The sequence below is a fragment of the Butyricicoccus porcorum genome (assembly GCF_051246315.1).
Taxonomy (GTDB): domain Bacteria; phylum Bacillota; class Clostridia; order Oscillospirales; family Butyricicoccaceae; genus Butyricicoccus_A; species Butyricicoccus_A porcorum.
The window spans coordinates 1,723,929-1,780,582 of the sequence record NZ_CP178353.1 but is presented as its reverse complement, the minus strand read 5'-3'; the positions used below and the strand labels follow the sequence as shown (position 1 = coordinate 1,780,582).

At 49.2% G+C, this 56,654-nt stretch carries 59 protein-coding genes and 1 pseudogene (2 of these 60 cut by a window edge); 12 read left to right on the top strand and 48 right to left on the bottom strand.

Features of this window, described 5'->3' with window-relative positions; translation table 11 throughout:
• The 5 genes from phoU to ACLM7Z_RS08775 form a co-directional block, all read right to left on the bottom strand.
• Positions 1 to 207: the 5' portion of a phosphate signaling complex protein PhoU gene (phoU, locus tag ACLM7Z_RS08795; protein ID WP_087018248.1), read on the bottom strand. Its footprint begins 453 nt before the window's first position; 207 of the gene's 660 nt are visible here — the first part of the coding sequence; the start codon lies at positions 205 to 207; its stop codon lies off the left edge, out of view.
• 13 nt (positions 208 to 220) lie between these two features.
• A complete protein-coding gene (gene pstB, locus ACLM7Z_RS08790) occupies positions 221 to 979 on the bottom strand; it encodes a phosphate ABC transporter ATP-binding protein PstB (RefSeq protein ID WP_087018250.1) in 759 nt (252 codons plus the stop codon).
• A 12-nt stretch (positions 980 to 991) separates the two neighbouring features.
• A complete protein-coding gene (gene pstA, locus ACLM7Z_RS08785; RefSeq protein WP_242969794.1) occupies positions 992 to 1,891 on the bottom strand; it encodes a phosphate ABC transporter permease PstA in 900 nt (299 codons plus the stop codon).
• Positions 1,888 to 2,754 carry a phosphate ABC transporter permease subunit PstC gene (gene pstC, locus ACLM7Z_RS08780; RefSeq protein WP_087018252.1) on the bottom strand — a complete coding sequence of 289 codons (867 nt, stop codon included), beginning with the start codon at positions 2,752 to 2,754 and terminating at the stop codon, positions 1,888 to 1,890. The genes pstA and pstC overlap by 4 nt, the downstream gene beginning before the upstream one ends.
• A gap of 83 nt (positions 2,755 to 2,837) precedes the next feature.
• Complete coding sequence (locus ACLM7Z_RS08775) at positions 2,838 to 3,770, bottom strand: substrate-binding domain-containing protein (protein WP_242969795.1); 933 nt, start codon at positions 3,768 to 3,770, stop codon at positions 2,838 to 2,840.
• A gap of 547 nt (positions 3,771 to 4,317) precedes the next feature.
• On the opposite strand from ACLM7Z_RS08775, the gene ACLM7Z_RS08770 reads away from it, so the two are divergent.
• Both ACLM7Z_RS08770 and ACLM7Z_RS08765 read left to right on the top strand, forming a co-directional pair.
• Positions 4,318 to 4,707 (top strand): SdpI family protein, encoded by a 390-nt coding sequence (locus ACLM7Z_RS08770; RefSeq protein WP_435644911.1) that lies wholly within the window; start codon positions 4,318 to 4,320, stop codon positions 4,705 to 4,707.
• Positions 4,708 to 4,874: 167 nt separating this feature from the next.
• On the top strand, positions 4,875 to 7,028 hold the full coding sequence (locus ACLM7Z_RS08765) for a VanW family protein (protein ID WP_435644910.1): 2,154 nt from the start codon (positions 4,875 to 4,877) through the stop codon (positions 7,026 to 7,028).
• A 97-nt stretch (positions 7,029 to 7,125) separates the two neighbouring features.
• On the opposite strand, the gene ACLM7Z_RS08760 is transcribed toward ACLM7Z_RS08765, so the two are convergent.
• Positions 7,126 to 7,533, bottom strand: coding sequence for a DMT family transporter (locus ACLM7Z_RS08760; protein WP_330395842.1), 408 nt, complete (start codon positions 7,531 to 7,533; stop codon positions 7,126 to 7,128).
• Between the two features lie 15 nt (positions 7,534 to 7,548).
• Positions 7,549 to 7,995 carry a DMT family transporter gene (locus tag ACLM7Z_RS08755; protein ID WP_330395843.1) on the bottom strand — a complete coding sequence of 149 codons (447 nt, stop codon included), beginning with the start codon at positions 7,993 to 7,995 and terminating at the stop codon, positions 7,549 to 7,551.
• Positions 7,996 to 8,160: 165 nt separating this feature from the next.
• Between ACLM7Z_RS08755 and ACLM7Z_RS08750 the strand changes: the two genes are divergently transcribed.
• Positions 8,161 to 9,027, top strand: a complete 867-nt coding sequence (locus ACLM7Z_RS08750) for a LysR family transcriptional regulator (RefSeq protein WP_087018259.1) — start codon at positions 8,161 to 8,163, stop codon at positions 9,025 to 9,027.
• On the opposite strand, the gene moaC is transcribed toward ACLM7Z_RS08750, so the two are convergent.
• The gene (gene moaC, locus ACLM7Z_RS08745; protein WP_087018261.1) at positions 9,013 to 9,510 is read right to left on the bottom strand and encodes a cyclic pyranopterin monophosphate synthase MoaC; all 498 of its coding nucleotides are present in this window, start codon (positions 9,508 to 9,510) and stop codon (positions 9,013 to 9,015) included. The genes ACLM7Z_RS08750 and moaC overlap by 15 nt on opposite strands.
• Positions 9,507 to 10,271, bottom strand: a complete 765-nt coding sequence (locus ACLM7Z_RS08740; RefSeq protein WP_165761062.1) for a DUF1638 domain-containing protein — start codon at positions 10,269 to 10,271, stop codon at positions 9,507 to 9,509. The genes moaC and ACLM7Z_RS08740 overlap by 4 nt, the downstream gene beginning before the upstream one ends.
• Positions 10,272 to 10,485: 214 nt before the next feature.
• Here ACLM7Z_RS08740 and ACLM7Z_RS08735 point away from each other — a divergent pair, with 214 nt between their 5' ends.
• From ACLM7Z_RS08735 to ACLM7Z_RS08725, 3 genes are read left to right on the top strand one after another with little or no spacing between them, the layout of a single operon-like run.
• Entirely contained in the window at positions 10,486 to 12,528 is a 2,043-nt protein-coding gene (locus tag ACLM7Z_RS08735; protein ID WP_165761063.1) for a hydantoinase/oxoprolinase family protein, read from the top strand.
• Entirely contained in the window at positions 12,521 to 13,576 is a 1,056-nt protein-coding gene (locus ACLM7Z_RS08730; protein ID WP_435644909.1) for an ASKHA domain-containing protein, read from the top strand. The genes ACLM7Z_RS08735 and ACLM7Z_RS08730 overlap by 8 nt, the downstream gene beginning before the upstream one ends.
• On the top strand, positions 13,570 to 14,031 hold the full coding sequence (locus ACLM7Z_RS08725; RefSeq protein WP_435644908.1) for an ASKHA domain-containing protein: 462 nt from the start codon (positions 13,570 to 13,572) through the stop codon (positions 14,029 to 14,031). The genes ACLM7Z_RS08730 and ACLM7Z_RS08725 overlap by 7 nt, the downstream gene beginning before the upstream one ends.
• A 206-nt stretch (positions 14,032 to 14,237) precedes the next feature.
• Here ACLM7Z_RS08725 and ACLM7Z_RS08720 read toward each other — a convergent pair whose 3' ends face one another.
• The 4 genes from ACLM7Z_RS08720 to ACLM7Z_RS08705 form a co-directional block, all read right to left on the bottom strand.
• The gene (locus ACLM7Z_RS08720; protein WP_087018267.1) at positions 14,238 to 14,870 is read right to left on the bottom strand and encodes a corrinoid protein; all 633 of its coding nucleotides are present in this window, start codon (positions 14,868 to 14,870) and stop codon (positions 14,238 to 14,240) included.
• A 250-nt stretch (positions 14,871 to 15,120) separates the two neighbouring features.
• Complete coding sequence (locus ACLM7Z_RS08715; RefSeq protein WP_087018269.1) at positions 15,121 to 16,155, bottom strand: uroporphyrinogen decarboxylase family protein; 1,035 nt, start codon at positions 16,153 to 16,155, stop codon at positions 15,121 to 15,123.
• A gap of 46 nt (positions 16,156 to 16,201) precedes the next feature.
• A complete protein-coding gene (locus ACLM7Z_RS08710) occupies positions 16,202 to 17,365 on the bottom strand; it encodes an AraC family transcriptional regulator (protein ID WP_273349933.1) in 1,164 nt (387 codons plus the stop codon).
• 80 nt (positions 17,366 to 17,445) lie between these two features.
• Entirely contained in the window at positions 17,446 to 18,765 is a 1,320-nt protein-coding gene (locus ACLM7Z_RS08705) for a hypothetical protein (RefSeq protein WP_087018273.1), read from the bottom strand.
• Between the two features lie 456 nt (positions 18,766 to 19,221).
• Between ACLM7Z_RS08705 and ACLM7Z_RS08700 the strand changes: the two genes are divergently transcribed.
• Entirely contained in the window at positions 19,222 to 20,073 is an 852-nt protein-coding gene (locus ACLM7Z_RS08700) for a helix-turn-helix domain-containing protein (protein WP_087018275.1), read from the top strand.
• A 51-nt stretch (positions 20,074 to 20,124) separates the two neighbouring features.
• On the opposite strand, the gene ACLM7Z_RS08695 is transcribed toward ACLM7Z_RS08700, so the two are convergent.
• The 26 genes from ACLM7Z_RS08695 to ACLM7Z_RS08570 form a co-directional block, all read right to left on the bottom strand.
• Complete coding sequence (locus tag ACLM7Z_RS08695; protein ID WP_435644907.1) at positions 20,125 to 21,519, bottom strand: hypothetical protein; 1,395 nt, start codon at positions 21,517 to 21,519, stop codon at positions 20,125 to 20,127.
• 406 nt (positions 21,520 to 21,925) lie between these two features.
• Positions 21,926 to 22,330 carry an HI0074 family nucleotidyltransferase substrate-binding subunit gene (locus ACLM7Z_RS08690; protein WP_435644906.1) on the bottom strand — a complete coding sequence of 135 codons (405 nt, stop codon included), beginning with the start codon at positions 22,328 to 22,330 and terminating at the stop codon, positions 21,926 to 21,928.
• Positions 22,317 to 22,613, bottom strand: coding sequence for a nucleotidyltransferase family protein (locus ACLM7Z_RS08685; RefSeq protein WP_435644905.1), 297 nt, complete (start codon positions 22,611 to 22,613; stop codon positions 22,317 to 22,319). The genes ACLM7Z_RS08690 and ACLM7Z_RS08685 overlap by 14 nt, the downstream gene beginning before the upstream one ends.
• A 385-nt stretch (positions 22,614 to 22,998) precedes the next feature.
• Positions 22,999 to 24,351: an ATP-binding protein gene (locus ACLM7Z_RS08680; protein ID WP_435644904.1), complete on the bottom strand. Its 1,353-nt coding sequence runs from the start codon at positions 24,349 to 24,351 to the stop codon at positions 22,999 to 23,001.
• Between the two features lie 233 nt (positions 24,352 to 24,584).
• Positions 24,585 to 24,926, bottom strand: coding sequence for a hypothetical protein (locus tag ACLM7Z_RS08675; protein WP_435644903.1), 342 nt, complete (start codon positions 24,924 to 24,926; stop codon positions 24,585 to 24,587).
• Positions 24,923 to 25,261, bottom strand: a complete 339-nt coding sequence (locus tag ACLM7Z_RS08670) for a transposase (RefSeq protein ID WP_435644902.1) — start codon at positions 25,259 to 25,261, stop codon at positions 24,923 to 24,925. The genes ACLM7Z_RS08675 and ACLM7Z_RS08670 overlap by 4 nt, the downstream gene beginning before the upstream one ends.
• 54 nt (positions 25,262 to 25,315) lie before the next feature.
• On the bottom strand, positions 25,316 to 25,861 hold the full coding sequence (locus ACLM7Z_RS08665) for an IS3 family transposase (RefSeq protein WP_435644901.1): 546 nt from the start codon (positions 25,859 to 25,861) through the stop codon (positions 25,316 to 25,318).
• Positions 25,858 to 26,196 (bottom strand): transposase, encoded by a 339-nt coding sequence (locus tag ACLM7Z_RS08660; RefSeq protein WP_087021933.1) that lies wholly within the window; start codon positions 26,194 to 26,196, stop codon positions 25,858 to 25,860. The genes ACLM7Z_RS08665 and ACLM7Z_RS08660 overlap by 4 nt, the downstream gene beginning before the upstream one ends.
• A gap of 182 nt (positions 26,197 to 26,378) precedes the next feature.
• On the bottom strand, positions 26,379 to 26,837 hold the full coding sequence (locus tag ACLM7Z_RS08655; RefSeq protein WP_435644900.1) for a DUF2798 domain-containing protein: 459 nt from the start codon (positions 26,835 to 26,837) through the stop codon (positions 26,379 to 26,381).
• A 231-nt stretch (positions 26,838 to 27,068) separates the two neighbouring features.
• Positions 27,069 to 27,437 (bottom strand): hypothetical protein, encoded by a 369-nt coding sequence (locus tag ACLM7Z_RS08650; protein WP_435644899.1) that lies wholly within the window; start codon positions 27,435 to 27,437, stop codon positions 27,069 to 27,071.
• 45 nt (positions 27,438 to 27,482) lie between these two features.
• The gene (locus ACLM7Z_RS08645) at positions 27,483 to 28,118 is read right to left on the bottom strand and encodes a hypothetical protein (RefSeq protein ID WP_435644898.1); all 636 of its coding nucleotides are present in this window, start codon (positions 28,116 to 28,118) and stop codon (positions 27,483 to 27,485) included.
• On the bottom strand, positions 28,093 to 28,407 hold the full coding sequence (locus ACLM7Z_RS08640) for a hypothetical protein (protein WP_435644897.1): 315 nt from the start codon (positions 28,405 to 28,407) through the stop codon (positions 28,093 to 28,095). The genes ACLM7Z_RS08645 and ACLM7Z_RS08640 overlap by 26 nt, the downstream gene beginning before the upstream one ends.
• A gap of 321 nt (positions 28,408 to 28,728) precedes the next feature.
• Positions 28,729 to 29,070, bottom strand: coding sequence for a DUF3795 domain-containing protein (locus tag ACLM7Z_RS08635; RefSeq protein WP_087018301.1), 342 nt, complete (start codon positions 29,068 to 29,070; stop codon positions 28,729 to 28,731).
• A 10-nt stretch (positions 29,071 to 29,080) separates the two neighbouring features.
• Positions 29,081 to 30,424, bottom strand: coding sequence for an erythromycin esterase family protein (locus tag ACLM7Z_RS08630; protein ID WP_435644896.1), 1,344 nt, complete (start codon positions 30,422 to 30,424; stop codon positions 29,081 to 29,083).
• Positions 30,425 to 30,448: 24 nt separating this feature from the next.
• A complete protein-coding gene (locus ACLM7Z_RS08625) occupies positions 30,449 to 30,703 on the bottom strand; it encodes a hypothetical protein (protein WP_435644895.1) in 255 nt (84 codons plus the stop codon).
• Between the two features lie 219 nt (positions 30,704 to 30,922).
• The gene (locus ACLM7Z_RS08620; protein ID WP_087018305.1) at positions 30,923 to 31,522 is read right to left on the bottom strand and encodes a methyltransferase family protein; all 600 of its coding nucleotides are present in this window, start codon (positions 31,520 to 31,522) and stop codon (positions 30,923 to 30,925) included.
• Positions 31,523 to 31,579: 57 nt separating this feature from the next.
• The gene (locus ACLM7Z_RS08615; RefSeq protein WP_087018307.1) at positions 31,580 to 31,996 is read right to left on the bottom strand and encodes a hypothetical protein; all 417 of its coding nucleotides are present in this window, start codon (positions 31,994 to 31,996) and stop codon (positions 31,580 to 31,582) included.
• 6 nt (positions 31,997 to 32,002) lie between these two features.
• Positions 32,003 to 32,752 carry a CPBP family intramembrane glutamic endopeptidase gene (locus tag ACLM7Z_RS08610; RefSeq protein ID WP_087018309.1) on the bottom strand — a complete coding sequence of 250 codons (750 nt, stop codon included), beginning with the start codon at positions 32,750 to 32,752 and terminating at the stop codon, positions 32,003 to 32,005.
• A gap of 18 nt (positions 32,753 to 32,770) precedes the next feature.
• Complete coding sequence (locus tag ACLM7Z_RS08605; protein WP_087018311.1) at positions 32,771 to 33,586, bottom strand: alpha/beta fold hydrolase; 816 nt, start codon at positions 33,584 to 33,586, stop codon at positions 32,771 to 32,773.
• A gap of 178 nt (positions 33,587 to 33,764) precedes the next feature.
• Positions 33,765 to 34,259: a hypothetical protein gene (locus ACLM7Z_RS08600; protein ID WP_133058261.1), complete on the bottom strand. Its 495-nt coding sequence runs from the start codon at positions 34,257 to 34,259 to the stop codon at positions 33,765 to 33,767.
• Between the two features lie 13 nt (positions 34,260 to 34,272).
• Complete coding sequence (locus ACLM7Z_RS08595) at positions 34,273 to 34,974, bottom strand: hypothetical protein (RefSeq protein ID WP_435644894.1); 702 nt, start codon at positions 34,972 to 34,974, stop codon at positions 34,273 to 34,275.
• Positions 34,975 to 35,196: 222 nt separating this feature from the next.
• Positions 35,197 to 36,798, bottom strand: coding sequence for a hypothetical protein (locus ACLM7Z_RS08590; protein ID WP_435644893.1), 1,602 nt, complete (start codon positions 36,796 to 36,798; stop codon positions 35,197 to 35,199).
• Entirely contained in the window at positions 36,792 to 37,505 is a 714-nt protein-coding gene (locus ACLM7Z_RS08585) for an ABC transporter ATP-binding protein (RefSeq protein ID WP_435644892.1), read from the bottom strand. Before ACLM7Z_RS08585 ends, ACLM7Z_RS08590 begins: the two co-directional genes overlap by 7 nt.
• Positions 37,506 to 37,738: 233 nt before the next feature.
• Positions 37,739 to 38,482, bottom strand: a complete 744-nt coding sequence (locus ACLM7Z_RS08580; protein ID WP_435644891.1) for a hypothetical protein — start codon at positions 38,480 to 38,482, stop codon at positions 37,739 to 37,741.
• Positions 38,483 to 38,850: 368 nt separating this feature from the next.
• Positions 38,851 to 39,363: a hypothetical protein gene (locus tag ACLM7Z_RS08575; RefSeq protein ID WP_087018327.1), complete on the bottom strand. Its 513-nt coding sequence runs from the start codon at positions 39,361 to 39,363 to the stop codon at positions 38,851 to 38,853.
• Between the two features lie 47 nt (positions 39,364 to 39,410).
• Positions 39,411 to 40,004, bottom strand: a complete 594-nt coding sequence (locus ACLM7Z_RS08570) for a TetR/AcrR family transcriptional regulator (protein ID WP_435644890.1) — start codon at positions 40,002 to 40,004, stop codon at positions 39,411 to 39,413.
• Between the two features lie 1,268 nt (positions 40,005 to 41,272).
• Here ACLM7Z_RS08570 and ACLM7Z_RS08565 point away from each other — a divergent pair.
• Both ACLM7Z_RS08565 and ACLM7Z_RS08560 read left to right on the top strand, forming a co-directional pair.
• The gene (locus tag ACLM7Z_RS08565) at positions 41,273 to 42,469 is read left to right on the top strand and encodes an ATP-binding protein (protein ID WP_087018333.1); all 1,197 of its coding nucleotides are present in this window, start codon (positions 41,273 to 41,275) and stop codon (positions 42,467 to 42,469) included.
• A 154-nt stretch (positions 42,470 to 42,623) separates the two neighbouring features.
• Positions 42,624 to 42,821, top strand: a complete 198-nt coding sequence (locus tag ACLM7Z_RS08560; protein ID WP_435644889.1) for an IS3 family transposase — start codon at positions 42,624 to 42,626, stop codon at positions 42,819 to 42,821.
• Between the two features lie 420 nt (positions 42,822 to 43,241).
• Here ACLM7Z_RS08560 and cas1 read toward each other — a convergent pair whose 3' ends face one another.
• Entirely contained in the window at positions 43,242 to 44,009 is a 768-nt protein-coding gene (cas1, locus tag ACLM7Z_RS08555; protein WP_435644888.1) for a type II CRISPR-associated endonuclease Cas1, read from the bottom strand.
• 15 nt (positions 44,010 to 44,024) lie between these two features.
• Positions 44,025 to 47,312: a type II CRISPR RNA-guided endonuclease Cas9 gene (gene cas9, locus ACLM7Z_RS08550; RefSeq protein WP_435644887.1), complete on the bottom strand. Its 3,288-nt coding sequence runs from the start codon at positions 47,310 to 47,312 to the stop codon at positions 44,025 to 44,027.
• A gap of 484 nt (positions 47,313 to 47,796) precedes the next feature.
• Between cas9 and ACLM7Z_RS08545 the strand changes: the two genes are divergently transcribed.
• From ACLM7Z_RS08545 to ACLM7Z_RS08535, 3 genes are read left to right on the top strand one after another with little or no spacing between them, the layout of a single operon-like run.
• Positions 47,797 to 48,327 carry a transposase gene (locus ACLM7Z_RS08545; protein ID WP_435644886.1) on the top strand — a complete coding sequence of 177 codons (531 nt, stop codon included), beginning with the start codon at positions 47,797 to 47,799 and terminating at the stop codon, positions 48,325 to 48,327.
• A gap of 26 nt (positions 48,328 to 48,353) precedes the next feature.
• Entirely contained in the window at positions 48,354 to 48,722 is a 369-nt protein-coding gene (locus ACLM7Z_RS08540) for an IS3 family transposase (RefSeq protein ID WP_435644885.1), read from the top strand.
• The gene (locus tag ACLM7Z_RS08535; protein ID WP_435645768.1) at positions 48,643 to 49,209 is read left to right on the top strand and encodes an IS3 family transposase; all 567 of its coding nucleotides are present in this window, start codon (positions 48,643 to 48,645) and stop codon (positions 49,207 to 49,209) included. The genes ACLM7Z_RS08540 and ACLM7Z_RS08535 overlap by 80 nt, the downstream gene beginning before the upstream one ends.
• Before the next feature lie 158 nt (positions 49,210 to 49,367).
• Here the strand turns inward: ACLM7Z_RS08535 and ACLM7Z_RS08530 are convergent, their stop codons facing one another.
• The 7 genes and pseudogenes from ACLM7Z_RS08530 to ACLM7Z_RS08500 form a co-directional block, all read right to left on the bottom strand.
• The gene (locus ACLM7Z_RS08530; RefSeq protein ID WP_435644884.1) at positions 49,368 to 50,606 is read right to left on the bottom strand and encodes an IS256 family transposase; all 1,239 of its coding nucleotides are present in this window, start codon (positions 50,604 to 50,606) and stop codon (positions 49,368 to 49,370) included.
• Between the two features lie 59 nt (positions 50,607 to 50,665).
• Positions 50,666 to 51,757, bottom strand: a pseudogene (locus ACLM7Z_RS08525) (IS256 family transposase); the annotation flags it as partial.
• Between the two features lie 130 nt (positions 51,758 to 51,887).
• A complete protein-coding gene (locus ACLM7Z_RS08520; protein WP_435644883.1) occupies positions 51,888 to 53,414 on the bottom strand; it encodes an LA2681 family HEPN domain-containing protein in 1,527 nt (508 codons plus the stop codon).
• Positions 53,415 to 53,636: 222 nt separating this feature from the next.
• Complete coding sequence (locus ACLM7Z_RS08515) at positions 53,637 to 54,386, bottom strand: DNA-methyltransferase (RefSeq protein WP_435644882.1); 750 nt, start codon at positions 54,384 to 54,386, stop codon at positions 53,637 to 53,639.
• A 12-nt stretch (positions 54,387 to 54,398) separates the two neighbouring features.
• Positions 54,399 to 55,922, bottom strand: coding sequence for a hypothetical protein (locus ACLM7Z_RS08510; RefSeq protein WP_435644881.1), 1,524 nt, complete (start codon positions 55,920 to 55,922; stop codon positions 54,399 to 54,401).
• Positions 55,912 to 56,133, bottom strand: coding sequence for a helix-turn-helix domain-containing protein (locus ACLM7Z_RS08505; protein ID WP_435644880.1), 222 nt, complete (start codon positions 56,131 to 56,133; stop codon positions 55,912 to 55,914). The genes ACLM7Z_RS08510 and ACLM7Z_RS08505 overlap by 11 nt, the downstream gene beginning before the upstream one ends.
• A 378-nt stretch (positions 56,134 to 56,511) precedes the next feature.
• Positions 56,512 to 56,654 carry the final stretch of an IS256 family transposase gene (locus tag ACLM7Z_RS08500; protein WP_435644879.1) on the bottom strand. Its footprint extends 1,081 nt past the window's final position, so the window shows 143 of its 1,224 coding nt (coding positions 1,082-1,224); the start codon falls outside the window, past its right edge; the stop codon is at positions 56,512 to 56,514.

The following is a 56,654-nucleotide window of genomic DNA, read 5'->3' as shown; positions in this document are numbered from 1 at the left end:
CTGAAGCAGCAGCTTGAGGCAGGCACTCTCAATTTCACGCTCCTTCTGGTCGACCTCCTTGTCGCCCGCCATCGTTATGCGTGCCAGATCAGCGTCATATTTTTTCAATGCCTCAACGGCACGGCTGATCGCTGTTTCCACAAGGGCTGCCATCGAAATCAGATCCTCGTGCATTCTGGTTAGTTCTCTGTCAAAACGGTTTCTCATGGGTACCCCTCCATCAGCCGAAACGTCCGGTGATATAATTTTCTGTTCTCTGATCCTTCGGCATGGAGAACAATTCCTCGGTGTTTTCAAATTCGATGACCTCACCCAGCAGGAAGAACGCAGTCTTATCAGATACGCGTGTCGCCTGCTGCATGTTGTGCGTTACCATGACGATGGTATAATCCTTTTTGAGCTCCTGTACCAGATCTTCGACCTTCATCGTGGAAATCGGGTCAAGTGCACTGGTTGGCTCGTCCATCAGCAAAACCTCTGGCTGGATGGCGAGCGCACGCGCGATACAAAGACGCTGCTGCTGTCCGCCGGACATACCCAGCGCACTCTTGTGCAGGCGATCCTTGACCTCGTCCCAGATTGCCGCATCGCGCAGACTCTTTTCGACAATGACATCCAGCTTTGCCTTGTTGCGGATACCGTGCGTGCGCGGGCCGAAGGCGATGTTGTCATAAATGCTCATCGGGAACGGATTCGGCTTCTGGAACACCATGCCGACGCGACGGCGCAGGACATTGACATCCATGCGGTCGAAGATATCTTCTCCGTCCAGTAAAACTGTGCCGTCGATGTGGCAGCCCTCAACCAGATCGTTCATGCGGTTGAGTGTTTTGAGCAGCGTGGATTTGCCGCAGCCGGAGGGACCGATAAATGCGGTGATTTCTTTCTCTGGCAGCTCCAGATTGATGTTCTTGAGCGCATGGAAATCGCCGTAATGCAGGTCAAGATTTTTGATGGAATATTTTGTATTCACAGCCATAACAGACTCCTCTTACTTTTTTGTCAGCTTTCGCGCAATGAGAGCGGAAACGGTATTCATAACCAGTACAATAAGCAGCAGGACAACTGCGGTTGCATATGCCTGGTCGGTATGCAGGCCCTCGCTGGACAGGCAGTACATATGGACTGCCAGCGTGCGGCCGGAAGAAAACAGGCTGGTCGGAATATCTGTCGCCGTGCCCGCTGTATACATGAGTGCAGCAGTTTCGCCGACGACACGGCCGACCGCCAGAATAATGCCCGCCAGAATACCCGGCATGGCTGACGGAAGAACAATGCGGAAAACGGTGCGCAGCTTGCCTGCACCCAGGCCAAAGCTCGCCTCACGGTACATGTCCGGCACAGCAAGCAGTGCCTCCTCTGTGCTTCGCATGATGAGCGGGAGGATCATAATGGACAGCGTCAGCGCACCGGACAGCAGCGACATTTTCCAGCCGAGCTGTGTAACGAAAAACAGCATGCCGAACAGGCCGTAAACGATCGACGGGATACCGGACAGCGTTTCGGTCGTCAGGCGCATCAGGCCGACCAGCTTGTTGCCCTTTTTCGCGTATTCAACCAGATAAACGGCGGTAAATACGCTGATTGGAATCGCAATCAGCAGCGAAAGCAGCGTCATTTCAACCGTTGTGATGATAGAAGGCATCATCGAACAGTTTTCCGATGTGTACTCCAGCGAAAACAGGTCGGGGGTCAGATACGGAATGCCCCGAATCAGGATATAACCGATCAGAAACAGAAGCACAGCAAAGGTAAAGATTGCCGCACTGTAAACAAGGACACGCAGAAGCAGAGACAAAATCCCCTGTGTCGATTTCGGTTCAGAGTCGCGCCTGCCCGTGCGCACGGTTTCGCGCGGCATGGATATTACGCCGCCAGCGGGATTGCTCATGCCTTTTCACCTCTCTTTTTAATCAGTGCAAATGCAAAGTTAATCAACAGAATAAAGATAAACAGGACAACGCCGGTCGCAATCAGAGCTTCGCGGTGCAGGCCGGTCGCATAGCCCATCTCCAGTACAATGTTGGCAGTCATGGTGCGGATTCCCTTGAAAATGCCGCGCGGCATGGCAGCCTGATTGCCGGCAACCATGATAACCGCCATGGTTTCACCGATGGCGCGGCCGATTCCGAGTACGACTGCCGCAAGCAGGCCGGACTTTGCCGCCGGAAGAACTGCAAAGAAAACCGAACGCTCATGCGTCGCACCGAGTGCCAGCGCGCCCTCATAATAGCTGTTCGGAACAGCATTGATAGACGATTCACTCAAGTTGATGACCGTCGGCAGAATCATAATGCCGAGCAGAACTGCCGCCGTCAGCATGCTGACACCGGTACAGCCCGGAATCATACGTGCGAGCGGAACCATGACAACCAGTCCGAAAAAGCCGTAAATAATAGATGGAATTCCCGCCATCAATTGAACCAGAGGTTCCAGAATGCTGTGCAGTTTTTTCGGACAGAAGCGGGACAGATATACCGCAGTCAACACGCCAATCGGCACACCGATGATGACCGCACCCAGCGTGACACACAGGCTGCCGACTATCATCGGAAGAATGCCATAGGATGCCGGTTCGTTTTTCGGTGCCCACTTGGTTCCAAACAGGAAGTCAACAAATCCGATTTCCTTCATCGCCGGAATGCCGTTTGCGAACAGGAACACACAGATCAGGACAACCGCGACAATGGACATACATGCGCACAGGGCAAACAGCCATGACATACCGCGTTCCATAATTTTTTGTCGTTTCATAAAATCCAACCTCAAAAATACGTTCAGATACAACAGTTCCCTCCGGCGGACAATACGTCCGACGGAGGGAAGCTGTGTCACATTCAGCCGATTTCGCTCCAGTCGGTGGTTTCACCGGTGAAGATGCTGCATACCTGCTCGGTGGACAGCTCCTCAATCGGGTTCTCCGGATTGACGATGACCGCAATGCCGTCCAGTGCAATCTGAACCGGGGTCAGGGTCGCCAGCTCTTCCTCGCTCAGCTCACGGGATGCCATGCCGATGTCGCATACGCCCTCAATGGTGTTGTTCATACCGGTGGTGGAGTCAGACTCCTGGATGGTGATCTTGACGTTCGGATTGACCGCTTCATATGCTTCCTTCAGCTTCTCCATAACCGGAGTGACGGAGGAGGAACCTGCAACCGTGATCTCGCCGGTGGAGCCGTCAGAGGTAAACGCGTCTGCATCCTCATTGATCTGGATGTAGCCGTTGTCGGTGACAACCTTCTGACCGTCTGCCGACAGGATGAAGTTCATGAAGTCCTTGGCTGCACCGGTCGGCTCACCCTTGGTTGCGATGTTGAACGGACGGGATACCTTGTAGCTGCCGTTCAGGACATTCTCGGTCGTTGCTTCTGCGCCGTCTATGGCGAGTACCTTGATGGAATCGTTGACAGAGCCCAGGGATGCATAGCCGATGGCATTCTTATCACCGGATACGTTCTGCATCATGACTTCCGTCTGGTTTGCGATGATCGCATCCGCGGTGGTGTTGTCGACCTTTTCATCGCCGTTCTTGGTCTGGATGCCGAACAGTTCGATAAACGCGCCGCGCGTGCCGGAACCATCCTCACGGGATACGACATCGATTGCGCCGCTCATGGAAGCTGCTGCGGAAGAACCGGAACCCTGGTCTGCCGCCGCGCTGTCGGTGCCGGCGTCAGAAGAACTGCCGCAGCCTGCAAGTGCGCTCATCAGTACGATACCTGTCAGCGTCATTGCGCCGAACTTTTTCATTGCCGTTGTAAATTTCATGTTGATTTCCTTTCATGTCTTTGTTGTTTTCGATATTTGCTTTCAACAGTGTCTATTCTAAACGCGCTGTGTAAAGTCATCTACCGGCTTTTCGTAAAATGTTTGTAAATGCAAAAAATCACTCATTTTTCGCAAAATGAATGATTTATATAAATAAAATGTATGAATTTTGTAAAATCGTTGTTGTTTCTCACTTTTCGCTGTGCGGATGCTCATCACCGAAAATCATGTCATCGATGTCCGGACGCTTCGGGTCCGCATGGTAATAATCCCAAATCTGAATCAATGCACTCACCTCCTCTGCCTATTCTATGTCTCTTTCTCTTTGTGTTTCCTGTTAGAATCTACAATACTGACCGGACAAAGTCAACCGAATTTTTCAAACTTTACCGGAGGCATACGAAGAAATTGCATTTGCTTTGCATGTTCTTCCAGTTGTCTGGTAAAGTTTACACAACTTAGCCGTCATTTTGCACGTTGCAAACAACTGCCCTATACGGTAGGATAGTATTACATACAATAACAACAATCGGAAAGGACGATTTCTATGTTTTTCTCACTCCCGTTGCTTTGTGTCTCCTGTCTGCTGCCCGTGATTATGCTGGTTCTCGGCTTCCGCTGGAAGACCTCCGTACCGGCACGCGACGCAAAGCTCAGCTACCACACCACACTCGCCTGCAAATCAGATGAAACGTGGACATTTGCACACCACTGCTTTGCTGCACGCTGCCGCAGGCAGGGAGCTATCCTGCTCATCGCCTCGCTGACCCTGCTGTTTGCATCATTTCTTTTCGTGCCGAACTGGTCGAGCATTATCGCAATGGCGCTGGTCTGCGTACAGGCACTGTCCACCCTGCTGCTGATCCTGCCGGTGGAAAATGCGATCTATGACAACTTCGGCGGCAATGCCCCCGCCGGGACAAACTCTGCTTCCTGAACCGCTTCCCCTTCGGAGACACACGCCGAAGGGGATTTTTTTCTGATACCAGACTGAAAGGAAACTGTCAGCATATTGTTATTGTCATCTTTGTCCATATGGTCTATAATATAAGAAGAAATATTAGCACATTTCACAAATCTGCTGACATACAGGGAGGTATATCCATGAAAACGAGACTACTTTCTGTTCTCCTCGCTGGTACGCTGCTTTTCAGCGGAGTCGGCGAGCTTGCAGTTTCCGCGCAGGCGGTTGAAGCCCAGTCCCCCGCGCCCTCCGTACAGGTGGCTGAAAACCAGCCTGCGGTACAGGAACAGACTGCGACCGATGCACAAAGCATCTCTATTTATCCGAATCAGCTCTGGATGCGTGCCGGCGAGCAGACACAGCTCACCGCTTCCATCCTGCCAGACGATTGCGAAGAAACCGTTTCGTGGTCGGGCAACGATTCTTCTGTCTGCTCGGTCAGCGAAGATGGCACTGTCACCGCATTGAACAACGGTACCGCTGAGATTACCGCTCAAGCGGGCAGTGTTTCGGCAACCTGCACCGTGCAGGTCGGCCTCACTGCACCGACGCTTTCCAGCATTGTCATCGATGACGAACAGCATGCATCGCTGTCCTGGGATCCTGTCCCGGACTGCGACGGCTATCGCGTTTCCCGCCGGGCATCCGAATCGGATGAATGGCAGGACATGGAAACGCTGACCGGAACGAATTGGACGGATATGACCATGACCGCTGTTACCGGTTGGCAATATGGCGTGCGCGCCTACAAGCTGCGCAACAGCCAGACCGACGATGAAGAAACACTCTGGAGCGACTATGTCTGCGCAGAGGTGCCTGTGGTCGAACAGCAACCTGAACTCGATATTCCTGCACGGCCCGCTGCCCCGGTGCTGGTCGGAGCAGAAGCCCTGTCTTCCGGCGGCATCCGCATCAGCTGGAATGCAGTGTCCGGTGCGAGCGGCTACCGCGTTTACCGCAAAAACGGCAGCAAATGGGATCTGCTGCGCGTCATCAAGAGTCCATCCGCAACCAGCTATATCGACGCTTCGGCAGAACCCGCCACCACATATACGTATACCGTCCGCGCATTCAGCCGCGGCGGCAAAAAAATTCTGCTCAGCGATTATGACGCTGTGGGCGTTTCCGCTACAGCTGTCACAATCTCTGTTCCGCATCTCGAAGACATCTCTTCGAGCGCCTATGACCGCCTGACCGTCACCTGGACTGAGGTGCACAAGGCCGAGGGCTATGTCCTCTACCGCCGCACCAGCCCGACTGACAGCTGGACCAAGCTCACAACCATCACCAGTGGTACAACAGACAGCTATACCGATACCACAGTGACCTGCGGACAGACCTATTATTACACACTGTCTGCCTACTGCACGGTGGGGGACAAGAAGATCTACAGCAGCTACGACGAAGCAGGCATCAGCGGAAAGGCACTTCCCGCTGCCCCGGCGCTCAAGAGTGCGGTTTCTGCGAGCGCGACCAGCATTACCCTCACCTGGGGTACAGTCAGTGGTGCAAGCGGCTACCGCATGTACCGCAGGACGAGCACCTCTGAGGCATGGACGTGTATCGGCGACCTCACCGGCTCTACGCGCGACAACTACACCAACACCGGTCTGAAAACCGGTCAGCGCTATTATTATACGGTTGCGGCATTCTGCAAGCTGTCCGACGGCACCATCGTCAAGGGACCCTACAACACCACAGGCATCAGCGCCGTCCCGACGGCAAAACCATACGGCAATGTCTATGCCACATACAGCACCCAGTACAAATCCTCTCAGGTAAACCGCACGACCAATCTCAATATTGCGTGCAAAACCATCAACGGTACCATCCTCAAGCCGGGCGAAACCTTCTCCTTCAACGGTACACTCGGCGTGCGCACACCGGAAAAGGGCTACAAGCCCGCCACTATCTTTACCGGCAGCTCCGGTACTGCGCAGGAGGTCGGCGGCGGCATCTGCCAGGTCGCATCCACCATGTTCAACACCGCCCTGCTCGCCAACAGCACCATCGTCGAACGCTACCCTCATTCGCAGAAGGTCAACTATTGTCCGGTGGGACGCGATGCCGGTATTTACTACGGCTCGAAAAATTTCCAGTTCAAGAACAACACCAATTACAATATTAAGATTAAGTCGTGGATTTCCGACGGAACACTGACCGTCCAGCTGCTCACGACGGAACAGGTCAAACCGCCATCTGTCAGCCTGTCGGTTTCCAAATCCGGCAACACCTATACGCTGAAGCGTACGGTAAACGGCAAAGTCAACTACACGACCAAAAGCACATACTGATTGAAACAGAAGCAACATACGGTGTGGCCTTCGGGCTGCACCGTATTTGATTGGAACAACGTTCTCTTTGCAGCGGTCAAAAGAAAGCGCAGCTCCGTTATCCCCGGACAGACAGGTGCTTTTGTCCCATAAGTTCTCCGAACATTGCACCGCCAAGAATCAGGACTGCACCCAGAAACTGTACAGGCAGCATGGCCTCCTTCAGGAGTACCGTAGAGAAGAACACCGCCGAAAGCGGCTCCAGATAGCCACAGATCGCAACCGTCTGCACCGACAGGTTTCCAATTGATGAAAAATACAGATAACATCCTATGCCTGTATTGAGCAGGCCGAGAATACAGACCGGTGCAAGACTCTCAGCGGGAATTTCCATCGCATATCCCTGCTTCAGTCCCACAAAAACCGCAACGGTCAAAAAACCGGTCAGCAATTGCAGTGCTGCATTTTCCAGTCCCGCAATATCCTTCGCTTTCTTGTTGCAGATCACCATGAGGGAATACATCACCGCTGACAGCAGCCCTCACAAAATCCCAAACGGATCGCTGCCGCCCTGCGCAGTTCCGTTTAACATGACAACCCCGATCAGTACGGACAGAAATCCGGCTATCTTGTATCCCGTCAGTTTTTCTCCAAACACAAGCGGCGACAGCACCATGACAATGACAGGTCCGCAATAATATAACAGCGATGCGATGCCCACACCAATGCGAAAATACGCCTCATACAAAAACATCCAGCTTGTCCCCATCGCAATGCCGGAGACAGCGAGAAATATCATCTGCCTCCTGTGCCTGAAAAATGTGAACCTGCCTCCCGTCAGAACAAACAGTGCCATCAGCAGGAGACCTCCGATGCATGTGCGGAGCAACACAATGTGCAGGCTGTCCAGTTCAATATAGCTTGCGACAATGCCGTTTGTGCCAAACAACAGCAGAGCCAACAAATACTTAACAAAAGAACGCTTCATCCGGTTTCCTTTCCCTCGTGCAGCGAATGCCCTCCCCCCTGCGGTGGCATTCACTGCATTTTTTCTTGATTTTTTCCTTCGTTATTGTATCATAGATATATCTATCGAAAAAGCGAATGTTTTTCATTATAAGCATGACAAAATCAGATATCAGGAGGCCGAATCATGGACAGGAACATTCAGAAATATATGTCGTTTGTAAAAGCTGTCGAGTACGGCAGCTTTACAAAAGCGGCAGAACGACTGCATTATTCTCAGTCGGGAATCAGCCGCATGATTGGCGATCTCGAAAAGGAATGGAACATCGTTCTGTTGGAACGCCGAAAGGACGGTGTCCGTCTGACCTCTGAGGGAATGAAGCTGCTGCCGCATGCAAAAAATCTGGTTGCAGAATATGAAAAGCTGCAAATGCAGGTGGATGAGCTGAACGGGCTGCAATCCGGTCTCATCCGAATCGGCACCTTTTCCAGCGTTGCCACGCACTGGCTGCCAAACATCATTCGAGAATTCCAAAAGAGCTATCCACAGATCGAATATGAACTGCTGCTCGGAGATTACTCCGAAATTGAGACATGGATTCTGGACGGGCGGGTCGACTGCGGTTTCCTGCGGCTGCCAGCGCATCCGGAGCTCGACACAATTTTTCTCGAACAGGATCAGCTGATGGCAATTCTTCCCGAGAATCATCCGCTGAAGGACTGCGAAAAATTTCCTATTTCCGCGTTGTGCACAGAACCCTTTCTGCTGCTGGAAAAAGGGGGAAAAGCGGAGATATCAGAAATATTTGAATCAAATGGACTGGTACCGGATGTGCGGTTTACGACATGGGATGATTATGCCGTCATGTCGATGGTGGAAAGCGGCCTGGGCATCAGCATTTTACCGCAGCTGATTCTGAAGCGGGTGCCGTATCGCATTGTTGCAAAGGAACTGGATGTTCCGGCATACCGCAGCATCGGGCTCGCTCTGAGGGACAAAGAAACCGCTTCACTTGCCGTAAAGCGGTTTCTTGATTATTTACCGTATCGGTGATCCCGGTAAGGCTTCTTCCCGCCGGAATTCGCCCGACTTTCCGCCGCTTTTGTGCAGCAGATAAATTTCGTCGATGTGCATGCCCCGGTCGACCGCCTTGCACATGTCATAAATCGTCAGCGCGGCGGTCGAGGCCGCTGTCAGCGCCTCCATCTCTATACCGGTCTTCCAGGTACACCGCGCCGTCACGACAATGCGCAGCTGTGTGTCGTTTTGCGGTTCGATGTCCACGGTGACGTTGTCAATCGGAATGGCATGGCACATTGGAATCAGTTCGGCTGTGCGCTTCGCCGCCATGATGCCCGCAATGCGTGCACAACCGAGCACATCGCCTTTTTTTGTCCGGTCGGACAGAATCATGCGCAGGGTCTCCGGCTGCATCGTCACAACCGCCTGCGCCTGTGCTTCGCGCCGCGTGATGTCCTTTTCCCCGACATCCACCATATGCGCGTCGCCGTTCTCATTGATATGCGTCAGCTTCATGCCTGTCCCTCCCAGTCATCGATTTCACACGGTACGCTGCGGAATTTCCGGTCGGTATAATCCGCCTCAATGCGATTGTGCGGCGGGCACGTCAAAAAGCGCGCGTCATCCCACGGACCATTGACCAGTGCCTGCAAATACTCCATGCTCCCATTTACTTTGCGAAATTCCCAGCCGAAGTCGTCCGCTGCCTGCCGCGCATATGCCTCATGCTCCGGACAATCTCCATATGGACAGGTGATATACCCGCAGTAGGCATAATTCGTCATCCAGTTGTTCGTGCACTCCATCAGGTAATCCGCGTTTTCCTCGCCATATTCTTCCACATACTGCGCGCGCTGGATGCGATAATTCTCCTTTGACGGTGTAAAAGCCTGCTCAATCCAGCCGCGATTGTACCAGTAGGCACCCGGCATGCTGCGGAACAGCTCGCGGTAGCGCTCTGCCGAGCCAAGAAACAGCGAAATGCAATCGTCGCAGCGCGGCACGACAACCGGCAGCGTCTGGCTGCGCAGGCCGAGCACGCCATTAGAACACAGCCCGTATGCCAGCACAATCGCGTCAAATCGCAGGTTTTCCCGCAGGGCTTCATTCTCACATTCCACCGCGTCGATGGTCTTTTGCAGCTCGGCACGCAGGATATCCGGTGTGTCGTGCAGTCCCTGCCGCAGCCACCACACGCGCACAACATGTCCGCTCTCAGCCGCCAGCCTGCTGATTTCCCGATTCGTGACCATACACCCGATCAATGCTATCCTCATCACATTTTCCTCCGTTTGCTTTACTACCGCAAGTATACCGCCACTTTCTACACGCCGCAAGCGTTTTTCTCTCATTGGAGAAGATCGTTTGAAAATCAGGCAATTTTGTCATAAACCAATTGACAATCGTGCTATACAGGGAAAGCAAAAACAGAGTATAATAAGATACTACAGTATCAGGGGGAGTGTCCTCCCCCGGGAAAGGGAGATCAATATGAAGCTCGCAATCGGCATCGACACCGGCGGTACGTGTACCGACGCCGTTTTATATGATTTTGAAACCGGAGCCGTTTTGTGCCGCAACAAGGCACTGACCACCTATGACGACCTGACACGCGGCATTCTGGAAGCGCTCGACGGGCTCGACCCCGTCCTGTGCAAACAGGCTTCCGTTGCCGGACTGTCCACTACGCTCGCCACCAACGCCTGTGTTGAGGGCAAATTTCGCCGTCCCCGCCTGCTCCTGCTCGGCATTGACCGAACCGGCATCGAGCGCTATGGTGCGGATTACGGCTTTTCTGACCCGGATGACATCCGTTACCTGCCTTGCCGCACCACCATCACCGGACAGATTGAACAACAGCCGGACTGGGATTATCTGCGCGCACACGCAAAGGAATGGTTCTCCGATGTTGAGGGCTGTGCGGTCTGTGAAGTATATGGCATCCGCAACGGCGGTGTACTGGAAAAACAGGCAGCACAAATTGTCCGCGAAGAGACCGGGCTGCCGACCGTCTGCGCGAGCACACTGTTCGGCGGGCTGTCCAGCCTGGAACGCGCGGCAAGCGCTGTGCTCAATGCGGGTCTTCTCCCGCTGACACAGGACTTTCTCAATGCAGTCGCGCGCGCGTTCCGCGCGCGCGGCATTGAGGCGGAAATTTTTATTGTGCGCTCAGACAGCAGTCTGATGGGGCTGCAATATTCCGCAGAGCATGCCGTGGAAACCCTGCTGTCCGGCCCCGCTGCATCCGCTTTGGGTGGCAGCGCGCTCGCACAAGAAGAGGCCGCTGTCATTGTGGATATCGGCGGCACGACAACCGATGTCGCCCTGATCGAACATGGCGCGCCGCTGCTCTCAGAAGATGGCATCCGTGTCGGACAATGGAAAACACTGGTGCGCGGCCTGTTTGCCACTTCCTTCGCACTGGGCGGTGACAGCGCCGTGCGCTGGGACAAAAACGGTGCATTGACACTCGGCCCGGATCGTGTCATTCCGCTGTGTGTGCTCGCTTCCCGCCATCCGGAGATCACTGAAATCCTGCGCGCACAGGTGGAACGTATCCCATCTCACACCCTGCCTCTGCATGAATTTCTGACATTGAACCGCACGGACTGGAGAAAACTCCCGCTGACGAAACAGGAAATCGGTCTGTGCCTGACACTGGAGGATGGACCGAAGAGCTTCCAGCAGGCCGCGGATGCACTTGGTGTGGACAAGTATTGCCTGCGCACGCAATCACTCGAACGCGCTGGTGTCGTGCTGCGCGCAGGTCTGACGCCGACAGATATCATGCACGTGCGCGGCGATTACACCGCCTATGACCGCAAAGCTTCTCTGCTCGCCGCACGCTTTACCGCGCAGTCGCTGGGCATAAGTTTGGAAGAGCTCTGCGAAGAGGTCTATGAACACATTTCGCGCGAAGTATTTTATGCCGTAGCCCAGATGCTGCTCGAGCATGCCTCGCCGCATTTCCGGCAGAACGGACTGGATGACGGCATCCGGGAGCTGCTGCGCATGCAGTGGGAAACCCGCAACTCCGACAGCCCATCGCTGCTGCAATACGCATTCCGTTCTGTCGCACCGCTCGTTGGCATCGGCGGGCCGGTGCATCTGTTCCTTCCCGAAGCGGCCCGGGCTCTCGGTGCGCCGTGCATCATTCCTGACTGTGCTGCCGTCGCCAACGCGGTCGGCGCCGTGACCGGCCAGATGTCGGTCAAAGTCTCGGCGGAAATCCGCCCACACGGACTGTCCCCTGAGGATGACAAACAAGGGGATTTCGAGGTGCTCTGTGAAGGCGAATCCCCGGCATATTTTGCCAGCGAAGAAGATGCTGTTATCTGGAGCACAGGCCGTCTGAAAGCACTGGCGGAGCAGCGCCTGCGCGCGCAGGGTGCAGTCGGCGTGCTGTCGTTTGAAACCACAACGGATGACATAACCTCTGCCGCAGGCGGCGGATGCATCCGGCTCGCCACCCGCATTTCTGTAACCGCGGGCACCAACCTCAGCCCCGATCACAAGGAGGATCTGCATGTTTGAACTGACAATCTGTACAGGCGGTCATCGCCGCACTGTCCCGGCAGAAGCCGGACAGCTGGTAAGTGACCTGCTTCAGCGATATATCCCATCGTTCGCACTTCCCTGCGCCGGCAACCACACCTGCGGCAAATGCCGCGTCCATGTCGAGGGTGCAGTAGAACCCGCCGGAGAGAGCGAAGTGCATCTGCTCGGCGCACAGGCGCTGGCAGACGGCGTGCGCCTGGCATGTGCCTGCCGCATTCAGGGCGACGCTGTCGTGACACTGCACGACGAAGGTACGTCTAAAATCGTCGCGTGGTACAAAACTCCGGACTTTGAACGCACAGAGAGCGGCTGTGGCTTCGCCGTTGACATCGGCACGACGACGGTCGCCGTACAGCTGATCGACCGCACAAGCGGCGCGATTCTGGCGGAACGTCTCGCCGAAAATGCCCAGCGCGGCTATGGCGCAGACGTCATTTCACGCATTGAAGCGTGCAAAACCGTCGGACTTGATGTCCTGTCCGACCGCATCTCGGAGCAAATCGAGGGCATGGCACAGGAATGCCTGCGCGAAGCCGGGATTTCCCATGTAGAAGAGTCGGTTGTCACGGGCAACTCCACAATGCTGCACTTGTACGAAGGGCTTGACCCGGCATCTCTCGCCGTCGTGCCGTTTGATGTACAGTCATATTTTGGCTGTTACAGCCGCCGCACGCTCGCAGGTTCACCGGTATATCTGCCCCGCTGTGTCGGCGCCTATGTCGGCGCAGACATCACCTGCGCGATTCTTGCCGCCGACCTGATGCGCGGCGGTATCCAGCTGCTGACGGATATCGGCACCAACGGCGAGATGGCACTGGCATGGAATGGGAAGCTGCTGTGCTGTGCAACGGCGGCAGGCCCTGCCTTTGAGGGTGCCGGACTGAGCTGCGGCATGCCCGCCGCCCCCGGTGCCATCCGTACTGTAACCGAGAAAAACGGCACCGTCACATATGAGACTGTCGGAGAGGAACCCGCCTGCGCATCTGCGGGTCAGGCATTCTGGATGCGCTGTCCGTCATGCTGAAAACCGAAATCATCGACGACTCCGGTTATTTGGAGAACGAAGACAGCGAAGAAGACGATGTCTGGGAAATCGGCGGCAGCGGCGTGAGCATCACGCAGCGCGATGTGCGCCAGATTCAGCTGGCAAAATCTGCAATCTGCGCGGGTCTGATAACCCTGCTGGAGCACGAAGGGCTGTCAGTGGACGATGTATCCCGTTTTGCCATCGCAGGCGGCTTCGGCAACACCATCAATCAGGATTCTGCCGCAGAAATCGGCCTGTTCCCCGCAGGGCTGCGCGACCACACCGTCTTTATCGGAAATGGTGCACTCGGCGGCGCAAGCATGCTGCTCATGAACCGCAGCCTGCGTGAGCAAACCGAACAGCTTGCTCAAAGTGCGGTCGAGCTGTCACTGTCCACCAGCGCGGAATTTATGGATTACTATGTCGACTGCATGGCGTTCATGCAGTTCTGAGCAAGCAGAGCAGCGGTACCCGGAAATCCCGGATACCGCTGTTTTCGCGTCATACAACTGTCTCAATCGGAATGATGATTCTGTTTCAGATTGCATGGTTAAAAATATTTTAAGCACTTTTTCACACAAATCCTCAAAATCATGCCTTGATACAGGCATAAAAATTCCTGTGGAATGATTCCACAGGGATTTCAATTGCGTGCAGATTATTCAAAATATGCAACAGCTGCGTCTGCTGCGCTTGCTGCGTCCGGAGTATAGCAATCTGCGCCGATCTGGTCACAGAAGGTCTGGGTAATCGGTGCGCCACCGATCATGACCTTAACCTTGCCCTTCATCTCAGAAGCCTGAACTGCCTCAACAACGTTGCGCATCTCACCCATCGTGGTGGTCAGCAGTGCGGAGCAGCAGATGATCTTTGCATCGTTCTCACGTGCTGCATCCAGGAACTTATCAACCGGTACGTCAACGCCCAGATCGATTACCTTCAGGCCCTTGCCTTCCATCATCATGCGGACGAGGTTCTTGCCGATATCATGCATATCGCCCTTGACGGTGCCGAGAACAACGGTGCCCTTCTCTTCTACGCCGTCTGCTACCAGATACGGACGCAGAACCTCAACGCCGCGGTTCATCGCGCGCGCTGCAACCAGAACCTCCGGTACGAATACCTCGTTATTCTTAAACTTCTGACCAATGATGTTCATGCCGTCCAGCAGACCATCCTGTAAAATTTCGCTTGCCGGAATGCCTTCATCCAGTGCCTGCTGTACGAATGCCTTTACCTTCGGTGCGCGGCCCTTTTGCAGCCATTCGCTGATTTCGCTCAATGTGCTCATTGTATTTCTCTCCTCTCAACAGTTCCTGTTTCATCAATTCCACAGGCAGTATCCTGCACTGCCCTGTTGTTGTTTTTATCATACCATGCCGTCTGTGTTTTATCTTGTACTCTGTTGCAGTTTTTGGTACATTTTTACCCACTTGTACTTTGAACAAAATGATTGTCTCAAACGCCGGATTGAACCGATTCTATCCAAAAAAGGGTACGCTGAAGCGGCGTACCCTTTGATGTATGCAACGATACTTTTGTTATCCTGCGTAGTATTCGTCTACTGCTGCAAAGAACGCATCAATGTTGTCCCAGCTGGAAAGCGGCGGAATATCGCAGCCGGAGGAAATGACAAAATTCGGATGGGAGCAGCACTTCTCCATGACATCCAGCGTTGCCTTGCGGACAGACTCCGGCGTACCGTTGCGGAATTCGCCTGCCGGATCAACATTGCCCATGCAGATGGTATCCGCCGGAACCTTGGACAGAATTTCCGCCATGTCAACGGCGTTGCCGAAATGATATGCGTTTGCGCCACAGGACAGGATAGAGTCCAGTGTCACATTCGCGGTATTGCCACAGTTATGATAAATGAATGCAAAATTCTCATCGCGCACAGCTTCTACAATCTTCTTGCAGTAGTCGCCGGAAAATTCCTGCGCCAGCATCGGAGAGAGCAGACCTGCGAGCGGCTCCGCCATGACGACACCGTTTGCACCCACTGCCTTATACGCATTGATGTAGTTGATAATGAATTCCGTCGCCTTCTCGAGCACGATATGAACCATATCCGGCTCGTCATAGCAATAAATCATGGAAGAGGTGACATCCATCAGGCGGCCTGCCAGCGAGAACGGACCGATTACGCCCGCAAATACCGGTCGATCGGTGATTTCATCAACTGCCTTTGCAATCGCATCGATGTAAATCTGCGTGCGGCCTGCACCGATTTCCGGAACCTCCATGGCTTCGGCCTGTGCCATGCGCTCATCCTCATCGATTTCCGTATCGAGAACTGAGCCGACAACTGTCGGCACCTCATCATCTGCGACACGAATCGGTGCGCCAAAGCACTCTGCTTCGACAGACAGATCCATCAGGCTGACCGAACCGCCCGCCTTCGGCGTGCGGTCTGCCACTGCCTTCATGCCCTTCGCCTGAAGCACACTGTCAGAAATCAGGTCGCGTACCGTGATATCCAGCAGCTGGATGGATGGAAAGGACAGCACCGGGATTGCCTTCTTGACCGGAGCCTCCAGCAGCTCCTTTGTCCACTGTTCCATATTCATTTTCATAGTAAAGTCTCTCCTTATCGATATGCAAAATACGCATTCCGTATGGTCATGCACTCAGGTTGTTTGCACGGTATTTTCCGGGCGGCATGCCCACAACACGTTTAAAAATACGGGTAAAATAGCTCTGGTCATCAAATCCGACCGCGCAGGCAATTTCCGAAAGCGGCATGGAACTGCGGTGCAGATAGGTTTTGCTGCGCTCGATGCGCAGGCGGTTGGTGTATTCCGTAAAGGTGCAGCCCAGTTCCTCTTTCAGAATGCGGCACAGATACGATTTGGACAGATGTACCTCGCCTGCAACCTGTTCCAGCGTCAGCTTCTCGGACAAATGCTCCTGAATATAAGCCGAGATCTGCCGGATGATTGTCTGATGCTTGACATCATGAAAGTCAAACACCAGATCGAAAAAGTGGTGCAGCATCGCGCCAAGCCAGGCATCCAGGGAATCGAAATCGCGCATGCGCTCGATTTCAACCACACTGCGGTCACACAGCGCGAACACCTCTGCAACATCCGCGCCGCTGTCCGTCGCAGCACGCGACATCAGCGTAATCAGATCGCGGATGCGCAGCTTGAGCATCAGCAGATCATTTCCGCCCGCGAGATACAGCTCCAGCAGCAGATCATTGAGCAGCTGCTGTGCTTCCTTTTTCTCTCCGGAACGAATCAGCTGCTGCAAGCGACGCTCATCTTCAATCGGATAGCGAATGCGCTCCTCATGCCGTGTCATGGAATACATCGTGTGCAATGCTTCCTGCTGCACATCTGAATCGCTGACCGGCAGCTGTTTGCCGCCGACAAGAGAGCTGCAGACTGCCTGTACGGTTTCTCCCAGTGCACGCGCTTGTTCCGTTGTCAGGCATGGGATCTGTCCTGCTGCCTGTGCCGCCTCCGGCGTGCCGCTGTCCGAGAGAAGAAACGGTCCGGCAATCAATCCATATTCCGCCTGATGCAGCTGCCGGACCGATACCGCCAGAAACAGATATCCGCACGGACAGCGGTACATGTACCGCCCATCCCAGCGCCATGCCTCGGCACAGCCAGCACTGTGCACTGCGTCTGCACGGCAGCTCCCGTTTTCCAGCATACAGCTTTGCCGGAACGACGATTTACAGGAGTGCTTTGCCTGCATGTCCAGCAGCGTGCAACAGACGCCGGTTAGAATGCGGATATTCTCACACACCTGCAATGCCTGCTGTTGAAATTCCATCCAGATCACTTCCTCGCACAGTCCGGCTCCATGCATCTGCGTGGTCTGCCGTCTTCCTTTTCTATCATATAACGGTGGACTCAGCCGTAAACCTTTGCCACTTCCTCACGTGCAATCTCGACCCAACGATAGACATTTCTCGGCGTATTGGCAATGGTATGGTTGTCCTTCATAATCAATTCGACATGGTTGCCGCAGCGCTTGCAGTCGATGAGCACCTGATGCAGGCGGGTGCGGATGTGGTCTTCATCAATTTCCGGAACGGCGATATCCGTCGGGCTTACCTTGTGGCAGAAGACATAATCACTGCCGAGCATTTCGCTCATCTTCGGGATATCTGCCCACTGGGAAACCGATACGCGGCGCAGGCGCGGAATCTGCTTGACATATTCCCAACGGCGGTCAAGACCCTCACAGCAGCCATAATAGTTCAAGCCAAAACGCTCCGCCAGCTTGATCTGATACGGCAGGACAAATTCTGCAAACATCTCCGGGGAAACCTCACCGGTCTCCTGACTTTCGTGGAAGCCCCAGATATCCATTGCGCTCGTCGGAACCTCTGCCTTCGGATTCAGGCTGCCCGAAATACCCAGTCCGCCGGAACCGACATAGCAGTTGCCTGTATTGGCGGTAAACAGCTTGTTCTGTTCCAGAAAATCAATCTTTGCCAGATAGCCCTCAGTGAATCGGCCGAGAATTTCATGCATCTTTTCGGGGTAATCATAAAAGTCCATCAGCATGCTCTCAAAGCCGCGCAGATCAACATATGGGTGCGTCAGTTCGAGGCCCCACCACCACCACTGGCGGCGTTCGACTTCCAGAATGCCATCGAATACATCATGTGCAATCTCGGTGAAGGCATCCGTTGCCTCCCAGTCGATCGTGATCTGCGGAATCTGGATGAGCCCGGCAACATCAAAGTCATCCTCCATCATATCCTCTGTAATCGGGCTCTCCCAGGTATATGCCTCGCCGCCATAGAAATCGCCAATGATCTTTTTGTCAACGCCCCACTTGGTGTCATGTGCCTGATAGGGGATGTAGAACTTTGCCTCAATCGGCTTGTCACACTTGACCTTCTCCGCGTAGATGATCTCTTTGTGCAACCACATCTCCCATTCCTGCGCCATCTCACCTTCGCATTCACAGGTAAATTCCTGCGGCAGCAGCTCGTTCCAGCCATTCTCAAGGTCAAGATAGATGAGCGGACGGGTTTCCTTGAGGTCATTGTGGTCACGCCACAGCTGCATCAGCTCTTCCTGCTCCGGTTTTTCCGCATAGGAACGCATTTTCTTTGCCAGCTCCTGAAGGATTGCCTTGTCGTGCTCACTCATGACTGCCTGTTCTTTTGTCCAGCCATGCATAAAAATATTGCCGTTGGTGCACTGGTCGAATCTCATAAAACGGACTCCTTTCAACTCATTTCTCCAAATCGTCTATCCCTGTCAATCGATGGTTCATTTTGGGAAGTTTTTTTCATCTGTTTCTCATTTCAAACAGCTTTTGTGTTCCATGGCTGTATCTTATCACAGAAAATTTTCCTTTTCAACCAGTGCAAGATACTCCAAAATTTTGAATTGTGCAGTTTGACAATCATAAAATTGTCCAATTCCATTGTGCTAGTTGCCTAAAATATAGGTATTATCTTTGTTTTTTCTGGATGCTGTATTCATTTTACAGAAAAAGCCTGCGAAAAATGCGCATTTTTCTTTTTCCCCGGCAATCCCTTCAAAAACATAGGTTTTTTCCGTAGAAAAAAATGATAATTTTTCAAAGGTATTTCCTTCTCTTTCCTATTGCGCACTGCATTTCTGCGTGTTAAAATATTGGTTTAATATGACATAGGAGGAATTTCTATGCTGCGCCAAAACGAAGCCGGCGTATTATCCGGTTCCGAATTCTTTTTCAATACAATTGATTCCCATATCAGCAATCTGTTTTACTATACCAGCCTGTGCGGACACTATTACTGTGACGATCAGTATATCATCGACCGCCAATACTACGACAGCCTGCTGCTGATTCTAGTGGAAAAGGGTTCCATGCAATTCAGCTACCACGAAAAGGAATTTTCCGCCGGAGAAGGTGATATGGTCCTGATTGACTGTGCAGATCCGCAGCGCTATACTGCTGACCCCTATGCAGAGTTTTACTGGATGCATTTTGCCGGGGCAAACAGCCTCGAGCTGTGCTCCCATCTGACACGCGTGCATGGCAGTCCATTGTTTCACATGCCGAATACAAAAAATGCAGCCATACAGATACGTGCGCTGCTGCGCCAGTTCACAACAGAACAGATCATCAGCGACGCCGAGCAGTCCCGCCTGATCTACAGCGCCCTCTGTTACCTCATGCCGGGCAACCGCGACACAGGCAGCCTGTCGGAACATACACCGACACAGCAGGCTGTACAATATATCCACAACCATTTGAGCGGCGATCTGAGCCTGAAGCGACTCGCAGCAGAGGTGCATCTCAGCCCATCTCATCTGATCCGCCTGTTCCGTGCCGAGCTGCACTATTCGCCGCATGAATATGTCATCCGATGCCGGATGGATCGTGCAAAGTATCTGCTCAAAACCACTGATTTGCCGATCAAGGCCATCGCGGCAGAGGTCGGCTATGGCACGGAAACCAGCTTCACCGGAGCCTTTACCGAAAAAATTGGCATTTCTCCGCGCAAATTCCGCGATATGCCGCTTGGATAACGACACAAAGCCCGCAGCAGATGCTGCGGGCTTTTCCATACTGTTTTGCTGTTATTCAAATACAATAATACCGCGCTGATCCAGCTCCCAGACATCATCAGAGTTTTTTCTGATGCGTGCCGGACGGAAATTAACCATCTCCACATCGACAGACAGCGCAATTTCCCGCACGCCCGTGCCGACATGGCAGAAATCAAATACCATCGAGAGCTCCGAATATTCCGCCATACCGATCGGTACGCCCTGTCCCTGCGCACGCGGATGAAACCGAATCGGATTGAGCCAGATGCAATTCCTGTCCAGCAGGACAAACAGGTCATGGGAAAGATTTCTGCCCCGTTCAAAGGTACAATATCCCCGGTCAAAGCTACCAAACCGGTACGGCACAAACTGCGCCGGATTCGCGCGCCAATACGGATTCCGATACAGGTCGAACGGTTGCGCGAGCGTATATTGCTTGCGCGCAGCAGTCTTTGGTTCAGGTGTCTGCTCTGCGTCCGTCTGCATGATGTTTTCCTGATCGAACAGCTCCGGTGTGGGACGCTTCTTTGCTGTCGTCTGTTCTTGCGGCTTTGCCGCAGGTCGCGCCGACCTGCTCTGCGGTGCCGACTGTTTTTTCTGTTGCTTCACCGGCTGAGGAGCCGGACGATGTTGCCGCACCACCTTCTGCGGTTCTTTTCGCTGTACAGAAGATGCCACAGTGTGTCGGGGCGTATTCGGCCGGTTCGGTCGGACCGCACGCAATGCGATGTTTGAAGTGCGCAACGCCGCCAGCGCTACCAAATTGCTGGTCACAGCGAGCAGCATTACCAGAATGATCCAGACTGACGGAAAGGAAGCTGACGGACTGGCTTTTGTCTCCTGCTCGGATTTCTCCTCTGTGGTGTCCGTTTTTTCCCCGTCTTCTGTATCCGGTTCCACTGCATTGCTCTTTTCCAGTAAAACAGAAAAGACATTGGACTGATCGCTCCAGCCCGCAGCAACATCAGTAAAACCGTAAAAGTCACCGCTGTATTTGTAGCAGTTCACGCCGTCCAGAAATACCAGTCCATCCTGAAAGACGCAAAGCGTATAGGTCGTGTTCTTTTTCAGCTCATATTCTTCTTTGAACTTTTTATATTCCGAACCGTCAAACTGCATAACCGCGAGTGAGCCCTCATCCATGTACAGATATGTGTTTTTACCGTCTGGCATGACAATGCGGGCTACTGCACCGTTTTTCCCCGCTGTCGGATTTTCCACGCTCAACTTGCAGACCACGGCACCGTCCTGCGAGGCCGCCTTGGTATACGCATCATATTGCGCCTGATATGCGACTTCTGAACCATTAACGTCGACAGAGCCCATTCGCTGCGCGCCTGCCGGCACGCGCAGAAGCAGCAGGCATATTCCGCACAGCAGCAAAACACGGTACGCGCGTCCGTTTTTTCCCCGTTTTAATTTCAAAATAAAACAATCTCCCTTTGCATGTCAAATGCTGTAAAAGTATGTAAATTACGATACTTTTATTATAATCGCTGGCCAAGAGAATAACAAGTTTTTATGTTCTTTTTCTATTTTTTGCGTCTTGTTTTTGCGCAGCAAAAAAGACGGTTTCGTTTGAAACCGTCTTTCATGGAGGTGCCACCCTAAAGAACGCTACGTTGGGTGACATTCCCCTTTTTTCCGTCTCCGGGCAAATGAAGATGCCGCAAAGATAACTTTTTCCTGAGATAGAGCATTACAATACGTACACCCTCATAATAATTTACCACAGAATCAGCCTCGGAATCATGCTTTCCGGGCTGATTTTTGGTTCTGCGCTTCTTCCTCTGCTGTTCGCATTCTTCCTGCCATTTCTTAAACTTCCATTTCAGAGTGTTTCCAGCAAAGAGGGATATCGCTTTTGCAGGTTATCCCTCAGTCGGATAAATTCCGGAATATAGCTGTCCAGAATGACATGCACCAGCTTTTGCGCTTCTGCGCCGTCATAGATGTGCGTCATGCTGCTGCGGCTTTTGAGCATAGAGAGCCAGATTTCTTCATCCAAAAATCCATAGATGGAATATGCCGCTTTCAAAATCTCTCTGGGCGAGCCGGTATTGCCTTCCTGTCTGCCTTCGTATTTCAGAAGCTCTTTGAGTACCTTCCAGCCAAGCTCAAACTGAATATGGAATTTATCAATAATTCCGCCGATAATAAATTCATTGGTCAAATCCTCCTGTCCTGCACGGGACAGGACATTCAGATTCGAACAGTAATGTTCAAACTTTTTCATACAGAACCAAACCTTCCTTCTGAATGCACGCCAGCAGCTCTGGAGATACCGTCTCATCCAGATTGATAACATCATAAGACAACAACGTAGATGTTTCCTCCTCTACATCCAGCGAAAACCGTATGATATCGCCACCGGAAACCGCAAGGTCGATGTCACTGGCTCTCCAGTAGTCCCCCCGTGCGCGGGACCCGAACAGAATGACTCGGTTCAGATGATATTTTTCGGCAAGCTGACAGATTTCGGTCTGTACTTGCGGCTTGATTCCTGTGTTGGGAAGCATGTGCATACCTCCACTCAAATGCAGTAAAGCACGTTACTCAAAGTACTTCTGCATCTATGCTTCTTTCATACCTCCAGTTTATCCAAACTCTCCTGAATTGTCAATTTTGATTTGTCGATTTTAAAATTTTAGAAAACCCCAAATTGCAATAACAAGTTGAGCATTTTCTGTGTTAGAGGGTCACCAATCTGACCTCGGCTGATGTCAAGGTCAGATTGATGACTATGCGGCATATATTGCATTCATCTCGGCTTCAAAAGCTCCTTCTGGTGTCCGATAGCCCAAAATCTTACGGGGAAGCGCATTTGCCCAAAGCACAACAGCCAGGATATCATCTGCACTATAAGAATCCATACGTCTGCCTTTTCGCAGAAAAATGATTTACTCAAGATACTGGTTGTTGTCCCTGCTTTTTCAACGCCAGTCCAATCAACCGATCTGCCTGATCTGCCATAAACAGCGGAATATTCAGCACATCATCATCCAGCTTCAGGTTATCAAGCGAGAAGCGTACACGGAGTTTTACCTTATCTGGGAATAACTCCTTAAACTTTTTGAGGCTCTTGCTGGACGTATTGGCTTCGGATTTGACCTCAACAGGGAAAATATCATTTTCCCGCTGAATCAGGAAGTCTACCTCGTACGGAGGATTGCTCTGTGTCCAGTAGCGTGGGACCACCTCAAACTGCGTAATCAAAGTTTGCAGCACAAAGTTCTCGGTCAGTGCGCCCTTGAACTCGGTGAATAGGCGGTTGCCCTCTCCGAAGGCTGTAGGAGCCAACTGCGCCAGACGGCGGAGCAGACCCACGTCCACCAGATAAATCTTAAAGGCGGATAGGTCATCGTAAGCTGCCACAGGAAGGCCAGGAGCGGAGCTGCGGTAGATTTTATGAACCAGTCGGGCATCTACCAGCCACTGCAGAGCATCCTCGTATTCACGGGCTCTTGCACCCTCCTTTACAACCTTGTAGATGAACTTCTTGTTCTCTCTTGCCAGCTGAGATGGAACAGACTTCCAGATCATAGAAATCTTCGGGAACTGACTGATGTTAGGATGCTTTGCAAAGTCACGCTCATAGGCACCGATAATGCCGGACAAGGCTTCCTGCATAGCGGAAACATCACGGGCTTCCGTCCACATCAGAACGGGTTCAGGCATACCACCGGTGACATAGTACATCTTCAATTTCTCGTACAGAGGATTGAAGAACGCATCGGGGATCGGTTCAATGGTGTCCACACTTTCCAGATATGTGGCAAGGTTTTCATCACCATTGGCAATCAGGAATTCTGAGAAGGTCATAGGGTCAATCTGCATGAAGTTGACCTTGCCTACAGGGAAAGAAGATGGCTTTGCCAGAGCAATGCCCAGCAGAGAACCGGCGCAGGCAATGTGATACTGCGGAGCGTTTTCGCAGAAATACTTCATGGAGTTGATGACCTTGGGGCAATCCTGCACCTCGTCAAAGATGATAAGGGTCTTTTCCGGCATGATCTTCTGACCGCTGGCCAGCATCAGGTTCTGCAGGATGCGATCAACGTCCTTGGTGGTTTCGAAGAACTGTTTGTATTCCTCGTTCTCATCGAAGTTGAAGTAAGCAGTATTTTCATAGTAACGCTTGCCGAACTCTTTCAGAATCCAGGTCTTGCCCACCTGACGAACACCTTTTAAAATCAAAGGCTTACGGTAGGGAAAATTCTTCCAGTCCAGCAGCTTTTTCAAAATGAATCGTTCCATAAACTCACTCCTCACATTTTTATTGGAGTTTTAGTGTCTCTCAATCACATTTTTATTATATGCAGAAATCTCGGAAAATACAACTCCAATCACAAAATTATATAGGTTTTGCGGTGTGTGAATCACACTTTTATTTCTGTATGTGAATTGAAGATGTAAAATCGAAAAAACAAGGACAGGATTTCACAAAGAAGCGGAATCCTGTCCTTACTGAATTGGATATGAGATTTTGATTAATCTGGTTTATACAACCCAAATCCATGTTCACGATGGTAAGCTGGACCTTGCGGTGTTTTACCTGCCCAATCTCTCGCACTCTTCACCTTGTCGAATAGGTCTAAAATCCGATGACAATTCTCTCGAAATGCAGTATCTAATTCTGGATTTCGAAATTGATTTTGTACGATTTCGCATTCCGTCGCCCATTGGTCATCGGATAATCCTTTTATCCATTCCAAGCTGTATTTAGATGGTTCTTTATTGATGCCCTTATATATGGCATATCCGCCTCCAATCAGCCCGATGGCTGTTAATACGATCTTTTTTACATTGGTTTTCAAGGCAATGAATTTCATTCTTTCGTTCTTGCAGACCTCCGACGGCTCGCAGCGAAAAAAGCGCTGGCTTCCTCCAAAAATTCATTTTCTTCTCTGAGCCGTTTGATTTCCTTATTCTGTTCTTTCACCTGTTTGCGAAGCTGCTGAATTTCCTTACTCAGAGTCATGGCTCTTTGTGGTGTCTGTGTGCCCGCTCCCAGCGTCAGATTGCCTAAACGGTACTGACGCATCCATGTATGCAGGGTGTTTGCTGGAATATCAAGTTCTCGGGTTGCCTTCGTTTTACCAATTTCCAACGCCAGTTTAACCGCTTCTGCTTTATATTCCATATCATAGGTTCTGTTTTGCGGCATCGTTGTTGTCTCCTTTTTCTCTTGATTATATTTTTAATCCCTGAGAATAAGTTGTCAGCTAAAATGATACAACATCAATGCTCTCATGTTGGTATCCATTGCAAGCCCCAGAACACAGGAATCGTAGCAGTCAAAGACAGCGGATACATATAGCTTTCCATCTTTTCCTTTGACTTCAGTAATATCCGTAACGCACTTCGTTAGTGGTTTGTCTGCGTCAAAATTGCGTCTTAGCAGATCGTCGGATTTACGAGTTTCCTTATCTGCTCTGGTAATGCCATTGGGCTTGCGCCTTGGTGTGTGGCTGATACCCAGTTCCTCCATGATCCGGTATACCGTCCGTTCACTTGGAATTTGCACGCCCTGTGGCTGTTTCAGACGTAAAGCCTGATATATGCGGATTCGACCGTAAGTATCGTTGCATTCGTCTTCTGCAAGGATCTCCAGCATGGCATCAGCCAAATCCTGATACTTCCATGGGCGAGTCTGGGCCTTCAGATATTTGTATAACCCCTGCCTGCTGACATGGAGCAACTTACAGTAGAATGCGATTTTCCCCGTGTTCTGGCCATCGTTGGTTTTCAAGGCAATGAATTTCATTCTTTCGTTCTTGCAGACCTCCGACGGCTCGCGGCGAAAAAAGCGCTGGCTTCCTCCAGAAATTCATTTTCTTCTCTGAGCCGTTTGATTTCCTTGTTCTGCTCTTTAACCTGTTTGCGAAGCAGCTGAATTTCTTCACTCAGAGTCATGGCTCTTTGCGGTGTCTGTGTGCCGGCTCCCAGGCTCAAGTTGCCCAGACGGTACTGACGCATCCATGTATGCAGGGTGTTCGCTGGAATACCAAGTTCTTTGGCTGCCTTCGTTGTACCAATTTCCAACGCCAGTTTAACTGCTTGTACTTTATATTCCATATCATAGGTTCTGTTTTGTGGCATCGTTGTTGTTCTCCTTTTTCTCTTAATGATATTTTTAATCCCTGAGAATAAGTTGTCAACTAAAATTATACAACATCATAGGCCGTAATTGCAGAAAAATTTGTGCATCGATTATCTGTTAAAAGAGAAAAACAGCGCAGCAATCATAATATGAATGCTGCGCTGTTAGAAACTGCGTGAGCTTATTGCTTTTTCTCGTGAAAAATTGTTCTAAAAATGAGACGGACAAAAGGACCGCAGTAGAACAGCTGATAGAGAATCGCCATTGGAAAATTCATTCCCCAGGTCTGAATCCAAGTGCCAAAGGTTTTCACATCCTTGAACAGCAGAGTTGCGATCAGGCTCATAACCGGGCACATGATGCAGCAAATGCAGATGGATATCATATATGTAATAAACTGAGGTCTGTCCGTGGGCTTCATAACTGTAAATGCCATCTTTGCGGCCAGCTTGCCAACGATGAAAAGCTCAAGAATAAAAGCAATCGGGGCCATAATAGGAAGTTCATGCAGGGCGGCAAAAAAAGTCTCGCCGGTGACGCCGCCCATATTTAAGGCAACGTTATATACAATCATTCCGTAAACCATGATGGTTGCCATAATAGCGGTAAAGACTACATCCTGAAATTTGTTTTTGGGCATAAAAAAATCCTCCTGTTTGATAATCAAAATTTATGTGTTGTTCGTTATCATCCTGGCGGATTGTGCGTTTCCAATTAAACCATATTTAGTTGCCTTGCTACTATAACACATTTATCTGTATCCTGCAAGTGTAAATTTGCAGTTGCTCAGGTCCATTTCAGAGATGAACAAAATGATCATCTGGATCAAGAAAATGATTGTTGAAACCGTCGGTATTTCATTCAACTCAAATCATCCAAAAGCACGCCGAGTCTTGTTAGCAGATTTTTGATAATCAGATAAAATTTCAGCGACCTCTGTTTTCGTGCTGTACTGCATCGGCATAAACCAAAGGACATCGACAATAGGAGTTTTTTCGCGTTTTCTCTCACTCGCAAAGCTTAAAAGCTCTAACCCACAAAACCGTGATCCAACAGCCTCCTGCCGCAATGGACAGCAGCAGACAAAGAAGATTTCCCCCTGCCATCGCTTTTCCAATCCAAAAGGAAGGGAGAAGTGAAAAGCCAAAGGAAAGCGGTGCCGGAACAAAATAAGGTAAACGCCGTAGAACAGCGCCAGTACCGAGACCGCATAGGGGAGCCTGTCCCAAGTGATTTTCATGATTTTTCTCCTACAATCCAAGTTTATCTGCTTTTCTCTATTCTTTCATTTTACAACCTCATTCCACTCAACTCCGTCCTCGTCTATCCAGGTATCCGTACCGTTATAGGCAAAACGGCGTTCAATACGATCCATATAGGTGCCGTCCGCCAATTTATATACTGTTGTCGTGTCGCCACGGAGATTCACAAGCTCCACCACATCCGCTCCCGGATGAGCTGCTTCACCCGTATCTTCTCCGTCTTTTCCCGTCTCGCCCTCTCCCTGGGACCAGCACAGCAAAAGGCCCTTGTATTCCGTATACAGGAAAAGTACGCCGTCTGTTTTCTCCGCCGTAAATTCCATTTTCATGGAGCTTCCTTCAAAATCATTGGTCATATCGGCGGAGAGGATGTTTCCGCTCAGTGAATAAGTACCGATACCGCCGTCCGCGCCGATGTACCATGAGATATGGCCATCGCTTGTGATCTCCATGCTGCTGCCAAATTCCATAGCGCCGGGGATCGCCTCCATAGCGGTGGCATTGTCTTTTTCATCTTCCACCAGATGCCACGGGCCGACCAGATCGTCCGCTGTCACGGCATCCGGATTATTTTGCTCCTGCACCGGCGGCGCGATGGAAACGGAGGCGTCCGTCGTTTCCCTGGTGGGAGCCTCAGCGGGAAGGCTTTCTTCTTCCACAGCGGAATTCGACGGTTCCGTCTCCCTGATAGAGCGATGTTCCGTCCGGTGACGTGATCTTCATCTCCAGCGACCCTTTCACCGTCTCGAATAAAATTTTGAGCGTATCACCCTGCTTCAGCTCCAGGGTGTGGGTGTCCGTGCCGTTCATGGTTTTGACATCCAAGTGGTAGGAATCCGCGTTCTTTGCGCTGCTGCCGTCAAAGGCGGAGCTGGACGCGCACCCCACAAGGGTCAGCAGGAGGGCGCAGACGGTTATAACGATAACGAAAAATTTTTGCTGTTTCAAAATGGTTTCCTTTCCGAATTCAGATTTGGTTTGATCAAACATGATCAAGTTGCTATTTCTTATCCATATTCATCCGAATCACATTAAAAAGGTTTGACAGCAATATACTCACTACTGCGATTGCCAATGGTGTCGCGGTCTCATTTCCGTCAAAAATGCTGACGCACAGAAAGATTGCACCCGCTACGATCAAACCTAAACTTGCTATGATGAAAAGTTTATTCAGTATTTTTTTCATTTCATTTTCTCCTTCCGATTTCTCTGCCTTCTATCGCGCACGGTCAAAATATTCAAGGTTATCTCGCTTTCGCTTGTCTATCATCACCGGTCACGCTCAAGCAGCCGTGACTTTGCCTCCGAATTGCTGTTCCAGACCGCACCCACCGTGGGGCAGCCGCCCCTGTCCGGGCAGTCGCCGCAGGTGGCAAGGCCCTTTTTCAAAACGCACTGGCGGATGGGGCACAGTTTGTCGCAAAACGGTGTCTTGACTCCCTCCGTGCGGCAGCCCAGGCAGTTGATCATATCAGGGGTGATGGGAACCTCGTTCAGCCCGCTCCAGAGCTTTGCGGTCTTTTCCCGGAGTGCGTTGTCATTGTTCAGCGTAGCGACGCGGGCATCGCAGGTTTCGCAGTCCAGCCCGCAGCAGGCAATCAAATTTTTCATGGTATTTTTCTCACTTTGCTTGCTTAATTCTTGTCGGTGTTCCTTCCGAAACATAAAGCATACTGTCATAAGCCATTTCCGGATTTTCAAATACCCTGTATGACATTGGGATCGTCCTTATGATGAGGTTGTACCCCTCTCCAAGGGATCCATTATAAATATAATCTGCGGTATATTGCTTCAGGGAAGAATCCTCCGGTATTTTCGAGAAATCCAGCCAGCAGATGTTAAACCCTGCTCTCTTAGCCGCTTTTGCGAGAGGGTCATAGGAATAGAAGGTCTGATTGGTCCGGTTTCCGTTTCTGCCGCGGGGCAAATTACAGGTCGTCTTGTAGAAATCCGTCCCGATCACATAGTAATCGTCTTCCAGTTCCTCATACAAAAGGCCACCCATGTTCTCGTAGCCTGTAACCTTTTCAACATGCCCATTATGACCGGAAACAAAAATACATTCTCTCCCGAGCTTTTCCTCCTGCTCCAGGATCCACAGCGTATTCTCTTTCATAAATGAATCCCTCAGCGAGATATACTCCGCGCTGGTGCCTTCGCCAGAATTCAACTGACAATTTTGAATCAGCATTTCCGCCAGATGTACGCCAAGGTCGCTTTCCTCTTTTGCCGCTAAAAGCGCTTTGATCTGCTCGAAATGCGCTTGTCTCTGTGGGTAATCGTACTCCGGATTCCAGTCTTCACCGGTCACCAGAGGTTCGATCTTGGCAGCGGATACCCTCAGTTTTTCGCATTCTTCCAGAAGAAGCTGATAGGTGTACAGGCCTCTTTGCATATCAAACCCGTAGAATCGAAGATCCTCCCCTTTCGGAGCTTTCTCATTGTATTCTCGCATATAGGAAATGAGCGCAGCCATTTCATCTGTACGGTAAATCGCAAATCCGATGTTTGCCGCCGCTTCCTCGGCAGTGCCGGTGCCGCCGTGAATATATCGGTTTACCATCTCACATCCGCCGAAATCGCCTTCCAGTGCGAATGCTTTTACGCCTTCGTTTTCTACCAGCAGTTGAAACACATCCAGCTTTAACTGCTGGAATTCGCTGTTGCCATGAGATGCCTCTCCCAGTGCGACTACCCTTACCCCTTCCGGAATTGTCAGGCTTTGGACAGTCTCGGCGTATTTTGCAAATTCTTCCGGGTCCGCACTTTCACCGGTTCCAAATCCGCCGAAATATGTAAATACCTCAGCCAAAAGAAGCACCGTGATGAAAATGCACAGGAAAACGGTACGGAACACCCGGCCCTTCTTTTTCTTTCTATTTTTGACTACGACAGCAGCGGTCACCAGGCCCAGAGCGACCCAGGGCAAAGCGGCAAATAAAAAATCAATAAATCCATTCCACATAGGTGTTCCATTCCTCTCATTTTCTCATTCGTGCTTCTTCCCGAAACACATTCCGATGACCAGCCCAGTGAGCATCCCCATAGACAGGGTGACGCCGATGTACTCCGGGAAAATGGCGCCAACGGCGGCCCCGAAGCACATCCCCAGGCTCATCCCCATGGCCTCATAGCCGTTTTCCTTTTCCTGCTTCTTTTTCTTTTCTGCCCGTCTGGCGAAGAACACCGCCAAAGCGATCCCGGCCACCACCAGCGGCACCGCCGCCATCATAAAGTCACGCATAAATTTTCATTCCTTTCTTACAATGTCTTTACCATCTGCATTTCCCGGAATTGTCTTCCGGGAAACAAGTACGCAACCTCTTTGATCTCTTCAAAACCAATATCAGCGTACATCCCGCGCACGACTGCGTTATCCAAAGACACGCTGATATACAACTTCTCGGCGTTGTGCTTTTTCTTAAAATAGTCCAGAAAAGCCACGACCGCCTGTTTGCCATATTTATCGCCGCCCAAGATAGCGGAATGTATGCCGCTTGTATTCCCGGTACGGCGTGCCGAATGTTTCCTCCAGATACCGTTCCTCCTGCAAAATCTGTAAATGCAGCATCACAATGGCAAACACCGTAAGCGGCACGGTCAGCAAGTTACAGTACATTAGTATCACACCGATATACATGAGGTCAAAGCCGAGAAAGGCCGGATTGCGGCTGAACTGATAGATGCCGGATGTGACCAGCTCTGTGCGATCCCAATCCGGGATGCCCACCCTCCAGCTATCCTTCATACTGAGAACGGAAAGGAGAAAGGTCAAGTCACCGAGCATCCCGGTGACAAAGCCGGTAAAGCGTGCGTTTGCCGCAAGGCAGCTCCAGCCGAACGCTATGGACACAAGCTGCACGATCACAACGCCCAGCGTGGCCATGCTCATCAGCAGTTCCACCGTGTGAATGGACGTTTCTTTTCGCTGTCCGATTTGCCGCGTCCGGATGCCGCGGCGCTTCTGCGCCAACATCTTGGCAAAATAAATGCCATAAAACACCGCCAGCACAAAAAGGGCAAGCAGGGGATAAGGGAGAAGTTCTTCCATCGGATATTTCATAATGCAACTCCTCAAATGAATCTTGTTTTAGCCATGAGCAAAACGCAAGGCGACCTGTTACTTTTTTTGATTCTTCCTTGTGCAGGCCACTCGGATAAACGGTACAAGCAGCAGAAGACATACCAGAATAGAACCGCCCAGCTGCCCGTAGGACATCCACACATTTGATTCCGGCGGGCAGGGATAAATCACCGCCACAACCACCCGGAAAATCCAAAGGGCCAGCAAAAAGCCGTAGAGATAGAACGCCTCCGGGTTCTGAGCAAACACCTTTTTGCCCCACAGAATGACAGTAAGGCTTAGCCCCGACAGCAAAAAGGAAAAGCATAGGTTTACATAATTGATTGGAACCACCAATGTCTCATAGGGGATATAGGAAGCCCAGCCAAACATCCACGGCACGGTAAAGTGCCACAGCCCCACCAGCAGGCTGATCGCAGCTCCCGCGTAGTACATGACCTGATACTTTTTCATCGGTTTTCACCTGCCTTTCATAGCCGGTTCCCTTTTGCGAGCAATTATTCGGAACAGATAGAGGAAATAGACCAGCAATACGATAAACTGTACCGCGCCCAGAATTATCTCAAACTGCGCGGAACCCTCTCCGCTGATAAAGGCGCAGAAGTCATGCAGAGCGTGGAGCAATACGCAGGGGAGAAGACTGCCGCTTTCCGCGAATATCAGGGCAAATATCATTCCGTAGACCAGGGCGAAGCAGATCTGAAGGATCGTCTCCACAAAGTCCGCGCCGCCTGCCAGATTCAGAATATGGCTGAACCCGAAAAGGACGGAGGAAAGCATCATCGCCTTTCCCACGCCGCGCCCCAGCCACAGGCCGCAGATGATGCCCCGAAAGAAAATTTCCTCCGCCATACCGATTCCAAGCGTCAAAAACAAGTTTGCTAAAATCAATGCCGCACCGCCGTTAAAGTTTATTCCCGCCGCAAAAGGGGAAAGGGCAATGAGCAAAAGCGGCGAAAAATAGAGCATTCTCTTTGCCGCCCCTTTTTCCGCACTTCGAAATCCCAGCTTTGAGATTCCTTTGTATCGGATGATGGAATTCGCCAATGTGATAATTACAAGCCCCCAGATCACAGCGCCCCTGATCAGCGCGGAGCGAATGCCCTCTATTCCTGTGATCACCACGATTGCTCCTTGCGCGAAAAAGAACAGCAGCAGCACAAGCATTGCCCCGGCGGTTTTCAGTACGATTCCGTCTTTCCGTTCCATTTTATCCTCTCTTTGCCGTCACCGCATTCCCTCCGCCAGCCGTTCAATCAGCCGGTTTACGATTTCCGGCTGGTCGGTGTTGGAGTTGTGCCCAGCATCTTTGATCCATTCCAGGGGAATTCCGGTGTCCTTATGCCACGCCTTGTTGTATCTAACGCAAGACCCCGCCTTGTCCTGTTCGCCGCAGATGAGCAGGGCGGGGCATTTGATTTCATACGGCAAATCCCGCTCCACCGCCTCGGCAAGGATTCGGTAGCCGTAGCCGGAAAGCTTTGCGTAGCGCTCCTGGTCGCCGTCATACACCAGCATCATGTCCCGCATCAGGTTCCTTCCGTATTCCGACAGGGCGACGCCCTTTGTCCCGGACTCTAAGAGGGCCTTCCACGGATAGTGGCGATAGACTGGCTCCATTCGTTTCAGCAGCCAAAGCTCCGGCTTTGTCATATACTTTCGTTGCAGCGGCGCGGAGTCGATGGACACAAAGCCCTTCAGCTTTTCGTGGTAAATTTGCGCATACGCCTGTCCCACATAGCCGCCCATAGACTGCCCCACGATAACGGGTTTTGTGATCCCCTCCTGCTCCAGAATTCCGTCCAGCCACCTTGCCTTGTCCATCAAATCGAAGTCAAAGGCAAAGGGCCAGGAGGCGGCGTGGCCGGGGGCGTCCCACACAAGGACATTGTATTTCCCTTCAAAATACACGATTTGTTTGTCAAACAACCGGTGATCCGCCGTCAGACCGGGCAGGAACACCAACGTTATTGCGTCCGGTGAAATCAGATGCACCCAATAATGGATTTTGCCCAATGGTGTCGAATATGTTCTCTCGTTCATGCTTCTTCTCCTTGTCGATCCCAGTTGCGGTTATATGCCCAAAACACGTATTGCTTGATTGCCATATTCCTTAACGAATGTCCCCGGCTCATCCGGTCAAAGTCTAAGGACTACGAGGCGGCGTGACCGGAGCTATTTCTCCAATCTCATCCGACAAACAGAAAGCCCTGTTCGTTCTCTATCCCAGCACCGCCACAATCAGGGCGCACAGCAAGCAGGGAACGAGACCAAGCGCCATGCCGATCACCGAGCGCACTACATGATACTTCTTCTGGTGATACGCCTTGTCCATGTGCTCCGTTCCCGGCAAACGGATGCGCTTGACGTTGGCAAACAGCACCCAGTCCAGGAAAAAGCAGTCGTACCAGTCCACCAGCAGCCATAGACCGTATGCGTACAGGAAGCCGGTCTTGAAATCCGTCGCTCCTGCCGCAAGCGCCAATGCCGTCAGAATGGATAAAGCCAGCAACACTGCAAAGCCCTTTTTCAAGAACACCGAGGCACTGAGCACCTCGGTGGGAATGCGCTCATGGGTTTCAAAATATTTTTCCTGAATGTCCTTGGGATAATCGTGGATCCACCAAACTGGATTTCTGCACAGCGGGATCATGATCAGGCAGGTAAACAGGATCAGCGCCCCAACACATTCCATCCCATAAATCGTCCAATTCACTGTTTCGTATCTCCTATAGCGCGTTCCAATAAAACACGAAGATCAGAATACATCCCCAAGCGTTTCCGGTGGCTTTTCGGACGATCAACATTCCATAGATCAAAAAGAGAGTACACAGCATCTCCGCCACCGCGTCCGGCGTCACACCCACGACCCCGTGTATCAGAATACACATGGCCGCGCAGACGAAAGCGCCCCAATCCCACAGCCTGTTTTTGGACGGATAGCGCTCGCCGATTTTATCGGAAATCACCACATAATTGAAGCCCTCAAAAAAGCCCCAGAAAAGCGCGGTGAGCAGCATGGCAAGAACGTTCTCCGGGAAACCGCTCTCAATCGCCTCCGCCGTCGTTTGCACAGCGGAAAAGGGAAGCCATGTATGCACATTTCCCGCAAAGAGGTTATACAGGAGATCCGGTACGCAGCACAGTGCGCTCAGCGCAATGGCGCTCAGCAAATGCTTACGGGTAAGGCCGTGATCTGAAAATCGTTCCTTTCTGACAATGGCCACGATGGTGATTCCCAGTCCGGCAATGCCGAACTGAAAGATGCCGCCCATGAACACAACCCGCAGCACAATCGGGATCGCGGTGTCGGCGGCGATGTTGTCGATCTCCCTGCCGAAAACGGTATAGATGACAAGAACCAGCAGGGACACACCGGCGATGATCCACAAATCTGTATCCAGTTGTTTCTTCCGTTCTTTTGTCAGCATGACAGCTTCCTCCCTGATTCGGTTTCTATCTTGTTTGTATTCTCGTGAAGCGTTCCGAAGGAACAGCAGCTAAACTCCCATGCCTGCTGGCGCAGGCACCACCACATTGTATAAGTCCACGGATTGCTCCGCGCTTCGCTCTCACGATTCTTTTCCATGCTATTAACGGCCTGCTTCCCGCAATATTTCGTTTTGGATGTTTCATAGCAAATGCCACCCCATTTACAATGCCGCAAACACCCCGCAGCCCCGCTTCTTCAGCCACAGATACAGCACCCCGCAGAGAACAAGGTCCAGCCCGATGAACGCTCCCATGTATCCTGCAAAGCCCAGCTTCCAGCCGGGGAGCAGCAGAAAGCCCACGCAAAAGAGGATGGTGTAGGCCCAGCCGCCGAACATGGCGATCATCACTCCCATGCTCTGCTTGATGACCGTGATCTCCTGCGTCCAGTTGAGATTGGGCATCTTCAGCCCCATAAACAGCCCGAACAGCGCCGAGAGCAGCACAAAGGACAGCGTCTGAACCGCCGCAAGCGCGACATCCAGCGGGGCAAAGGGGCAGACCATCGCAAGACACAATAGGCAAAACAGCATGGGGACGCCGGTGAGCAACAGCTGCACGGAAAGCTTTGCCCGAAGCGCCTGCCAGGGCTTTACCGGCAGAGACTGCATAAGCCACAGGGATTTACCCTCCAGTGACACGGAGGGAACTGCCATATCGTTCATGGAGGCGATCATGCACCCCATGGCGCACAGCAGCACCGGAACGCTGCCCGGCTTTTCGCCGAACACCTCGTTCATGACCGTGAGGAACGCCCCACCCTTCCACAGCAGCAGGATGCCGCAGACGGGCAGCATCAGGATGCCCAGGCCGCAGTTGAGCATATAGTTGGGGTTGGCGAGAAACCGGGAAAATTCTTTCCCCAGCAGGGCGGAGGAGACGCTTTTCTGCCTGACGGCGGTTTCCTTATAGACCTTCCGTTCCGATTTCCCGGTGGAGGTGACCAGCTTCAAAAAGCTGCGGGAGATGAGCGCCCACATCAGGGCGAACAGTGCCGCCACAACCAGAGAAATAACCAGACACGGGATGGGGTCGCCCACGCCCACTTGGCCGAACAGGTAGAGGGGATAGGCGGCGCCCTTGACGGCCTCGCCAAAGGCCTCTGCGTTGGATAGCAGCTCGCTGATCAGGGTCTGGGCCTTGAACACCGCGAAGTAGTACACGGCGAAAAACGCCAGAGAGACGATGACGGTAATGAGGCTCTTGCGCTTTAGCTTCAGGCTGATCTTGGCCACCACCCAGCCCAGGGCGCAGGAGACCGTCATGACAAAAACGGAGATCAGCGCGGTAAGCAGCAGCGAGCCCAGCACGGTTTGCAAGCCGAATGCCGCCTCTACCCAGTAGACAAGTATCGCCGGAAGGATCACCACGCCGGAATACAGAAGGCCCATGAGGTAAACCGTGGTCATCCGGGAGGCCATCAGCACACTCACCGGAATGGGCAAAGACAGCAGTAAATCGTTGTCCTTGGCCAGGTACAGCGTGGAGTAGGTGGTGAACACGCTGCCGAAAGCCCCCAGCAAAACGGCGATCATCCCCATCATGGCAAAGTAGAGCCAGCCCACACCGGCAGCGTGGAGAGGAGCGCAGAGGGTCTTGGCCAGCATCGCGAACATCCCACCCAGGACACCCGCCATCAGAAGGGCAAAGAGGACAAAATAGGCCGCCGTGGCCCCCTTGGAGCGGGCCTTGTTCTTTTTCGCGTTATAGAAATAGCTGCGGAATATTTCCGCCAGCTCCTTTTTTACCAAGACCTTCAGCATACTTCTCCCTCCAACTCCAGGAACACGTCCTCCAGAGACTCGTCCCCCTTGACCTCCTCCATGGCGCCGGAGCGGATGAGCCTGCCTCCCTTGATGATGGCAACTTTATCGCACAGCTTTTCCGCCACCTCAAGTACATGGGTGGAGAAGAAGATGGCCCCGCCCTCGTCGCACACCTCCCGCATCATTTCTTTCAGCAAGTGGGACGCTTTCGGGTCCAGCCCCACGAAGGGTTCATCCATGAGGATGAGCTTCGGCTCATGGAGCCAGGCGGCGATGATGGCCAGCTTCTGCTTCATGCCGTGGGAGTAGGCGGCGATGGGCTGCGCCAAATCGGCGGTGAGTTCAAAGTCGTCGGCGTATTTGCGGATGCGCGCCTGCCGCTCATTTGCGCCTACGCCGAAAATGTCGGCGATGAAATTCAGGTACTTGATGCCCGTCATGTAGTCGTACAGGTCGGGATTGTCTGGGATGTAGGCAAAGCGCCGCTTGCATTCCAGGGGATTTTCCTTGATGGATATCCCGCCAATGGTGATTTCTCCCGCGTCAAACTGCAAAATGCCCGCCACGGATTTTAACGTTGTGGTCTTTCCCGCCCCGTTGTGGCCAATAAAGCCGTAAATCTCGCCGGGGGCGATATGTAAATTCAGATCATCCACGGCTTTTTTCTCACCGTAGGCTTTTGTCAGATGTTCAATTTTCAGCATGGTTTTCTCCTCCATCATTTTCTAATATTTTAAGTCCTGTTTTAACATCCGTTCCCAATAACTCCTGCGCTTTTTTTGAAATCATAAACTTCATTCAGTTTCTCGTGGGCGTGTAAAAGCTTTTCCTTGCCGTATTTTCTGATAAACAAAGTCTGCGCCTTTGCAGCCCTGCTGTCGCTGCCATTCCACGCAATCGGAAACAGCCTTCTTGATTTCAACTCCATGTCCTGCCATCAAATAACCGCCTCGTCCTCCACGATTTGACCGTCGGCGGTGACGGTGAGATACATTTTCTCCTTGTCAGCGTCAAAATGAAGCTTTCTGGTAGCCAAAACGGTTCCATCCTTACCTTTTGCAGTGATCGTAAAGGGGACAGGCGCTTCCGCATCCTTTGCGGCCATCATAATATCGTTGTCCATAAAAACGTATTTTCCGCTCTCCCAAGCGCCGCCGTCCGCGCGAAGCCCGCCACTGCTGGAGCCGTCATAGGACATGGAAACGGAAAATATGTCGTCCCGCTCCAGCTTTACATACACGCCATATCGCTCCGATTGCGGCAAAAATCCCGTCTCCCGCTCCCACAGCGCCGACTCGTTTCTGGAGGTCTTGAGGATCACCTCGCTGATTTCGCCCTTGACGGGGACGGTCACGTCAAAATCTCCTGTCTCAAAAAAGCCGAACACCGCACTGAACCGAAAGCCAACATAGAGCATCCCGTCCCGTTCCTCGCTATAGCAGCCGCAGAACCCCTCGGGAAAAGAGCCGGGATAAAACCCAGAGATATGTACTTTGTCCTCGCTTACCTCCACGGCTTCAATTCCCGCGCCCTGACAGGCTCGGAAGCCAAGCAGCTTCCACCCATAGCGGCCCGCCAGAAAGACCGCCGCCAGGATAGCCGCGGCGACCGCCAGCGCGATCACGATTCTTTTCCATGCTTTTAGCGGTCTGCTTCCCAATTTCTGTTCTGAAGCGTCCATTTTTGTGGTCTCCTTTTCTCGGTTTTGTTCCCATGCTACCGTAACCGTCGCCGCGCGGATAGTACGTTTCCGCAGACATTTGTGTCTATTTTATAAATCTGAAGAGTCTGCCTGGTGCCATAGACAGAGTGAGAAGCACACCTCTGTGCCTTCGGTGTTTTTGTGAAGGGCACATAACATCCCCGCTATAACGCCAAAGCTCTTTTTCCGGGACGCTCATTTCCATATGCTCCGCTTTTGCCCATTGGGGCATATTCATTATTTTATTCTGTATCTGCTTATATCGCAGGTCATTGTCGTATATCTGCATGTATCCTCCTTCGGTGTCCTGCACTGTAAAAACGCAGCGCACACCGCAAGCCCCGTGTCTAAGCATCAGGCTCTCTTGTCATAAACGCTCTCTTGTACATTGGTAAAACAATTCTCCAAAACAGCAGGCAATGGATCACCAACATTACTCCAAAAAAGATTCTTACAGCCCATTCAGGGAACAACAGTGCAATTCCATTCATATCGCCTCCGCCGAAAAAACCGCACAATATGCTCAGATACAACGGATCAATCAGCAGCATGGCAATCGTAATATAATACAGACAGACTTTGAAGGTTTTAGATTTGACCTTGCAAATTTGAGCTGATGTCAATGTCAGCACATAAGCTGTTATCATTGTCGCCGCAACACCGACACTGCAAAAAATACCAAGCCCTGTTTCACTCATTCGTTCCTCATATATTCCAATCTGCATACCAAGCCCCATAAAATTGATCTTGCGAAACGCTCCGACAGACAGCGCATAAATCAGATGCGCGCCTTCGTGTATGATATAGTACATCAACACCGCGGAAAGCAGCCCAATATATTGACGTATGCGTTTATTCATATAATGTATCCTCCTGCTGCTTAATTTTTGCTCATTTTCCTCGTACTTCATGGATTCGGAATTCTATCCTCCGGAATCCCTGCCTGCTTGAGGAAACTATTACCTGCCTGATGTATCATGCTCATGATTTCTCCTTCCGATAAGTGCATCATACCGGTTGCTAAAAAGGAAGCGATCCCATGTGTATATATTACAGTGTTTTGAACATACTGCTCTGCGCTTTTCTCTGATATCTGAAATTCCGCCGCTATCATTTTGATCAGCTCACGGTTATCTTTATCGTCAAGAATCACATCAGAATCTCCCACAGGATAGCAGTCACTTCCATTCAGAAATACAAATTGAAAAAGATTAGGTTCATACAACGCCATTTTTATATAGGCTTGCCCTACCTGCTCAAAAGCATTGACTGACTCACTGGCTGAGGGGCGCATTTTGCTGTTCGCGTATTTCAGCGCGTGATCGGCTAACGCCTTGCGGAGTCCCTCCATGTTACCAAAGTGCCATACCAGGGGCTGCGTAGAGCAGCCGATTGCCTTTGATAAGGTCTTGATATTGATTGCGGAATACCCATCACGGATCAGCATTTTCAATGCCGCTTCCAAAATAACTTCTTTGGAAATCTGCGTTTTTCTTGCCATTTTAGTTTCCTCCCCCTAATTGCATAAATTATTTTATATAATTTGATTTATATTATAGGCTCGATTTAGAACCTTGTCAAGCACTCTAAATGATTTATTTTTTTCAATCAAATCCTATCTGGACCCGACTTCTTGAGGAGCCTACTTCTTGTGCAAGCAATTCCTTCCTGATCAGGAAGGCCCAAACAAAAAGATTCCGCCCGTAGGCGGAACTTTCTGTTTATGCTTGTTGGGGCAGCCTCGTCTCCCGACTCGATCCGCGCTAAACGGTCTCCACCGGAGACCGGCGCCCCCAATCCCCTTATGAACGAAGATTGCACCTTCGGCGACGCTCGTCCTCGCAAGTTTCAAGTCCTCCACACCGGTAAAGCCGTGCTGCTGATAATAGAGCAAAGCCATGGCCTGTTGTTTTGTGATCTGATTCTGAATCGCCCGGTCGTAATACTGACCACGCCCCTGATTCCGCTTCGCCTCCAGAGAGCTGACCATTCATCTGCTGCTTAAAATTTGTGAGTTTTTAGACTGCACTTTTCTTGACAATTCCAGTATATTGGCTCTGACGGGAGAGAATAGCAAGTCAATCTGACCACATAATTGTCACAAGAATGTGCGTCAAAAACTGTGTAGAATTCTACCGGTTTTTAAGCTCATCACGCTGACAATAGTCCTATCGTCTCAACAGCGAAAAAAGTAGTTTATTGTCTCAACCCTGCCAAAACCCAGGCGATAGAACGATTGTCAAAGCAAAAAGAAAAGGGATTCCGGGAAACTGCCAAATACGGCAATCTCTCGAAATCCCTTTATTTCTGGGCTTTTCAGAACTTTTTTACTTGTTTCGTGACAGAAGAACTACGGTCTCAACATGCCACGAGACAATGGCTTGAATGTCCACAGTACACGGGAATAAATCTACTCCTTATGTATGGGGGAACATATCAGCCTTCGCAAGCCGTGTGAAAGAAGTCTTGGAATAACAGCCCGATTTTGTTTTGACGGGGTGGCTGAAGATTCCTATTACGAAATCAGGTGCAAATGCAATGATTTTCGTAATAAGTTAGGCTGCCCATTCAATAGTCATCAGAGTTCATTAACCGACTCATTATGCTGTCCCGAGAAGTAATCGTTCCATAGACACAGTTTCAAAAAATAAAAAAATTTACGATTTTGAAACCGGCATCTTGCATATACTCTTTGCAGACAGTATAATAGCTACAGCAGAGCGGTTTCAAAAACCGAAAAAAATTTAAGTTTTGAAAGCGGGCGGCTATATGAAAACAATTACGAGGACCAAATATCTCGATCGGATCATTGAACTGAACGGCACTCCCGACATCAAGATTATTACAGGCATTCGTCGTTCCGGTAAATCAAAATTGATGCAGGCATATATCGAGTATCTGAAAAGTCATTTTGAAAGCATCAACATCATCTTCATTGACTACATGGATTTGGCGTATGAAGAGATTAAGGAATACCATGCATTACACGCTTATGTAGAAGATCATTATCAAGCCGGGAAAACCAACTATCTTTTTGTAGATGAGGTTCAGATGTGTCCCAAGTTTGAGCTGGCAATCAACAGCCTTTACTCGAAGGGCAAATATGACATCTATGTGACCGGCTCCAATGCTTTTTTGCTGAGTGCAGATCTGGCAACCCTTTTTACCGGACGCTACATTGAGATTCATGTTTTTCCGTTTAGTTTCCAGGAGTATTGCCAGTATTATGATGGTGTCGGCGATAAAGATAAACTTTTTGATGAATACGCGATAAAAGGCGGTTTGTCTGGCTCTTATGCTTACAGAACGGAGAAAGACAGAACCAATTATATCAAAGAGGTATATGAAACCATTGTGACAAGAGATCTTGTACAGAAATATTCTCTGCCGGATACTCTGGTTTTGCAGCGTCTGGGTGAGTTCCTTATGGATAATATCAGCAACCTGACCTCTCCCAATAAGATCAGTCAGCTGCTGACAGCGAACGACACCCCAACAAATCATGTAACGATTGGCAGATACATGAAATATCTGTGTAATGCGTTCGTGTTTTATGATGTGAAACGTTATGATATTCGGGGGAAAAAATATCTGGAGAGCTCTGAAAAGTTTTACCTCTGCGACAGCGGTATTCGTTATGCAATCCTCGGAAGCAGAAATATGGATTACGGCAGGGTTTATGAAAATATGGTTTGTATCGAGTTGCTCCGCCGTGGATACGATGTTTATGTGGGAAAGCTGTATCAGAAAGAAATTGACTTTGTTGCACAAAGGGGCAGTGAGAAAATCTATCTTCAGGTGAGTGACAACATTTCCGGGCAGGAGACTTTTGAACGGGAAGTATCTCCACTGCTTCAGATTCGGGATGCTTATCCGAAGATGGTCATCGCCCGAACCCGGCATCCGAAGTATAGCTATGAAGGAATTGAAATTCACGATATAGCGGATTGGCTGTTGCAGGAATAAAGAACAATACATTACTGTTTTTTAGAATTCTTCTTTGAAACAAAAATAGTGTCATCTTCCGTTTCAATCTTGAAGCCTGACCATCTAAGGACATGCGCCAATGAATCAATATATTTTTTCTGCTCTTCAATAGGAATTTCTGAAGGTAGGGACAATGCCTATATCGAATCTTTTCACACTATTATCTATCAAACGTGAATGGTTGAATCGTTTTAAAATTCGCAACTATGAACAGGCATATCGTTTAGTATTTGAATATTTGGAGGCTTTCTATAACACCAAACGTATTCATAGCTGCTGTGATTACATATCTCCGGTTGATTTTGAAAAGCTGTACGAGAGGACATCGTGAGGCGGAAATTTTGGCAAGCGAACAGTTCAAATTCTTATTTTCACTTGTACGAAATCTTGACAGAGCACCAATAATTCTTTGTGATACTTATGCGTTGTAGTTCCCAGATGTTTCTTGTTGTGGTATAATAACAGGGGCTAATTGTACCTTTGCGTCATCGTTGTAGTTCCCAGATGTTTCTTGTTGTGGTATAATCCATGCGATTATGACAATTGAAAGGATTGGGTTGTAGTTCCCAGATGTTTCTTGTTGTGGTATAATAGACGCATCCGGACGCGGTGTTTTTCTCATCTTTTTCGTGAGAAAATGACAGAAAATGAAAGAAATGGGACGAAAAAAGCCCATTCCATGAAATATGGAATGGGCTTTTTTTTGATGCAATCTCCGGTGTTCCCCTCATTTTTTTCGTTTTTTAGAAAATCATGAGAGAATCCGAGCTTTGCGGTTCATCATATACCGTCGGTCTCCCAAGCAGAATCCGGATGCTGTGATACTGTTTTTCCGTGATAACCAGCATGCGAATCGACCCGTGTGGTGGGATCTCGGCTCGCAAACGATTTTCATGAAATTGAGTTCGCTGTGGTGAAAGATTCCCAGACACGGCTCTAAACCATGCATCACCAGATTTCTGGCAATTGCACCGCGCAGAATCGTATATCCGTAGTTCAAAGCGGCATTGGTAACGCATTCCTCTCCCCGCGAAAATCCCGTGCCGAATAACGCGGGAAAATAGCGAATGGCGGCCATTGCCTCGCAGTTGTCCGGGTCTCCCGAGCGGACATCGTCCGCCATGCTGTGCAGCTCCGACACACAAGGGCATTCCAGAAACTCCAGACACCGCGCCTGATTATGAATCTTCTGCTGTACAATCGACTGCCACAGACGCTTTTTCGTCGGCAGAGACAGCACAATCTGGCTTTGAATCTGTTTGAGCTGACGGCTGTGACGGTTCATCGGCAGGAGCAATGCCGCAGGCAGATGTTTTTCATCACAAAAATAGACTGTCACACCATACTCCGTCAGTTTTTGCATTGCCGCAGATGTGATCGTGACCTGCTGTGATTCAATCAGCAAGCCGGAGATATCCTCCATCGGGATAGAAACCTCCTGCCCCTTCCGAATGACCAACTGCTGATTGCGCACCGACAACTGTGCCGGATTTGCGAGGAAAACCGAGCGATATTCCATCCCCAATCACCTCACTCATCGGAAGTCCGTCCGGATTTCCGGCAGATGTACCTTGTGATATTCTCCCAGAACATCCACCTCATATTTTTCCATCGAAAGCAGACGCTTGACGCCCATACTCTCAATCTTATATTTCCGATCATGTGTCGTCATCTCAAGCGTTGCACCTGCAATATTCGCTCCTCCATAATACAGCAGCCATTCGTTCTTGGCTATGGTTGACTGCGCCGTCGATTTTTTATTGACAAGGGACAGCTTGATCTCTTTTTTGCTTCTCACCAGCACCAAATCCCCTGGATAGAGTGAAAACCGGAACTGCTCTTCCTGCATCGGCTTCCATTGATTATACTCCTTATGTGCTACCACCGCACGATTAGGCAAGCGCTCCTTGACCGTATCTGCAGTATAAATCGGAACAAAGTAATACCCGTCATCTGGCACATAGTATACGTCAATGCGGACCATCGCGCCGTTATCTGCAATACCGCCATTGGTGCATACGTTCAGGCTGGTCTTTTTATAAGTCTTTACCGTACGGACAATCGGCCCCGGCGTTCCATCCCGCTTCGGTTTGTGGAACGGTTCAGTAAATGCCTTTTCCGCTTTTCCACCGTATTCCTTCAGGCGGTTTTTTAACGCCTCATACAGCAGCAAATCACTGTCCGGTTTGTAGTATCCCTCAATTTCGCCGTCTTTGTTGAGTTTTAATTCCGTCAATGCCGTTTTTGCAACTGCATTCCCCGGCATCTTTGCACTGCGAATGGTCTCTTTATGTGCAGGACCAGTGACCTTGCGGTTTGGCATACGGGAAACGAAAACCGGTTTGATTTCCTCTTCCGCATCGTACATCGGAAGATGCAGATGCATAATCTCGTCATAGGGATATTCGGAAAGCCGTGCTTCCAATTCCTTCCGGAACATCAGCCATGGTTCCGGGAAATCAGGCGCATATTTGCTGTCATACGCTTCCCGAGTCATCAGCGCTCCTGTTTCCGGATCCACATAGTCCGATGTCCGTTTTTTATTCCATTCTCTCCGCTTGGAGTAGTTGGAAATCCGCTGAATCATTGCGTTGGTTGTAATAGCGACAACCGCCGCATCCATCGCGTGATGAAGATCTCCGTCTTCCCGAACCTTTTTCAATCCAAGTCGTTTCCGGATATAATCTGTGATCACGCCGTTAACCGCACGCACCGGACGTTTGGATTTCGATGGCTCACACTCCAGATAATCATTGAGAATGTTGTAAACTGCTCTGGTAATATACTGTGTATCACTCAGATTGCGTTCACGAAAACTCTTTTCCTCCTGATAACTCATGTGTTCTTTCAGGAGCTTTTGCCTCTTTCGATAATCGCGTATTGTCGTCTCAACACGAATTCGGAATTGCTCCGCCTTCTGTACATCGTCTGCCATATATGCGAGCGGGAGACGATCTCCCTTTTGTCGGTTCTCAGAAGATAAAACGAGTACTTTATTGGTATAGCTGTCATCAAATGAACGACTATACGGAATGATATGGTCTATATCGACATAACCGGGTTCAAACAGTCTGTTGATATCCAGTGGGGTACCGGAATACATGCAGACTTCTTTCTGCTCACAGAACAGTTTGTACTTGATAATATCCAATCCGGTTGCACGCGCTTTTTTCACTTCCTCAATTTGTTCGCGGGCAGCATCATTGGCGGAGCGTTTCTTCTCATTCTGTTTTTCAATCTTATCTCGTTGTGCCTTATTGCGGCTCATCTCACGTGCTAATTCAATATTGACAAACTGCGGCGAACCATATTTCCGAACAATCGCATTGATAACTTTAATGATCTGGGATACCGCACGAAGAACAACCGGATTCGTAATTGCCTCGAGTGCTCCATCTTCCCGAAGGCGATTATAGGAAAGAAGTTTTGTCTTCTGCACGCCAATATGCGCTCTGTGATCGCCATATACGATTGTACAAGCATCCGAATAGTTGATTCCCTGTTCCAAATGCGGAATCAGCCTTCTCATTGCAGTGAGCGAGAGATTGCCTGCCTTGCTGAATGACAGCGAAAGAAGCGGTTCAATCATCTCTGCCGTAAGTCCCAGTTGTTCAAGATTCTCTATTCTTCTTTTGTCCGACTTATACAGACTGAGAATTTCCCCAATCCCATCTAATTGCTCCACAGACAGCGAATGAAACGACGTTCCCAAGACTTTCTTTATCTTATGATAGGACTGCATCTCGGAGAATTTCGTTTTCTTCTCATATTCTTCAGCCGGCTTTTCGGTCTCGTATCGAACCATATTGAAACGCAGTCTGTCCGGAATCTGCAATTCTTTTCTAATTCTCTGATAGTTCAGATTTGCAGTTTTCATTGCCAATGCAATGATCTTTTCCCTCTGTTGCTGATCCAGTTCTGTCGGCTGGGTCTCATTGGACACCAGCCGGATATGGTTGATATCCTGAAGCAGCTTAAAATACTCGAACGTATAGCATGCCTTAAATGCTCTGCGTTCTTCCTTCTCAAAGATACAATATCCTCGAAGGTCAGGATTTCGGTAAGGGCTGTTCCCTCCGGGACCCTCATCAAAATTTCTCTGTCCAAGCAAAATCGCCAGATATGCTTCTTCAAATGCCGCGGACGCATATTCGTTTCCAAATAATCTCTGCTTCTCAAACAAAAGCTTTGCTTCTGCTTCTATCACATCCCGTGTTACTGTAAAACGATATGAATTCGGAGCATTTCGTGTTTTTCGTATTGTCCTGCCATCCGGCATGATAAGAGTAAATTTCTCATCCTTGCAAAACATTTCTCCGACCGTCCGATAATTCTTTTCCTTCATCAGCTCCTCATTGGCTGACAGTGCCTGCTTTACCGCACCGGTTTCCTGATCCTTTGCAGCCTCTGCTGCGCTGTTGGAACGGTATCCCCTTCGCTGTGCAAGATGAATTAAAACACGTACCCACTCATTCTGCATCAAACGGCGGTCCAGTCCGTCTGCACGAAGCTCATAAACATCCTGAACAAAATCACTGTTTTCAAAAAGATGAATCATCTCATCTCGAGTCATGATTCCCTGTTCTTCGATTAAATATTTGATCCTTTCTTTGCGATGCCTGCGCCGACGAATTCTTCGTCTGGAACTGCGCGCCTCCCGCCTCGGGAGTGCAAGACTGGCACCCGTTTTAGGCTGCTCCGCTTCTGTAAAAACACGTACTCCAAGGTCTTTAATTTTTACCGGTGCGTCATCCGCCCCATTCTGTAACACCGCCCAACCAACAGAGCCAATACCCATATCAAGACCGAGTGTGTATTTCATATTTCCCCCTCTCTTTCTCTATAAAATCAGAGACGCCCCAACCATAAAAGTGGCTGGGGCGGAGCTCTGAGGCATACTGCCTTATTGCAGTAACCAAATGTTTCTTGTTGTGGTACAAGTTACTATTATAATACATAATTATTTTTTGCTTGTCAATAGTGATAAAATACATACGCAAATTGAAAGTGTAGGTGTTACAATGATGCGTGACAAAAAGTAAAAATAAAAAGCGAATATAGAGCGAACCTGTGATAAGGTTAAGTTGTCGAGACAAAACCGAAGGGCAGGTGCACTATATTCGCCATGAATACAATAACACAGAAGATGCGGTTTCGGCAAGCAATAGTTGAATACGCACTGAAACATGGAGCAACCAAGGCTGCTATCCGATATAATGTTAGCCGCCAATATGTTTATCGATGTGATGATGTATAGTCAGTCCAAGATTTTGTCCGCACCCCCGACTCCAAAAGGAGGGAACTGAATGTATACAAAAGAGCAGGAAGAAATCGCACTAAGAGAATACGAGCGGCTGGGATCAATAGCTGCTGTAATCCGTCGGTTAGGATACCCGAGCGAGTCTACGCTTTACCGCTGGTATGAGCGCAAAAAAGCCGGGTTAGAGAACAGACATGGCCACACAGAAGAGTCTCCCACAGAGATGGATCATCACTGCAACACATCGGGGCATCCAAGGCATCCCTCAGCAGAATTCAAATATGAGGTAATTCACCGTTGCTTTGAATTAGGCGAAGATGTAGAATATGTATCAAGGGAAATCGGATACAGCCGTATGAGCATATACGTCTGGCGCAGGAAATATCTGAAGTATGGGATGGTGGGTCTGATGGCGAAGAGAAAAAGCATACCAAGGGAGCCGTTGCCTCAGGATCATGCATTGCCTGAATCTGAGGAACTGGAGAATCTTCGAACGCAACTCCAGGAACTGCAGTTTGAAGTAGATGTGCTGAAGGAGACCATCTCAGTTTTAAAAAAAGACCCGGCATCGATCTAACGGTACTCAGAAACCGTGAAAAGGCAGTGATCATCGATGCCTTGAAGGGGAAATATGCACTGCCAGCGCTGCTGTCCCGTTTTAAGATGGCCAAAAGCAGTTACTATTACCAGCAAGCTGTTATGAACAAACCCGACAAATATCTATCCCAACGGGCACAAATCACCTCGATTTTTCACGAAAACAGGGGCATATATGGTTACCGTCGCATTTATCTGGCGCTGAAGCGCAAAGGGATTATGCTCTCCGAGAAGATCATCCGCCGGATCATGAAAGAAGAAAAACTGGTGGTTTTGCGCTCGAAGAAACGAAAATATAGTTCGTATTTGGGGGGAAATCACACCCGAAGTAGAGAACATCATTTTACGCGATTTCCATGCAAATCAGCCGTATGAGAAGTTGCTGACGGATATCACAGAATTTGCCCTTTCGAACGGCAAGCTATATCTCTCCGCCATGATCGATTGTTTTGATGGAATGGTTGTGGGCTGGACGATCGGAACCCGCCCCAATGCCGATCTGGTCAACACCATGTTGGATCAAGTGATTGCCGATCTGCCAGAGGGCTGTCATCCGATTGTCCATTCTGACAGGGGCTGCCATTACCGATGGCCCGGATGGATTGAACGGATGAATGGGGCCGGTCTCATTCGCTCTATGTCTAAGAAGGGCTGCTCCCCCGATAACGCAGCCTGCGAAGGTTTCTTTGGAAGGCTCAAAAACGAAATGTTCTATGGCCGCTCTTGGACAGGAGTCTCGCTTGACGATTTTAGCCGGGAGATTGACCGCTATATCAATTGGTATAACCATAAACGCATCAAGTTATCTCTAGGTGGGATGAGCCCGATTGAGTATAGACATCATCTTGGTTTTGCTGCATAATCAGTCCAAGATTTTGTCCGCACCCCCTATTTTATGATGAGGGGGGACGGCATATCTGCCGTTCCCTTGCTCACACTATAACGGCAATACCGTTCTGGTGTCAAGGGCAGCGGCGAAAGCCGCTGGTTATTTATCCTTGATGCCGGGGCGGTTTGCTGTTAGTCGGGCATTCGATCCTCAAAATAGATCGCCAGATTAGAGTAAATTCTGCCCCAATCCTGACGCCGGCCAGTCCATTTTTTTGTGATATCCATCATTGCCAGATACAGCATCTTAAACAGGCTGTCATCCGTAGGGAAGATGGTCTTTGCTTTGGTAACTTTCCGCAGCTGGCGGTTGAATCCTTCTATCGCATTGGTCGTATAAATCAGCTTCCTCAGTTCCTGTGGGTATTTAAAATAGGTGCTGAGATTTGCCCAGTTATCTCGCCAGGAAGACGAAATTTTGGGATATTTCGCATCCCATTTGGCAGAAAAGGCGTCCAGGGCAGACAGAGCTGCATCTTCATCTACAGCGGCATAAACTGCCTTCAAATCGGCCATTAGTGCCTTTAAATCCTTATAGGAGACATATTTGCTGGAATTTCTCAGCTGATGGATAATGCAGTTCTGGATCTCAGTTTTCGGAAATACAGCTTCAATTGCAGCAGCAAATCCAGTCAGATTATCCGTGCACGCAATAAAGATATCCTCCACTCCGCGATTGCGCAGTCCGTTCAAAACAGTTGCCCAATATTTGGCGCTCTCATTTTCTCCGACCCACATGCCCAGTACATCTTTATGTCCATCCAGATCAATACCAATGGCGATATATACTGCCTTTTTGACGATTCGACCCTCGCTGCGGACATGATAATGGATTGCATCCAGAAATACCACTGCATAAATGCTCTCCAATGGCCGCTGCTGCCATTCTTTTGCAATCGGCAGAATCTTATCCGTTATCCGGCTAATCGTTGTATCAGAGACTTCTACACCGTAAATGTCCTGGATATGCGTTTCAATATCACTCGTCGTCATCCCTTTCGCATACATGGACAAAATCTTTTCCTCGATATCCTGGCTGATGCTGGTTTGATGTTTTTTTATCAGCTGAGGCTCGAATTCTCCTTTCCGGTCTCTGGGAATATCTACTTCTACATCGCCGAAACTGGTTCGCAGCGTTTTCTGGCTGTGTCCGTTGCGGCTGTTATCCGTCTTTTTGTTCCGATAGTCGTACTTGCTGTATCCAAGTTCTTCATCAAGTTCTGCATCAAGCCCCGTTTCCATAAATTCGGCAATGGTTTCCTTGAACAGATTTTGGATATCCTCCATGCTCCCCACATTGCTTGCCTGCAATAATTCTCTGATTTTTGTTCTCCGCGCTTCTTCCTCTGGTGTACGCTTCCTTCTTGCCATTTGTAAAACCTCCATTGCTGTGCTTTTATTCTACACTGCAATGAAGCTTTACACAATCCATGGGATACTCCCGGCTTGTTCTTCGTCATTTGCCGGAACTGGCGGTTCAGCCCCTCAATAATGTTCGTCGTGTATATGATCTTCCGAATCTCCATGGGATATTCGAAGAAGGTGCTGAGCACGTCCCAATTCTCTTCCCAACTCTTGACGCAGGAAGGATATTGGCTGCGCCATTTTTCTGCAAAGTTTTTCAGTTGTTGTATGGCCTCGTCTTCTGTCACTGCCGTGTAGATTTTCTTCAGATCGGCAACGACTTGACGGATGTCTTTGTAGCTAACATATTTGGTAGAACTGCGAATCTGGTGCACGATGCAGCGCTGCAGCCTTGCCTTGGGATAGACCGCCTCAATCGCCTGGGGCATTCCACAGAGACCATCGGTGCAGAACAGATAAACATCCAAAACTCCTCTGCTTTTCAGGTCATTCAACACATTTAGCCAAAATTTGCTGCTCTCGTGCTCTCCAATCCAGACACCCAAGATATCCTTCTGACCGTCCATCGTGATACCCAGCACTACATAGGCAGCCTTGGTCACATATCGGTGATCCTCCTTGACCTTGTAGTGGATAGCATCCATAAAGATAAATGGGTAGACCGGTTCCAGCGGGCGATTATGCCAGGCTGTAACTTCTGGCATAATTTTCTCACTGATCTTTGTGACCAACTCAGGAGAAATGTCCACGTCATACAGGCTCTTGATCTGCTCTGCAATATCCCGCTGGCTCATCCCGCAGGCGTATAGGGCCAGAATCTTGTCCTCCATCCCATCCGCATTCCGACTATACTTGCCAATAATCTTTGGCTCAAAGCTGCCGTTGCGGTCACGCGGGACCCTGATGTCAATCTCGCCTAACTGGGTTTTTACTTTCTTCTGGGAATAGCCGTTGCGGTAATTCCTGGGTTGATCTCCTGCTGTAGGGGCAGAACGCTGGCATCTTTCATGACCGAGTTCCTCCTCCATCTCCACTTCCATCACCTGCTGAATGACGTCTCGGAACATCTCTTTCATAGCTTGCATGATGTCGGCTGTGCTGGTAAAGTGTTGGCTTTTCACGTATTCCCGTAATAAATCCTGTGGTACTCTCTGCATGATTATTGTCTCCTTTTCCGTTTAGGTGGTTGCTTCCATTCTTGACGGATTGGAGTTCAATCATACTGCCGAAGCTTGTCGTTTACACGAAATTTTCAGGGGTCTCGTGGGACGCTGCTCGGCTGATTTGTTACAATTTCCATTCGTCGTCATATTCCATCAACGGCATAGGCATAATCAACTTATTTTGAAGTTGGTCTCTGTTTTTCTGTTCTTCTACATGAACACACAAAGATACGCAAATAATTGCTTCTCGTACAATGTGCATTAATTCCAGTGTTAATGCGGAAAGTTCATCTTCAGTCACATATAGAGCAAGATCATCAATTTCACCATTAACTCTTGCAGGAAACCATCCATTAGTCACTTTGACATATTTATGCTCAAGTGCATTACGAACATCACTAATGCGCTTCAGACGAGGATTGGGAGAGTCCTCAAACTTGTCATAAAAATCTCTACTAATCCAATATAAAGATGCCAATGCAAAGTTTTCTTTGTGATTAAGAACATTTTTATATTCATAATGGTTCTTTCCTGCTCCAAATCCAGTTAACCATATATGATTAAAGCTAACATCTCTTTCATGTATCCCCAACTCGAAGTAGGAATTGAGAAAATACGCTATTTTGTCGAATAGACCATATAAAGTTTTGAAAGCAGACTTCAATTGCTCAATACGTATTCCATACTGTGGAAAATCAGCAAAGTTGATGAGGTGGGTATCTTTGTCAGCATAATGTACTTCTTCACGAAATTGCAAAGATAAATAATACTGATACCTCGCATACACATATTCCTGCTTTATTTGGTTAAACATTCCATGAAAAATGGGTTTTGCATCTATAGATACAATCATATCCGGAAGCTGTAACACATCAGTAGCAAAACACAATTCTACTACCGGTAAGTCATTTAGAGTATTCAAAAACAAATTGTTTTCTACAGCCCATTCTCGATACATTTTTTCCTCAATGTTTTCATAAGAAAACTGTGGGATTTCCAAATCCTTTTGCAGAAATCCTTCAACATATTGAGGAGTATATACAGCCATTGCCCTAAGGAAACAGTCTTTGGCTGCTTTATGAGTGTTGGGATCTTTGCATTCAACAGCCTTTTTTAGCAAAGAATATGCAAAATAATGGAAATAATCTTGGTGTCCATCATCATAGTCCATGACACCATAGTCTTGATATACTCGTCCAAGATTTCCAATTGCCATTCCAAATAATGGATAAATGTTTATTGCCTTTTTATACTGTGCTATCGCCTCTATATTTCTCCCACAAGAACAAAGCATATTTCCGTAATTAGTATACAAGAGGCACTTGAAGGGGTTTACATACGGCCCATATTCTTCTTTTGAATATTCCTCATCCTCGATAATGCCTACACTTTTTCTAAAAGCGTACAATTGTTTCTTTATTGATTTTTCGTGCGATAACGACTTCGCTTGTGCAACATCGCTGTATACAGTACCAATTGAATAGTACAATCGAGCTTGCGATGCGGCATCAACGTCAGGCAGTGTTTTTTCAATTTCGCATACTAACTGCTCAAGTAGCACAATATCTCCCGACATCGAAGCGTCATCAAGTTTTTGCGCATAGATTTCCGATACTTGAGAAAAAGGATTTATATATTCTTTTTGATTCATCTGCATTCTCTTTTCTCTTTATTTATGAAGAAGCGACCAGCCGTAGCTGATCGCCTTTCTGTTAGATATACAACATTAAAGTTTCCTGACTTAGCTCCGGCAACAACTTAAAATCTTCCAACCTTTTTCGTCAAAATACCGTTGCAGACCTAACTGTTCCTCGGTGTCAGCATAGTAGTATATGCCGTATCGTGCGTGTTAGTACTTAGAATTAACTTCAAATTAAAGCTCAATTCTTTTTACACCCATTCTTTTCTCAATCATTTGGATATAATCTTCGTTCATGTCACAAACAATACTTTTCATTCCGTGCTTTTTTGCACAAGCTGCGGTTGTTCCGGACCCCGCCATGGGATCAAACACGACGTCTCCTTTTTGACAAGCCATCAAAAGCAGCCTATCAAATACAGCCTCTGGCTTTTGAGAGGGGTGGCCTGTTCTTTCATTTTTTCCAACAAAACCGATAATCAGCGGTGCTTCGATTACACTTGGCGGACCAGGAACAAATCTCATTTTCCCGGATTCAAACTTTTCTTTTTGCTCAGCATTTAAAAAATGTTCAGGATGCAATTTATGCCCCTTCCGCATAAATTGCAAACAAGCATTTTGGCTGGATCGCCATCCTCTAATAACTGATGGGCAATTTTTATAGTACCATGTCAACCATGCAGCCATATAAAACCCATTCGGTGCATACCTTACATACGGTCCAATTATTTCAGGGAATCCCCACAGATACATTAAATCGCTTATCTCTCCCGTCTTATTTAGCAACCTTGTTATGAAGTCATCATACTCATCTGTGGGCAATTCTCCACCATACCCTTTATTATACCAAGGGTCAAGCATAGTGCAGTCAAGAGCTATATTTGCATCTTTAAGTACTGCAATAGACTCAAACACATCCATTGGAGGAAGAATAGCAACTCCATCAATCTCCAGGGCGTGTTTGATTTTTTCCGATACTGTCATGAATGTTCTCCTTTATTTTGTAATGACAAACCCTTTATTAATTAACCACTGAATATCATCAAACGCATCCTGGACATTAGACCACAGTTCTCCTAATCCCGGAAAAACCTCTTGTGCTATTTTAATTGTTTCGTTTTGGGGTAGTCCCCAAGATGTTTCAAAACCTGCAACAAATAAACATCCAGGCTCATTTCCTATGGAAACAGGAGCTCCATAATTTGCAATAATATCTAACAAGCAATATTTACGAACAATTTCCACACGATCAGGACTGATCTTATAGCAGTGCTCGCCATATGCCACAATATTATCTTCCGTCACCGAAGTAGATAATGCTCGTCTGATTTCTTCGTCAATATATCCCTCGTCTCTTAAAAGTTGATAAATCTCATCCTCTTTTCCAGATGTTCGGATTACAGCATGTTCAATTTCAAGAGGTGTAAGGAACATAATCCCTTGCAATGCTCTACGCAATTTAAGTGGTGCTGTTCTAATTTGAATAAAGTCTTTGGTTGTTGGCTTTGCCAACATTTTACGCAAATCTCCGTTTAGAGATGAAAAATAACCTGCCCCATCAAGATATTCTATAAATACAGCATCTGGATATTTTTTCAAAGTCACTTCCCTGGTACTATCAGTTTGATCGACAACTTTGTGCGATACACTTCCTGAATCACCGGCATAAAATTGACTTTGTATAAAAACCTTTGCACCAGACTTTCTCGACTGGAACGGAACAATAAAATCATACTTTCTCTTTTTGAGTTTTTTGTCTACAGGCAAATCCCCAAGAATTTCGCCCACTTCAACGTCCTGCGTGTTAAAATCAGTTCCGGCACGCAACCCCCAATCTGCCATGTAGCTTCTCAATATAGTTTCTGGAATATGACCTTGTGTAGCTGTAATAGATCCTCTGGACTGAAAGATTACTATCGAGCTAATAAGTGCGTCTGCGGTTCCCACCTCTTTCTGGGACACATACGCATTTCCTAAACTCCAGAGTTGTTTTGCATAATCCTCATCTGATACGATCAAATGGAAATAGCTTTCAACAAATATTCTTCTATAATCATCTTGGCCAGTGAGTTGTACTATTGTTTTAGTGACGTCTGTCATAGAAAATGCTCGGGGAATATCTTTATCTTTCCACCTTCCTCCGTTCATTTTCTGTGGATATGTACTTATCCCAATTTGATTCCTAAGCATAAGCGGAAATTGACATTTTAAGTTATTATCAGTTTTTCCGGTAGCCAATAAAAGGACATTACATATACTATCAAGTATATCCTTGGCAGTGCCATCATCTTTATCTGACAAATAAGTCAACACATTTGTGGCCAAGGCGGACGAAGAACAATGTGAAACGTCTGCAAAATTTGCAGTTATATCCGCCATATAATCAAAGCCTTTTTTTAGTTGCTCAAGATTTGTTCTGAATTGAGGGGTGTCTCTTATTTCGCCAAGAGATGGAGTTACCCACATATCAAACTCAGACATTTTTTCATCTAATGTTGCGCTATAATCGTTAATTTTCATGCTTTTCCTCCTCGTCGATGAATTCTAAAATATCATCCACGCCGCAACCTAATGCCTTGCATATTTTTTCTATGCTCTCTATCGACACATACTCGTCACGTTTAAGACGAGTAATAATATTGGCACTAACCCCAGCCATATCCTTTAGCTGTACATTGGTAATCTTTCGGTCGAGCATCATATGAAACAGTTTTATATAGCTGACGGCCATACTACACCTCCAAATTGGGACATGCATTCCATGTCGTTTCTGTTTATAATATCACGAATCTGTGATTATTTCAACTGTTTTAGCAAGACATATACCTCTTCAAATTGATTGAAGAGGCATATGTCTTACCTGCTATTGTCTCGTGTGGCCGTTTTCGCTTTGTGACAAGAAAAGAGATTCCACAGATGATTCCGAGAAAGGTACTCCGTAGAATTTTGTGTAAGCGATATTCGACAAATGTCAAGAATGGTGCAGTTTTCTGCGCATGTGCTGGCCTGAATTCCCTTGGCTACCGTTCTCCCGTGCAGGCTCTGCAATATGCGCGCCCGCAGGGCGTGAATGCTGCCAGAGCCTGCCGGGAAGCCTACAGCCTGGGAATCAGGTAACGCTGCGGTCGGCGAACATGATCTCCAACTGGCTCAGAATCAGATCCCAGTTCTGGCACCGGGCATGCCAGTGCTTCACAATCCGCTGTGAGGCCAGATAAAGCATCCGGCGCAAGGAATCGTCGTTGGTGAACG

Excerpts from the sequence above, each read along its gene's own strand:
- ACLM7Z_RS08720 (WP_087018267.1), bottom strand. The coding sequence starts at position 14,870 with ATGAGCACATTGAGCGAAATCAGCGAATGGCTGCAAAAGGGCCGCGCA.
- ACLM7Z_RS08545 (WP_435644886.1), top strand. The coding sequence starts at position 47,797 with ATGTATACAAAAGAGCAGGAAGAAATCGCACTAAGAGAATACGAGCGG.
- ACLM7Z_RS08580 (WP_435644891.1), bottom strand. The coding sequence starts at position 38,482 with ATGGACGCTTCAGAACAGAAATTGGGAAGCAGACCGCTAAAAGCATGG.
- ACLM7Z_RS08515 (WP_435644882.1), bottom strand. The coding sequence starts at position 54,386 with ATGACAGTATCGGAAAAAATCAAACACGCCCTGGAGATTGATGGAGTT.
- ACLM7Z_RS08505 (WP_435644880.1), bottom strand. The coding sequence starts at position 56,133 with ATGGCCGTCAGCTATATAAAACTGTTTCATATGATGCTCGACCGAAAG.
- cas1 (WP_435644888.1), bottom strand. The coding sequence starts at position 44,009 with ATGGAATATCGCTCGGTTTTCCTCGCAAATCCGGCACAGTTGTCGGTG.
- ACLM7Z_RS08770 (WP_435644911.1), top strand. The coding sequence starts at position 4,318 with ATGTTTTTCTCACTCCCGTTGCTTTGTGTCTCCTGTCTGCTGCCCGTG.
- ACLM7Z_RS08595 (WP_435644894.1), bottom strand. The coding sequence starts at position 34,974 with ATGCTGACAAAAGAACGGAAGAAACAACTGGATACAGATTTGTGGATC.
- ACLM7Z_RS08685 (WP_435644905.1), bottom strand. The coding sequence starts at position 22,613 with ATGCTTCCCAACACAGGAATCAAGCCGCAAGTACAGACCGAAATCTGT.
- ACLM7Z_RS08715 (WP_087018269.1), bottom strand. The coding sequence starts at position 16,155 with ATGAAAATGAATATGGAACAGTGGACAAAGGAGCTGCTGGAGGCTCCG.
- ACLM7Z_RS08610 (WP_087018309.1), bottom strand. The coding sequence starts at position 32,752 with ATGGAACGGAAAGACGGAATCGTACTGAAAACCGCCGGGGCAATGCTT.
- ACLM7Z_RS08675 (WP_435644903.1), bottom strand. The coding sequence starts at position 24,926 with ATGAAATTCATTGCCTTGAAAACCAATGTAAAAAAGATCGTATTAACA.
- ACLM7Z_RS08775 (WP_242969795.1), bottom strand. The coding sequence starts at position 3,770 with ATGAAATTTACAACGGCAATGAAAAAGTTCGGCGCAATGACGCTGACA.
- pstA (WP_242969794.1), bottom strand. The coding sequence starts at position 1,891 with ATGAGCAATCCCGCTGGCGGCGTAATATCCATGCCGCGCGAAACCGTG.
- ACLM7Z_RS08585 (WP_435644892.1), bottom strand. The coding sequence starts at position 37,505 with ATGCTGAAAATTGAACATCTGACAAAAGCCTACGGTGAGAAAAAAGCC.
- cas9 (WP_435644887.1), bottom strand. The coding sequence starts at position 47,312 with ATGAAATACACACTCGGTCTTGATATGGGTATTGGCTCTGTTGGTTGG.
- moaC (WP_087018261.1), bottom strand. The coding sequence starts at position 9,510 with ATGAAGCTGACGCATATCAATGAGAACGGCGACGCGCATATGGTGGAT.
- ACLM7Z_RS08635 (WP_087018301.1), bottom strand. The coding sequence starts at position 29,070 with ATGAAAAATTTGATTGCCTGCTGCGGGCTGGACTGCGAAACCTGCGAT.
- ACLM7Z_RS08605 (WP_087018311.1), bottom strand. The coding sequence starts at position 33,586 with ATGAACGAGAGAACATATTCGACACCATTGGGCAAAATCCATTATTGG.
- ACLM7Z_RS08700 (WP_087018275.1), top strand. The coding sequence starts at position 19,222 with ATGCTGCGCCAAAACGAAGCCGGCGTATTATCCGGTTCCGAATTCTTT.
- ACLM7Z_RS08665 (WP_435644901.1), bottom strand. The coding sequence starts at position 25,861 with ATGAAATTCATTGCCTTGAAAACCAACGATGGCCAGAACACGGGGAAA.
- ACLM7Z_RS08630 (WP_435644896.1), bottom strand. The coding sequence starts at position 30,424 with ATGTGGAATGGATTTATTGATTTTTTATTTGCCGCTTTGCCCTGGGTC.
- ACLM7Z_RS08625 (WP_435644895.1), bottom strand. The coding sequence starts at position 30,703 with ATGCGTGACTTTATGATGGCGGCGGTGCCGCTGGTGGTGGCCGGGATC.
- ACLM7Z_RS08740 (WP_165761062.1), bottom strand. The coding sequence starts at position 10,271 with ATGAGGATAGCATTGATCGGGTGTATGGTCACGAATCGGGAAATCAGC.
- ACLM7Z_RS08655 (WP_435644900.1), bottom strand. The coding sequence starts at position 26,837 with ATGCCCAAAAACAAATTTCAGGATGTAGTCTTTACCGCTATTATGGCA.
- ACLM7Z_RS08530 (WP_435644884.1), bottom strand. The coding sequence starts at position 50,606 with ATGGCAAGAAGGAAGCGTACACCAGAGGAAGAAGCGCGGAGAACAAAA.
- ACLM7Z_RS08750 (WP_087018259.1), top strand. The coding sequence starts at position 8,161 with ATGGACAGGAACATTCAGAAATATATGTCGTTTGTAAAAGCTGTCGAG.
- ACLM7Z_RS08690 (WP_435644906.1), bottom strand. The coding sequence starts at position 22,330 with ATGAAAAAGTTTGAACATTACTGTTCGAATCTGAATGTCCTGTCCCGT.
- ACLM7Z_RS08615 (WP_087018307.1), bottom strand. The coding sequence starts at position 31,996 with ATGAAAAAGTATCAGGTCATGTACTACGCGGGAGCTGCGATCAGCCTG.
- pstC (WP_087018252.1), bottom strand. The coding sequence starts at position 2,754 with ATGAAACGACAAAAAATTATGGAACGCGGTATGTCATGGCTGTTTGCC.
- ACLM7Z_RS08670 (WP_435644902.1), bottom strand. The coding sequence starts at position 25,261 with ATGCCGCAAAACAGAACCTATGATATGGAATATAAAGCAGAAGCGGTT.
- ACLM7Z_RS08710 (WP_273349933.1), bottom strand. The coding sequence starts at position 17,365 with ATGGAATTTCAACAGCAGGCATTGCAGGTGTGTGAGAATATCCGCATT.
- ACLM7Z_RS08510 (WP_435644881.1), bottom strand. The coding sequence starts at position 55,922 with ATGAAAATTAACGATTATAGCGCAACATTAGATGAAAAAATGTCTGAG.
- ACLM7Z_RS08755 (WP_330395843.1), bottom strand. The coding sequence starts at position 7,995 with ATGAAGCGTTCTTTTGTTAAGTATTTGTTGGCTCTGCTGTTGTTTGGC.
- ACLM7Z_RS08680 (WP_435644904.1), bottom strand. The coding sequence starts at position 24,351 with ATGGAACGATTCATTTTGAAAAAGCTGCTGGACTGGAAGAATTTTCCC.
- ACLM7Z_RS08575 (WP_087018327.1), bottom strand. The coding sequence starts at position 39,363 with ATGAATAAACGCATACGTCAATATATTGGGCTGCTTTCCGCGGTGTTG.
- pstB (WP_087018250.1), bottom strand. The coding sequence starts at position 979 with ATGGCTGTGAATACAAAATATTCCATCAAAAATCTTGACCTGCATTAC.
- ACLM7Z_RS08735 (WP_165761063.1), top strand. The coding sequence starts at position 10,486 with ATGAAGCTCGCAATCGGCATCGACACCGGCGGTACGTGTACCGACGCC.
- ACLM7Z_RS08620 (WP_087018305.1), bottom strand. The coding sequence starts at position 31,522 with ATGAAATATCCGATGGAAGAACTTCTCCCTTATCCCCTGCTTGCCCTT.
- ACLM7Z_RS08660 (WP_087021933.1), bottom strand. The coding sequence starts at position 26,196 with ATGCCACAAAACAGAACCTATGATATGGAATATAAAGTACAAGCAGTT.
- ACLM7Z_RS08725 (WP_435644908.1), top strand. The coding sequence starts at position 13,570 with ATGCTGAAAACCGAAATCATCGACGACTCCGGTTATTTGGAGAACGAA.
- ACLM7Z_RS08590 (WP_435644893.1), bottom strand. The coding sequence starts at position 36,798 with ATGCTGAAGGTCTTGGTAAAAAAGGAGCTGGCGGAAATATTCCGCAGC.
- ACLM7Z_RS08705 (WP_087018273.1), bottom strand. The coding sequence starts at position 18,765 with ATGAGATTCGACCAGTGCACCAACGGCAATATTTTTATGCATGGCTGG.
- ACLM7Z_RS08565 (WP_087018333.1), top strand. The coding sequence starts at position 41,273 with ATGAAAACAATTACGAGGACCAAATATCTCGATCGGATCATTGAACTG.
- ACLM7Z_RS08560 (WP_435644889.1), top strand. The coding sequence starts at position 42,624 with ATGCCTATATCGAATCTTTTCACACTATTATCTATCAAACGTGAATGG.
- ACLM7Z_RS08730 (WP_435644909.1), top strand. The coding sequence starts at position 12,521 with ATGTTTGAACTGACAATCTGTACAGGCGGTCATCGCCGCACTGTCCCG.
- ACLM7Z_RS08650 (WP_435644899.1), bottom strand. The coding sequence starts at position 27,437 with ATGAAAATCACTTGGGACAGGCTCCCCTATGCGGTCTCGGTACTGGCG.
- ACLM7Z_RS08570 (WP_435644890.1), bottom strand. The coding sequence starts at position 40,004 with ATGGCAAGAAAAACGCAGATTTCCAAAGAAGTTATTTTGGAAGCGGCA.
- ACLM7Z_RS08520 (WP_435644883.1), bottom strand. The coding sequence starts at position 53,414 with ATGAATCAAAAAGAATATATAAATCCTTTTTCTCAAGTATCGGAAATC.
- ACLM7Z_RS08765 (WP_435644910.1), top strand. The coding sequence starts at position 4,875 with ATGAAAACGAGACTACTTTCTGTTCTCCTCGCTGGTACGCTGCTTTTC.